48 protein-coding genes and 2 pseudogenes (2 of these 50 cut by a window edge) are annotated in these 57,320 nt (G+C 69.9%); 26 read left to right on the forward strand and 24 right to left on the reverse strand.

Annotated elements, in window-relative coordinates; translation table 11 throughout:
- The 4 genes from efeO to CP983_RS30935 all read right to left on the reverse strand — a co-directional run.
- Positions 1-114, reverse strand: the 5' end (the start) of a protein-coding gene (gene efeO, locus CP983_RS30920) for an iron uptake system protein EfeO (protein WP_150503231.1). It extends 1,044 nt beyond the left edge of the window; 114 of the gene's 1,158 nt are visible here — the first part of the coding sequence; its start codon is at positions 112-114; its stop codon lies off the left edge, out of view.
- A gap of 126 nt (positions 115-240) precedes the next feature.
- Complete coding sequence (locus CP983_RS30925) at positions 241-1,059, reverse strand: heme ABC transporter ATP-binding protein (RefSeq protein ID WP_150503233.1); 819 nt, start codon at positions 1,057-1,059, stop codon at positions 241-243.
- A 319-nt stretch (positions 1,060-1,378) separates the two neighbouring features.
- Positions 1,379-2,467: a FecCD family ABC transporter permease gene (locus tag CP983_RS30930; protein WP_150503234.1), complete on the reverse strand. Its 1,089-nt coding sequence runs from the start codon at positions 2,465-2,467 to the stop codon at positions 1,379-1,381.
- Positions 2,464-3,471, reverse strand: coding sequence for a heme/hemin ABC transporter substrate-binding protein (locus tag CP983_RS30935; RefSeq protein ID WP_150503236.1), 1,008 nt, complete (start codon positions 3,469-3,471; stop codon positions 2,464-2,466). The genes CP983_RS30930 and CP983_RS30935 overlap by 4 nt, the downstream gene beginning before the upstream one ends.
- 110 nt (positions 3,472-3,581) lie before the next feature.
- Here CP983_RS30935 and CP983_RS30940 point away from each other — a divergent pair, with 110 nt between their 5' ends.
- From CP983_RS30940 to CP983_RS30955, 4 genes are all read left to right on the forward strand, one after another.
- Positions 3,582-5,000 carry an HtaA domain-containing protein gene (locus CP983_RS30940; protein WP_150503238.1) on the forward strand — a complete coding sequence of 473 codons (1,419 nt, stop codon included), beginning with the start codon at positions 3,582-3,584 and terminating at the stop codon, positions 4,998-5,000.
- 74 nt (positions 5,001-5,074) lie between these two features.
- Positions 5,075-6,592, forward strand: a complete 1,518-nt coding sequence (locus CP983_RS30945; protein WP_150503240.1) for an HtaA domain-containing protein — start codon at positions 5,075-5,077, stop codon at positions 6,590-6,592.
- 64 nt (positions 6,593-6,656) lie between these two features.
- A complete protein-coding gene (locus tag CP983_RS30950) occupies positions 6,657-7,301 on the forward strand; it encodes a PhzF family phenazine biosynthesis protein (RefSeq protein ID WP_150503241.1) in 645 nt (214 codons plus the stop codon).
- Positions 7,302-7,341: 40 nt separating this feature from the next.
- Positions 7,342-8,157, forward strand: coding sequence for a hypothetical protein (locus tag CP983_RS30955; protein WP_150503243.1), 816 nt, complete (start codon positions 7,342-7,344; stop codon positions 8,155-8,157).
- Positions 8,158-8,209: 52 nt separating this feature from the next.
- On the opposite strand, the gene CP983_RS30960 is transcribed toward CP983_RS30955, so the two are convergent.
- Both CP983_RS30960 and map read right to left on the reverse strand, forming a co-directional pair.
- Positions 8,210-8,857 (reverse strand): biliverdin-producing heme oxygenase, encoded by a 648-nt coding sequence (locus CP983_RS30960; RefSeq protein ID WP_107906916.1) that lies wholly within the window; start codon positions 8,855-8,857, stop codon positions 8,210-8,212.
- Between the two features lie 124 nt (positions 8,858-8,981).
- The gene (gene map, locus CP983_RS30965) at positions 8,982-9,839 is read right to left on the reverse strand and encodes a type I methionyl aminopeptidase (RefSeq protein WP_030960583.1); all 858 of its coding nucleotides are present in this window, start codon (positions 9,837-9,839) and stop codon (positions 8,982-8,984) included.
- 69 nt (positions 9,840-9,908) lie between these two features.
- Here map and CP983_RS30970 point away from each other — a divergent pair, with 69 nt between their 5' ends.
- Positions 9,909-10,139, forward strand: coding sequence for a hypothetical protein (locus CP983_RS30970; protein ID WP_093745770.1), 231 nt, complete (start codon positions 9,909-9,911; stop codon positions 10,137-10,139).
- A gap of 10 nt (positions 10,140-10,149) precedes the next feature.
- Here the strand turns inward: CP983_RS30970 and CP983_RS30975 are convergent, their stop codons facing one another.
- Positions 10,150-11,490 (reverse strand): MFS transporter, encoded by a 1,341-nt coding sequence (locus tag CP983_RS30975; RefSeq protein ID WP_167537790.1) that lies wholly within the window; start codon positions 11,488-11,490, stop codon positions 10,150-10,152.
- 164 nt (positions 11,491-11,654) lie between these two features.
- Complete coding sequence (locus CP983_RS30980; RefSeq protein WP_150503245.1) at positions 11,655-12,257, reverse strand: hypothetical protein; 603 nt, start codon at positions 12,255-12,257, stop codon at positions 11,655-11,657.
- A 131-nt stretch (positions 12,258-12,388) separates the two neighbouring features.
- On the opposite strand from CP983_RS30980, the gene CP983_RS30985 reads away from it, so the two are divergent.
- The 3 genes from CP983_RS30985 to CP983_RS30995 are packed head-to-tail and all read left to right on the forward strand — an operon-like array spanning position 12,389 to position 14,464.
- Positions 12,389-13,462, forward strand: coding sequence for a sialidase family protein (locus tag CP983_RS30985; RefSeq protein ID WP_150503247.1), 1,074 nt, complete (start codon positions 12,389-12,391; stop codon positions 13,460-13,462).
- Between the two features lie 37 nt (positions 13,463-13,499).
- Positions 13,500-14,225, forward strand: a complete 726-nt coding sequence (gene npdG / locus CP983_RS30990; RefSeq protein ID WP_150503249.1) for an NADPH-dependent F420 reductase — start codon at positions 13,500-13,502, stop codon at positions 14,223-14,225.
- 53 nt (positions 14,226-14,278) lie between these two features.
- Positions 14,279-14,464, forward strand: a complete 186-nt coding sequence (locus tag CP983_RS30995) for a hypothetical protein (RefSeq protein WP_107906921.1) — start codon at positions 14,279-14,281, stop codon at positions 14,462-14,464.
- Between the two features lies 1 nt (position 14,465).
- Here CP983_RS30995 and CP983_RS31000 read toward each other — a convergent pair whose 3' ends face one another.
- The gene (locus tag CP983_RS31000; protein WP_150503251.1) at positions 14,466-15,266 is read right to left on the reverse strand and encodes a site-2 protease family protein; all 801 of its coding nucleotides are present in this window, start codon (positions 15,264-15,266) and stop codon (positions 14,466-14,468) included.
- 219 nt (positions 15,267-15,485) lie between these two features.
- Between CP983_RS31000 and CP983_RS31005 the strand changes: the two genes are divergently transcribed.
- Complete coding sequence (locus CP983_RS31005) at positions 15,486-18,926, forward strand: AfsR/SARP family transcriptional regulator (protein WP_150503252.1); 3,441 nt, start codon at positions 15,486-15,488, stop codon at positions 18,924-18,926.
- A 19-nt stretch (positions 18,927-18,945) separates the two neighbouring features.
- Here the strand turns inward: CP983_RS31005 and CP983_RS31010 are convergent, their stop codons facing one another.
- The 6 genes from CP983_RS31010 to CP983_RS31035 all read right to left on the reverse strand — a co-directional run bounded on the left by CP983_RS31010 (position 18,946) and on the right by CP983_RS31035 (position 25,883).
- Positions 18,946-19,767, reverse strand: a complete 822-nt coding sequence (locus CP983_RS31010) for an ABC transporter permease (RefSeq protein WP_150503254.1) — start codon at positions 19,765-19,767, stop codon at positions 18,946-18,948.
- The gene (locus CP983_RS31015) at positions 19,764-20,789 is read right to left on the reverse strand and encodes an ATP-binding cassette domain-containing protein (RefSeq protein WP_107906923.1); all 1,026 of its coding nucleotides are present in this window, start codon (positions 20,787-20,789) and stop codon (positions 19,764-19,766) included. Before CP983_RS31015 ends, CP983_RS31010 begins: the two co-directional genes overlap by 4 nt.
- 180 nt (positions 20,790-20,969) lie before the next feature.
- Positions 20,970-22,193, reverse strand: coding sequence for an MFS transporter (locus tag CP983_RS31020; RefSeq protein ID WP_150503256.1), 1,224 nt, complete (start codon positions 22,191-22,193; stop codon positions 20,970-20,972).
- Positions 22,194-22,339: 146 nt separating this feature from the next.
- On the reverse strand, positions 22,340-23,392 hold the full coding sequence (locus CP983_RS31025; protein ID WP_150503257.1) for an endonuclease/exonuclease/phosphatase family protein: 1,053 nt from the start codon (positions 23,390-23,392) through the stop codon (positions 22,340-22,342).
- Positions 23,393-23,580: 188 nt separating this feature from the next.
- Positions 23,581-24,210, reverse strand: a complete 630-nt coding sequence (locus tag CP983_RS31030; protein ID WP_107906925.1) for a TetR/AcrR family transcriptional regulator — start codon at positions 24,208-24,210, stop codon at positions 23,581-23,583.
- 83 nt (positions 24,211-24,293) lie between these two features.
- The gene (locus CP983_RS31035; RefSeq protein ID WP_163017008.1) at positions 24,294-25,883 is read right to left on the reverse strand and encodes an MFS transporter; all 1,590 of its coding nucleotides are present in this window, start codon (positions 25,881-25,883) and stop codon (positions 24,294-24,296) included.
- Between the two features lie 180 nt (positions 25,884-26,063).
- On the opposite strand from CP983_RS31035, the gene panB reads away from it, so the two are divergent.
- The 5 genes from panB to CP983_RS31060 all read left to right on the forward strand — a co-directional run bounded on the left by panB (position 26,064) and on the right by CP983_RS31060 (position 30,539).
- Positions 26,064-26,939: a 3-methyl-2-oxobutanoate hydroxymethyltransferase gene (gene panB, locus CP983_RS31040; protein WP_107906927.1), complete on the forward strand. Its 876-nt coding sequence runs from the start codon at positions 26,064-26,066 to the stop codon at positions 26,937-26,939.
- Between the two features lie 253 nt (positions 26,940-27,192).
- Positions 27,193-28,422: a helix-turn-helix domain-containing protein gene (locus tag CP983_RS31045; protein WP_150503259.1), complete on the forward strand. Its 1,230-nt coding sequence runs from the start codon at positions 27,193-27,195 to the stop codon at positions 28,420-28,422.
- Positions 28,423-28,478: 56 nt separating this feature from the next.
- On the forward strand, positions 28,479-28,919 hold the full coding sequence (locus tag CP983_RS44845; RefSeq protein WP_229914731.1) for a hypothetical protein: 441 nt from the start codon (positions 28,479-28,481) through the stop codon (positions 28,917-28,919).
- Between the two features lie 243 nt (positions 28,920-29,162).
- The gene (locus CP983_RS31055; protein WP_150503261.1) at positions 29,163-29,624 is read left to right on the forward strand and encodes a glycine-rich domain-containing protein; all 462 of its coding nucleotides are present in this window, start codon (positions 29,163-29,165) and stop codon (positions 29,622-29,624) included.
- Between the two features lie 87 nt (positions 29,625-29,711).
- On the forward strand, positions 29,712-30,539 hold the full coding sequence (locus CP983_RS31060; protein ID WP_150503263.1) for a phosphotransferase: 828 nt from the start codon (positions 29,712-29,714) through the stop codon (positions 30,537-30,539).
- A gap of 50 nt (positions 30,540-30,589) precedes the next feature.
- On the opposite strand, the pseudogene CP983_RS45260 reads toward CP983_RS31060, so the two are convergent.
- Positions 30,590-30,667, reverse strand: a pseudogene (locus tag CP983_RS45260) (glutamine synthetase); the annotation flags it as partial.
- Between the two features lie 72 nt (positions 30,668-30,739).
- On the opposite strand from CP983_RS45260, the gene CP983_RS31070 reads away from it, so the two are divergent.
- Both CP983_RS31070 and CP983_RS31075 read left to right on the forward strand, forming a co-directional pair.
- Positions 30,740-31,156 carry a transposase gene (locus CP983_RS31070; RefSeq protein WP_268256210.1) on the forward strand — a complete coding sequence of 139 codons (417 nt, stop codon included), beginning with the start codon at positions 30,740-30,742 and terminating at the stop codon, positions 31,154-31,156.
- A 194-nt stretch (positions 31,157-31,350) separates the two neighbouring features.
- Positions 31,351-33,222 (forward strand): thiol-activated cytolysin family protein, encoded by a 1,872-nt coding sequence (locus CP983_RS31075; protein ID WP_167537791.1) that lies wholly within the window; start codon positions 31,351-31,353, stop codon positions 33,220-33,222.
- Between the two features lie 55 nt (positions 33,223-33,277).
- On the opposite strand, the gene CP983_RS31080 is transcribed toward CP983_RS31075, so the two are convergent.
- On the reverse strand, positions 33,278-34,639 hold the full coding sequence (locus CP983_RS31080; protein ID WP_125526392.1) for a glutamine synthetase family protein: 1,362 nt from the start codon (positions 34,637-34,639) through the stop codon (positions 33,278-33,280).
- Positions 34,640-34,963: 324 nt separating this feature from the next.
- On the opposite strand from CP983_RS31080, the gene CP983_RS31085 reads away from it, so the two are divergent.
- Entirely contained in the window at positions 34,964-36,154 is a 1,191-nt protein-coding gene (locus CP983_RS31085; RefSeq protein ID WP_150503267.1) for a globin domain-containing protein, read from the forward strand.
- A 242-nt stretch (positions 36,155-36,396) separates the two neighbouring features.
- On the opposite strand, the gene CP983_RS31095 is transcribed toward CP983_RS31085, so the two are convergent.
- Positions 36,397-36,831 carry an Rrf2 family transcriptional regulator gene (locus CP983_RS31095; RefSeq protein WP_150503269.1) on the reverse strand — a complete coding sequence of 145 codons (435 nt, stop codon included), beginning with the start codon at positions 36,829-36,831 and terminating at the stop codon, positions 36,397-36,399.
- Between the two features lie 175 nt (positions 36,832-37,006).
- On the opposite strand from CP983_RS31095, the gene CP983_RS31100 reads away from it, so the two are divergent.
- From CP983_RS31100 to CP983_RS31110, 3 genes are all read left to right on the forward strand, one after another.
- Entirely contained in the window at positions 37,007-37,687 is a 681-nt protein-coding gene (locus CP983_RS31100; protein ID WP_150503271.1) for a DUF3105 domain-containing protein, read from the forward strand.
- Positions 37,684-38,310, forward strand: a complete 627-nt coding sequence (locus tag CP983_RS31105; protein ID WP_150503273.1) for a DUF305 domain-containing protein — start codon at positions 37,684-37,686, stop codon at positions 38,308-38,310. The genes CP983_RS31100 and CP983_RS31105 overlap by 4 nt, the downstream gene beginning before the upstream one ends.
- A gap of 155 nt (positions 38,311-38,465) precedes the next feature.
- A complete protein-coding gene (locus tag CP983_RS31110; protein WP_150503275.1) occupies positions 38,466-40,406 on the forward strand; it encodes a S53 family peptidase in 1,941 nt (646 codons plus the stop codon).
- Between the two features lie 1,007 nt (positions 40,407-41,413).
- Here the strand turns inward: CP983_RS31110 and CP983_RS31115 are convergent.
- From CP983_RS31115 to CP983_RS31130, 4 genes and pseudogenes are all read right to left on the reverse strand, one after another.
- A complete protein-coding gene (locus CP983_RS31115; protein ID WP_229914754.1) occupies positions 41,414-43,168 on the reverse strand; it encodes a GmrSD restriction endonuclease domain-containing protein in 1,755 nt (584 codons plus the stop codon).
- 240 nt (positions 43,169-43,408) lie between these two features.
- Positions 43,409-43,946 (reverse strand): annotated as a pseudogene (locus CP983_RS45325) (phage integrase central domain-containing protein); the annotation flags it as partial.
- Positions 43,947-44,003: 57 nt separating this feature from the next.
- On the reverse strand, positions 44,004-44,447 hold the full coding sequence (locus CP983_RS31125) for a VOC family protein (protein ID WP_150503277.1): 444 nt from the start codon (positions 44,445-44,447) through the stop codon (positions 44,004-44,006).
- Positions 44,447-44,971 carry a pyridoxamine 5'-phosphate oxidase family protein gene (locus CP983_RS31130; RefSeq protein ID WP_107906938.1) on the reverse strand — a complete coding sequence of 175 codons (525 nt, stop codon included), beginning with the start codon at positions 44,969-44,971 and terminating at the stop codon, positions 44,447-44,449. The genes CP983_RS31125 and CP983_RS31130 overlap by 1 nt, the downstream gene beginning before the upstream one ends.
- Before the next feature lie 159 nt (positions 44,972-45,130).
- On the opposite strand from CP983_RS31130, the gene CP983_RS31135 reads away from it, so the two are divergent.
- Positions 45,131-48,130 carry a bifunctional [glutamine synthetase] adenylyltransferase/[glutamine synthetase]-adenylyl-L-tyrosine phosphorylase gene (locus tag CP983_RS31135; RefSeq protein WP_150503279.1) on the forward strand — a complete coding sequence of 1,000 codons (3,000 nt, stop codon included), beginning with the start codon at positions 45,131-45,133 and terminating at the stop codon, positions 48,128-48,130.
- A 59-nt stretch (positions 48,131-48,189) separates the two neighbouring features.
- Here the strand turns inward: CP983_RS31135 and CP983_RS31140 are convergent, their stop codons facing one another.
- Both CP983_RS31140 and CP983_RS31145 read right to left on the reverse strand, forming a co-directional pair.
- Positions 48,190-49,155, reverse strand: a complete 966-nt coding sequence (locus CP983_RS31140) for a phosphatase PAP2 family protein (protein ID WP_150503281.1) — start codon at positions 49,153-49,155, stop codon at positions 48,190-48,192.
- Positions 49,156-49,297: 142 nt separating this feature from the next.
- Positions 49,298-50,332 (reverse strand): LacI family DNA-binding transcriptional regulator, encoded by a 1,035-nt coding sequence (locus CP983_RS31145; protein ID WP_268256209.1) that lies wholly within the window; start codon positions 50,330-50,332, stop codon positions 49,298-49,300.
- A gap of 380 nt (positions 50,333-50,712) precedes the next feature.
- Between CP983_RS31145 and CP983_RS31150 the strand changes: the two genes are divergently transcribed.
- The 5 genes from CP983_RS31150 to CP983_RS31170 all read left to right on the forward strand — a co-directional run.
- A complete protein-coding gene (locus CP983_RS31150) occupies positions 50,713-51,984 on the forward strand; it encodes an extracellular solute-binding protein (protein ID WP_107906941.1) in 1,272 nt (423 codons plus the stop codon).
- Between the two features lie 107 nt (positions 51,985-52,091).
- Positions 52,092-53,096, forward strand: coding sequence for a carbohydrate ABC transporter permease (locus tag CP983_RS31155; RefSeq protein WP_125526398.1), 1,005 nt, complete (start codon positions 52,092-52,094; stop codon positions 53,094-53,096).
- Positions 53,097-53,109: 13 nt separating this feature from the next.
- Positions 53,110-54,015 (forward strand): sugar ABC transporter permease, encoded by a 906-nt coding sequence (locus CP983_RS31160; protein WP_107906943.1) that lies wholly within the window; start codon positions 53,110-53,112, stop codon positions 54,013-54,015.
- Positions 54,016-54,214: 199 nt separating this feature from the next.
- Positions 54,215-55,891 carry a glycoside hydrolase family 13 protein gene (locus tag CP983_RS31165; RefSeq protein ID WP_150506994.1) on the forward strand — a complete coding sequence of 559 codons (1,677 nt, stop codon included), beginning with the start codon at positions 54,215-54,217 and terminating at the stop codon, positions 55,889-55,891.
- A gap of 260 nt (positions 55,892-56,151) precedes the next feature.
- Positions 56,152-57,320, forward strand: partial view of an RNA-guided endonuclease InsQ/TnpB family protein gene (locus CP983_RS31170; protein ID WP_150503284.1) — the 5' portion only. Its footprint extends 55 nt past the window's final position; only the first 1,169 of its 1,224 coding nucleotides appear in the window; its start codon is at positions 56,152-56,154; the stop codon falls past the right edge of the window.

Genomic DNA, 57,320 nt, shown 5'->3' on the forward strand with positions numbered 1-57,320 from the left:
GTTGACGACCCGGTCGCCGCCCTCGGTGCTCCCCTTCTCGGTGCACCCCGTGACTGCGGTCAGAGCCGCCACGGCGGCGATGGCGGTGGTGACGGGGAGTCTGACGGTGCGCATGAAGGCTCCATGAGGTGGCCGGAAAGAGTGCGTGACGGGCCTCACATACCAAGGTGAGGCTCGCCTAACGGAGATAAGGATTACCTAAGTGGCCAAAATCGACCCCATAGAGAAGTCAAAGGATGGTCAAAGGTTCCGTCGCGGGGTCACCAGCAGCTCTCCTGTCCGAGGATGCGAAAGGACTTCGACCGGCTGGTCATAGACCTCCGAAAGGAGCCGCTCGGAGAACACCTCGGCGGGCGGTCCGTCGGCCGCGACCCGTCCGGCGCGCAGGATCGCGACACGGTGCGCGTACGCGGCCGCGAGCCCCAGGTCGTGGAGTACGACCACCACCGCGTCCCCGGCCCGCGCCCGCTCCCGGCACACCCGCAGCACCAACTCCTGGTGCTTCAGGTCCAGTGCCGCGGTCGGCTCGTCGAGCAGCAGCAGCGGGGTCCGCTGCGCGAGCACCCGGGCGAGCGCCACGCGGGCCCGCTCGCCGCCGCTGAGCGCGGAGAACGGCCGTACCGCGAAGTCGCTCACCTCGGTGGCCGCCATCGCGGCGGCGACGGCGAGGTCGTCCTCGGCGGGCGAGGCGGCGTGGGGAGCGCGGCCCATCCGCACGACGTCCTCCACCGTGAAGGGGAACGAGAGGGTCGCCGACTGCGGCAGCACCGCCCGGCGCAGGGCGAGTTCCGGCGCGGTCCACTCGGTCGCCTGCCGCCCGTGAATCCGTACGACCCCCTCGGCGGCCGGCAGATCCGCGGCGAGCGCGCCCAGCAGCGTCGACTTCCCGGCCCCGTTGGGTCCGACGAGCGCGAGCACTTCACCGGCCCGGACGGCGACGGACACCCCGCACAACACCTCACGGGTTCCGAGCCGAACACGAAGACCCACCGCCTCGGCAAGGGTGTCACCGGGTTCGGCGGGAGTGGGGTACGCGGGCCGGGGCCGGAGAAGTCTCATGCACAAGCTCCCTGCAGGGTTGGTCGGGGGCGGTTCGGCACCGCCGGAGAGGCCGTGGGGGTTGCGCGCCGTTGCGGCGGAAGGGGGTGGTGCGGGTGATCGGTGGCAGGGCCGGTTCGGTGGCGGGAGAGGCGAGCCGGAGTCTCTGGCGGACGGTTGGTGTCGGCGCCGGGCCGGGGCAACGTCCTTGAGGGGCGCGGGGAACTGCGCGACCGGCCCCCACCGGCCCGCAGCCGGCCCGCGACCCACGTGCCCCCACCGGCCCGCAGCCGGCCCGCGACCCACATGCCCACACTCACCCACACCCGGCCCACAACCCCTACGCCCACCCCCCTTGCCGCCGCCGAGTCCGCCGCAGCAGCCAGAAGAAGAACGGGCTGCCCAGCAGGGCCGTGAGCACACCGAGCGGCAGTTCCGCCGGCGCCGCCACCGTCCGCGCGGCGAGATCCGCCCCGAGCAGCACCACCGCCCCGCCCAGCGCACTGCCCGGAACGAGGAACCGATGCCCCGGCCCCGCGGCCATCCGCAGCAGGTGCGGCACGACGAGCCCGATGAACCCGATGACGCCGGAGACACTGACCGCCGCGGCCGTCAGCAGCGCGACCACCAGGATCAGCGCGACCCGCATCCGCTCCACGTCCACCCCCAGATGCCGGGCGGGCCGGTCGCCCAGCGCGAGCAGGTCCAGCCGGCGCGCGTACAGCGGCGCCACCAACAGCCCCACGACCGCGCACGGCAGGACCGCCGTCACCTTCGGCCACGTGGACTGCGCGAGAGAGCCGAGCTGCCAGAACGTGATCTGGTTCACCGCCGCGGTGTCCGCGAGGAAGATGAACAGACCGATCAGCGCCCCCGCGAACGCGTTGACCGCGATCCCCATCAGGATCAGGGTCACGACCTCCGTACGCCCGCCCGAACGGGACATCGCGTACACGAGCAGCACGGTGCCGAGCCCGGAGACGAACGCCATCGCGGGCAGCGTCCAGTTGCCGAGGAAGGTCAGCCCGAGCGAGATCGCGGCGACCGCCCCGACCGCCGCCCCCAGGGAGACCCCGATCGTCGCCGGCTCGGCCAGCGGGTTCCCGAACACGCCCTGCATCAGCGTCCCGGCACACCCCAGCGACGCCCCGATGAGCAGCGCGAGCACGATCCGCGGGAAGCGCACGTTCCACAGCACCGACTCGGCGACCCGGTCCAACTCGCCCCCGCCGAGGCCCGCTTTGTGCTGGATGGAGGCGAGGACGTCCCCGACCGGGATCGGATACGCGCCGATCCCGGCGGCGACCGGGACGAGGACGAGCAGCCCGAGGCCCATCCCGACGGTCAGCAGCCAGGCCGCGGTGTGCCGTCGGCGCGGCGGCGTCCCCGCCACGGCCTCGGACGGCGCGGCCTTCTCCAGTACGGTCATGCCGCGTCCCCCTCGTACAGCTGCGCCACGACCGACTTCAGCACCTGGTCGGTGCGCGGCCCGTAGCTCAGCAGCGCACCGTCCTCGATCGAGACGATCCGGCGGTCCGCGCCGGCCGGCGTCTGAGCGATGCCCGGGATCTTCACCAGCCCGTCGACGCCGCCGACCGACTCGAGTCCCTTGCTCATCACGAGGATCGCGTCCGGTGCCGCCTTGACCAGGGCCTCGCTGGTGATGGTGGTGAAGTCCTTCGCGAGGCCCGACTCGGCCCCGGCGTCGACCCCTCCGGCCGCCTCGATGAGGGAGGTGGCACCGGAGCCCTTGCCGCCGATGAGATAGACGGAGGCGGAGCCGCGCAGATAGAGGAAGGCGACCCGCGGCTTTTCCTTTTCGCGCGGAACGTCCTTTCGCACAGCGGCGATCCGTCGCTCCGTCCGATCGGTCAGCGCCTTGCCTGCAGCGGGCACCCCGAGCGCGGCGGCGACGGCCTCGATGCGTGGGTCCACGTCGTCGAGTCCCCGGGCCGGGGCGACCACCAGGACGGGGATGCCCGCGGCGCGGATCTGGTCCATGGCCTCGGCGGGGCCTGTCGTGGTCTCGGCGAGCACCAGGTCCGGCCTGAGCGACAGCACGCTCTCCGCCGAGACGTCATGGCCCCGGGTCACGACGGGCAGTTTCGCCGCCTGCGCGAAGGTGGCGGTGATGTCCCGCGCGACCACGCGGTCGCCGAGCCCGAGCGTGAAGACGAGTTCGCCGAGGCTGCCGGAGAGCGGGACCACGCGGTCCGCCTTCCCGACGGTCACCTTCCCGCCGTCGGCGGAGCGGACGGTGACCGGGAGGTCGGGGTCCGGTTTGCCGGCGAGCGGCTCGACCCGGTTGGCGTCGGCCTTCGCGCCGGTGCTCTGCGCGCCGGTCCCCGCGGGGCTCGCGCCCCCGCAGCCGGCCGTCGTGAGGGCGAGCACCGCCAGCAGCGCGCCCGTAAGTCGTGTGCGCAAACGTCGCACGGTCCCGTCCGTTCCTCTCGGTCCACTGCCGTTCCAGCCAGGCAAAGCTTAGGTTAGCCTTACCTTCGTTCGCTACCGGTCGTCGTGTCCGTCGTCTCGGAGGACCTCTCATGTCTGCCCACCCACGTGCCCTGGTCGCTGTGCTCTGCGCGGCCGTGCTCGGCGCCCTGCTCCCGGCGACCGCCGCCCACGCGGCGAGCAGGGCCGTGCAGGGCGGCCGGCTCGACTGGGGCGTCAAATCCTCCTTCCAGAGCTATGTCACCGGGCCCATCGCGAAGGGGAGTTACTCCCTGACCGGCGGCGCGGCGACCGTGGGCAGCGGCGGCTTCCGCTTCCACTCGGCGGCGGGGACGTACGACGGCGACACGGGCGCCTTCCGGGCCTCCTTCTCCGGCGGCGTCCATTTCGTCGGCCACCGCACGGACGCCGGCGCCTATCAGCTCGACCTCACGCTCAGCCGCCCCACCGTCCGCATCTCCGGCTCCACCGGAACCCTGTACGTGGACGTCACCAGCAAGGCGAAGGGCACCGGGACGGTCACGACGTCCAGTCAGGTGCCCTTCGCCGCCCTCTCCCTCGGCGGGATCGACATGCGCGGCGGCGGCGACGCGGTCGTGCTCAACAACCTCCCCGCCACGCTCACCTCCCAGGGCGCCCGCTCCTTCGCCGGGTACTACACCGCCGGGACCGCCCTCGACCCGGTGAGCCTGTCGGCGGACGTCGTCGCGGCGAGGACCACCGAGCCGACCCCCTCGCCCACACCGAGCGCCACCAAATCCCCGGCGAAGAAGAAGACTTCGGGCGGCAAGCTGGTGGACGGCGCCGTCGACTGGGGGGTGCGCCGCACCTTCCGCGAGTACGTCACCGGCGACATCGCCAAGGGCGAGTGGGCACTGTCCTCAGGCGCCGAGGACGGCGGCGCGCTGTTCCGGTTCCCCGACGGGCGGGGGACGTTCAAGGACGGCGGCCTTCAGGCGTCGTTCAAGGGCGAGGTCCGCTTCACCGGGGCGCACGGCCTCGACCTGCGGCTGAGCGGCGTCCGCGTCACCGTCGAGCACGGCAAGGGCACGCTCTACGCCGACGTGAGGGCGCCCGGCTTCACCGGCGACAAGGTGCCCCTGGTCACCTTCACCGCCGATGAACTGAAGGCGAAGGACGGCCTGGCGAAGGTCACCGAGGCGCCCGCGAAACTCACCGCCGAGGGCACGAAAGCCTTCGGCGGGATGTACCGGGCGGGCACCGGGATGGACCCCGTCTCCCTGGCCGTCGCCACCACCGCCGACGCCGGACTGCCCGCCCTGCCCGACCTCGGCAGCACCCCCACGCCCAGCGCGTCGCCGACATCGGCCGAACCGTCCGCCGAACCCGTCGCGAGCACCTCCGACGACGACGGCGTCCCCGCTCTGCCGATCGGCCTCGCGGCCGGGTCCCTGCTGCTGGTCGTGGCCGCCTTCGCGTTCGTCGCCGTACGCAGGCGCCGTACCCGGCCGGCCGCCGCGGCCCCCGCCCCCACGTCCGACACGGACTGACCCCCCATGCCCCGTCCGCCGGGCCGTGATCGGCCGCGGCGGACCACCCACCCAGTGCAAGGAGAACCCCCGCCATGCCCACCAACGACCGCAGACGCCGTCCCGTCGTCCTGGCCGCCGCCGTCGCCACCGCGGCCACCCTCGGCGCCACCGCGCTCGCCACCCTCGGCGCCGGCACCGCCTCGGCGGCCGAAGTCCCGCTCAGCGGCTACGAGTTGACCTGGGGCATCAAGCAGTCCTACCGGACCTATGTGACCGGCATGGCGGCCGGCACCTTCACCGCGACGGACGGCGCCTCGCAGGCCGCCGGCAACGGCGCGTTCACCTTCACCGACGGCTCCGGCACCTACGACTCCACCGCCCACACCGTCGACCTCGGCTTCAAGGGCAGCGTGCGGATCGTCTCTCAGGCGCACGGCTTCGACATCACGCTGTCCGACGTGCGGTTCGACAGCGCGGCGGCCGAGATCACCGCCGATGTCACCAAGTCCGGTACGACCACGCAGGACGTGCCGCTCGCCGACGTCACCGTGACCCGGACGATGACCGACATGACGACCAAGCTGACCAAGGAGGCCGCGGACACCCTCGGCAGCCCGGGGTACGAGGGGGCGGCGGGGGACCCGTTGACGGTGGTGCAGAAGACCACCTCGCCGTCTCCGACGCCGACACCGACGGCCACCCCCACCCAGTCCCCGTCGCCGACCTCGACGCCGACCGCGACCGCCACGGCCACGGAGTCGGCGACCCCGACGGCCCCCGCGACCGAGTCCGCGTCGCCCTCCACCAGCGCCTCCCCCTCCGAGGCCCCGGCCCGGGGCGACATAGCCGACGGCACGCTCGGCTGGGGCGTGAAGCAGTCCTTCCGTTCGTATGTCGTGGGCGGTGTCGCGAACGGCGGGATCACCACGTCCGGCGGTGCCTCGCAGGCCGCGGACAACGGGGTCTTCACGTTCACCGACGCGACGGGGGAGTACGACACCGACGCCGACACCCTCTCCGCGGACTTCAAGGGCGCCGTGACCTTCAAGGGCCACAAGGGCCAGGGCGAGGACGGCGGTTACGGCCTCGACCTCACCCTGACGGGCCTGCGCGTGACCCTCGACGAGGGCGTGGGCGAACTCACCGCCGACGTCACCAGCCTCGGGGAGAAGACCGAGGACGTGGTCCTGGCCGACCTGAAGGCGGACGAGCCGGACCTGGCCGCGCAGGAGGACGTCATCACGGCCGACGACGTGACGGCCACCCTCACCGAGGCCGGCGCGAAGGCGTTCGGCGGCTTCTACACCGCCGGCACCGAACTCGACCCGGTCGACCTGGCGGTGGCCCTCACGGCCGACGCCGAACTGCCGGACGACGGCGGCACGGGCGGCTCGACGGGCGGCGGCTCGGGGTCCGGCGGTTCGACCAGCGGCGGTTCGACCGGCGGCTCCTCCGGTACGGCGGGCTCGACGACCGGCGGTGTCACGGGCGGTCTGGCCAGCACCGGGTCCGATGTGCCGGTGGCCGCACTCGGCACGGCGGCCGCGGTGACGGTGGCGGCCGGCGCGGGCGTCGTGATCGCGATGCGCAGACGCCGTACCCAGGCGTAGGACACCCACCCCCATGAACCCGGGGCCGGCGCTGCCGGTCCCGGGCAGGTGCTTGAATTCCCTCGTGACTGACTACGACGTCCTCCGCGTCTTCTGCGGGCCGAGCGGCGGGTACGGCAACGAGCTCGGTGTCGTCCGCGAGGGATCCGTGCTGCCGGACCCCGAGGAACGACAGGCGTTCGCGGCGAAGCTCGGGTTCAGCGAGACCGTGTTCGTGGACGACCCCGAGCGCGGGGTCATCGACATCTACACGCCCTCCGTGCGGCTGCCCTTCGCCGGGTATCCGTGCGTCGGCACGGCCTGGCTGCTCGACGTGCCCGAACTCGTCACGCCCGCCGGGGTGGTCGGCGCGCGGATCGACGGGGAGTTCTGCTGGATCGAGGCCCGGCCGGAGTGGGCACCGCCGCGCACCCTGCGGCAGTACGGCAGCGCGCGCGAGGTCGACGGCCTCGCGGTGCCGCCCGTGGGGGAGTGGATCTATGCCTGGGCCTGGGAGGACGAGGCCGCCGGGCGGGTGCGCGCGCGAGGGTTCCCCGGGCGGGGTGACGGCGTCGCGGAGGACGAGGCGACCGGTGCCGCGGCCATCCAGCTCACCCACCGGCTCGGGCGCGCGCTCAACATCACCCAGGGCACCGGTTCCCAGCTCCTGACGGCACCTCAGCCCGGCGACTGGGTCGAGCTCGGCGGCCGGGTGGTCCTGGAGCGCTGACACCTGGTGCGGGTCGCAGGATGCGGTCACACTGGGCCCGTTGGCGGGCACAGGGGGGCATCCGGTGCGGACCGTGATCGTGGTGCTGGTCGTCGTGGGGTGCGGGCTGCTGTTCTGGCTGCTGCGCTATCCGTGCGTGCCGGGCAGAGCACGCTTCACCTTCTCGTTCGGCACCGAGGAGCGCGCGGCGCGGCGGGCGCTGTCCGACGCCCGCGGTGAACGGCGGTCCGCCTACGAGATGGCTCATCGGAGCGAGGCGGACGCGGAACGGCGCTGGTCGGAAAGGATCGCGCCGTACCGGAATCGGGTGCAGGAGTTACAGGCGGCCCGGGCGGCGCTGCCGAAACCCGGGCAGGGGCAGGCGGTGCGTCCGAAGCGGTGGCTGCCACCGCTGGAACTCCACCAGCACGTCCTGCTGTTCATGACGGAGGAGGCATCCGACGGTGCCGGGCGGCCGTCCGTCGACGAGCGGCTACCGCTGGCCGGCATCGCCGTCGAGTTCGGCCACACCCGCGACAACGTCCACATCCGGGTGACCCGCCCCGACGGCACCTCCCGCACCGAGCACTACCCGCGGGAGGCCGAGGTCGCCGCGTACGACCTGGTCGAGGACATCCGCAACCAGGTGCTGCGGCACGAGGAGTTCCTGCGCCGGCTGGAGGCCCGGGAGGCCGAGCTGGTCGCGGAGACCAAGCGCGCCGAGGCCGATCTGGCGCAGGCCGGGGAGGCGGGCCGGCCCGAGCTCGACACGATCAGGGAAGCCGCCCGCACCCGCCGGGCCCGCGCCGACGCCCTGCTGCGTGCCGCCCGCGACGGCTGGAAGAAGGACGCGGGCGGTCTGCGGCCCTGGCGCTGAAGAAGCCGAACCTGGCGGTGAGAAAGCCGGTCGGCGGTGAGGGAGCCGGTGCTCACGCCGACAGCGGGAACTCCTCGCCCAGTGCCCGGAACACCGCCGTGTTCAGCGCGAACGCCCGCTTGCACTCCGCCACGATCCGCTGCTTCTCCAGGTCGTCCGCGCGCACCTCGTCCAGCAGCTCCCGGTAACTCCGCTTGAACGCGGCCGGGTTGGAGATCTCTTCGAAGACGTAGAACCGGACCCCGTCGCCCTTGCGCGTGAAACCCCAGGTCTTCTCGGCCTTGTCGCGGATGATCTGGCCCCCGGAGAGGTCGCCGAGGTAGCGGGTGTAGTGGTGGGCGATGTAGCCGGCCGGCCAGTCCTCGGCGCACTCGCGGACCCGGTCCGCGTAGGCCCGGGTGGCCGGCAGGGCGGACACCAGCGAGCGCCACCCGGGGCCCCGCAGATGCGCCAGGTCCCGCTCCAGCGACGCCAGCCGGAACAGCTCCGGCCGGATGAACGGACCGGCCACCGGATCCGACGCCAGCCGCTCGGCACCGGCCTCCAGGGCCTCGTACACGAACCACAGCTGCTCGGTGTACCGCGCGTACGCGTCCACGCCCAGCCGGCCGCCGAGCATGTCGCTCATGAACGTCGAGGTCTCCGCCTGCACGTGCTCTTCGTGCGAGGCGGTGCGGATGACTGTCGAGAAGGAGTCCATGCCGCCATTTTCTGAGGTTAGGCTTACCTAAGTCAATAGGTTTGCCGACGTCATGTCGGTAAAAGCGTACCGAGAAAACCCGCCCTCCGCAGAGGACGGGTTCCGGCGGTCCGTACGGTCTCGGCTACGGCAGCGTGAGGATCTCCGTGCCGGTCTCCGTCACCACCAGCGTGTGCTCGAACTGCGCGGTGCGCATCCGGTCCTTCGTGACGACCGTCCAGCCGTCGTCCCACATGTCGTACTCGTGCGTGCCCAGCGTCAGCATCGGCTCGATCGTGAACGTCATCCCGGGCTGGATGACCGTCGTCGCGTGCGGGCTGTCGTAGTGCGGGATGATCAGGCCCGAGTGGAACGACGAGTTGATGCCGTGGCCGGTGAAGTCACGGACCACGCCGTAGCCGAAGCGCTTGGCGTACGACTCGATCACCCGGCCGATGACGTTGATCTGACGGCCCGGCTTGACGGCCTTGATCGCGCGGCTGAGGGACTCGCGGGTCCGCTCCACCAGCAGACGGCTCTCCTCGTCCACGTCACCCACCAGGTACGTGGCGTTGTTGTCGCCGTGCACCCCGCCGATGTACGCCGTGACGTCGAGGTTGATGATGTCGCCGTCGCGCAGGACCGTGGAGTCCGGGATGCCGTGGCAGATGACCTCGTTGAGGCTGGTGCACAGCGACTTCGGGAAGCCGCGGTAGCCGAGCGTGGAGGGGTAGGCCCCGTGGTCGCACATGTACTCGTGCGCCACCTTGTCCAGCTCGTCCGTCGTCACGCCGGGCGCGATGAGCTTGGCCGCCTCGGCCATCGCCCGCGCGGCGATACGGCCGGCGACCCGCATCGCCTCGACGGTCTCCGGGGTCTGCACCTCCGGACCCTTGTACGGCGTCGGCGCGGGCTTGCCGACGTACTCGGGCCGGCGGATGTTTCCGGGTACGGAACGGGTGGGAGACAGCTCCCCTGGTACGAGCAGCGACTGGCCAGACATGCCAGCGAGTCTAAGACAGCGGCCATGGGGGACCATGACCATGGCGAGCTCAGTCGAAAGGAGCGGGTCATGGCCCTGTTCAAGAAGCGCACGGTCGGCAAGCCGGGCGAGTGGTACTACTGCCTCGTCCACAAGAAGGTCGAGGAGGGCCCGGAGTGCCCGGCCAAGGACCGCTTCGGGCCGTACACCACCCGGGCCGAGGCCCAGCAGGCGATGGACCTGGCGCGCGAACGCAACCTGGAGTGGGAGAACGACCCCAGGTGGCACGACGCCCCGACGGGCCCCCCGGACGAGAACTGATCCCGGCCGGTCAGCCCTCCGCCGGCGCCACCGCGGGCGCCGGCGCGGCTGCCGCCCCGCGCTGCTCCCGCAGCCGGACGGCGTGCTCGTTCGTGCGCGCGTCGTACGTCATCAGCTTCGGCAGGCACAGCGCCAGCAGCCCCACCGCGCCCACGCACAGCAGCCCGCCCGACCACACGGACGTCCGCACGCCCTTCCAGGCCGCGACGCCGCCCGTGTAGGTCTGGCCCAGCTGCGGGCCCACCGAGTACGACAGCAGCTCGATCCCGGCGAGCCGGCCGCGCAGCTCGTCAGGGATCGTCTGGTTCCACATCACCCCGCGGAAGACGCCGCTGACCATGTCGGCGGCGCCGCCGAGCGCCAGGAACAGCAGCACCAGCCATACGTTCCGCGAGACACCGGCGGCCGCGACGGCCACGCCCCACAGCGCGGCCGCCAGCACCACGGCCCGCCCGTGCCGGTGCACCCGCGAGGTCCAGCCGCTGGTCAGGCTCACCACCATGGCGCCGGCCGGCATCGCGGCGTACATCAGGCCCAGCGACCAGGGGGCGTTCAGCTCGTCCGCGAGGAACGGCAGCACGGCGAGCGGCAGCGCGAACAGCATCGCCGCGATGTCGACGACGTAGGTGCCGAGCAGCTCCTTGCGGCTCCAGGCGTACCGGGCGCCCTCGGCGATGGCCTTCAGGGACGGCTTCGCGGCCTCGTGGGAGGCGGGGGAGGGGGAGAGGCCGACGGCGAGGGCGACGGAGACGACGAACGTCACCAGGTCCGCGCCGTACGCCCAGCCGAGCCCCGCGTACGCGACGACCACGCCGGCCAGGGCGGGACCCGCGACACCGCCGACCTGCCAGCGCAGCGCGTTGAGGGAGGCGGCCGCCGGGAGGTGGTCGTGGGCCACGATCCGGGGCAACAGGGCGTCCAGGGCGGGGCGTTGGACCGACACCAGCGCGGAGGACAGGGCGGCGACGACGTACAGCGGCCAGATCGCCGGGGTCGGCAGCAGCGCGTTGACCAGCAGCGCCGCGCTCAGCACCGCCTGGCCGGCCTCCGTCCACAGGATCAGCTTCCGCTTGTCGAGCGCGTCGGCGAGCGCGCCGCCGTACAGCCCGAACACGATCAGCGGCACCAGCTCCACGGCCCCGATAGCGCCCACCGCCGCGGCCGACCCGGTGAGTTCCTTGATCTGCACGGGCAGCGCGACGAACGTCAGAAAGCTGCCGAAGGTCGTCACCAGCCCCGCCAGCCACAGCCGCCGGAAGTCGGCGGAGGCCCGCCAGGGCGCGAGATCGGGGAGCACGGAGCGCAGCCGGGAGGGACGGGCAGGATCGGGCGTGGGGGATTCGGCGGTCACGAAGGGTCATGGTCGGATCGGGTAGGTGGCTGGGGCAACCGGTTTTCCGGATGGGGCCGACCGACGTGACGTCAACGCCGCTCAGGGGCGCGGGGAACTGCGCGACCAGCCCCCACAACCGAAGCCCGCCCGACAACAGAAACCACCCCAACCATCCTGCGCATTCACCACCGCGGCGGTGGCGGTGCCGTCAGCGACTCCGCCAGCCTCGACAACCGGTCCCGGAACCTCCGACGCCCCCGCCCGGAGGGCACCGTGTTCTCGCCCGCCGCCGCGCTGACCAGGTGCTGCACGGTGTCCAGGTCCAGCTCCGCGCCCTCGGGCACGACCAGCCTCTCGTGGGCCATGGTCGTCAGCTCCCCCTCTCCGGTGCCGAGCGCCAGCACCGTCGCCCCGGCCCGTCGGGCGTCGTGCACCCTCTCCAGCAGCGCCGCCCCCGGCCGGTCCGGCGACACCACCAGCAGCGTCTCGTCGCGCCCGGCCGCCGCCAGCCGCCCGAGCCCGACCGCCAGATGCGCCGGATCGGAGGCGCGCGCGTCATGCCGTACGAGAGTGGGCGCGAGCTCCGGCGTCCCCGACCACGCGGCCTCGTCCACCAGATGCGCCGCCAGATGCCACGGCTCGTACTCCCGCGTGCCGACCAGCAGCAGCCCGCCCCCGTGCGCCACCGCCGACGCCCGCAGCGACCCCGCGAACCGTCGGGTCGCCCCCAACCACTCCGTCCCGGCGAGTACTTCGCGCAGCAACGCGACACGTACGGCATCCATGCGACCGCATCCTGCCGCAACCGACCACTCGTGACCCGGAGTTCACCACGAATTCGCCCAACCTGGGCAGACGCATTCGTTATCCCGCTCAACCACCTGCCGCGGTGATACAGGCGATCCGAGGAGCCCCCATGACAGAGACCAGCGTCCCCTTCCGCGCCGGCCAAGAGGGCTACGCGAGCTTCCGCATCCCGGCCGTCGTCACCACCTCCACCGGCACCGTTCTCGCGTTCTGCGAGGGCCGGGTCAACTCCGCGAGCGACCACGGGCACATCGACATCGTGCTCAAGCGCTCCACGGACGGCGGCCGCACCTGGGGTCCCCTCGCGGTGGTCGCCGACAACAACTGGCACCTCGCCGGCAACCCCGCCCCCGTCGTCCTGGACACCGGCCGCATCCTGCTCGTCTACATCCGCAACCACGCCACCGCCACCGAGGCCGGCATCCTGCGCGGCGAGGTGAGCGACGCCGACGGCCGCCGGATCTGGGTGCGGCACAGCGACGACGACGGCGTCACCTGGTCGAGCTCGAAGGAGATCACCGCGCAGGTGAAGAGGCCGGGCTGGCGCTGGTACGCCACCACGCCCGGCCACGCGATCCAGCTGAGCACCGGCCGGGTCGTCGTCGCCGCCAACCACACGATCCCGCCCGCCGGCGACGACATCGGCACCGAACCCAGGTACAACAGCGGCCACTGCCTGCTCAGCGACGACCGCGGCGCCACCTGGAGCATCGGCTACATCGACGAGAACACCGACGGCTACATCAACGTCAACGAGACCACCGCCGCCGAACTCCCCGACGGCCGCGTCTACTTCAACACCCGCAACGACTCCGTCTCGCCCGGCAACCGCGCCGACGCCTACTCCGAGGACGGCGGCACGACCCTGACCAGACCCTTCCGCCCGCAGGCCGGCCTCGTCGCCCCCATCTGCGAGGGCAGCGTGCTCCAGCTCCGCGACCCCGACGTGCTCCTGTTCTCCGGCCCCGCCGACCCCGGCGCCCGCGCCCTGATGACGATCCGCGCCTCCACCGACCACGGCGTCACCTGGCGGTCCGCCCACCCGGTGGACGGACTGCCCGCCGCCTACTCGGACCTGACCCGGATCGACGAGGAGACGGTCGGACTCCTCTACGAGACCGGCGACTTCGGCCCCTACGAGAGCATCACCTTCCGCCGGGTACCCGTGAACCGGCTCACCTGAGCCGTCGGCGTGGCCGGGGCGGACGTAAAGTCGGCCCATGACCTCTACCGACAGTGCACAGCAGCCCGCCGACGCGCCCGCGAAGGCCCCGGCCAAGGACCCCTGGGACCTCCCGGACGTCTCCGGGCTCGTCGTCGGCGTGCTCGGCGGGACCGGGCCGCAGGGCAAGGGCCTGGCCTACCGGCTCGCCCGGGCCGGCCAGAAGGTGATCATCGGCTCGCGGGCCGCCGAGCGCGCGCAGGCGGCCGCCGAGGAGCTCGGGCACGGCATCGAGGGCGCCGAGAACGCCGAGTGCGCTCGCCGCAGCGACATCGTGATCGTCGCCGTGCCGTGGGAAGGCCACGGCAAGACCCTGGAAGCGCTCCGCGAGGACCTCGTCGGCAAGCTGGTCGTCGACTGCGTCAACCCGCTCGGATTCGACAAGAAGGGCGCCTACGCCCTCAAGCCGGAGGAGGGCAGCGCCGCCGAGCAGGCCGCCGCCCTGCTGCCGGACTCCCGGGTGACGGCTGCCTTCCACCATCTGTCGGCGGTCCTGCTGGAGGACCCGGAGATCGACGAGATCGACACCGACGTCATGGTGCTCGGCGAGGTCCGCGCCGACGTGGAGATCGTCCAGGCGCTGGCCGGCCGGATCCCCGGCATGCGCGGCATCTTCGCGGGGCGGTTGCGCAACGCTCACCAGGTGGAGGCGCTGGTCGCGAACCTGATCTCGGTGAACCGCCGCTACAAGGCGCACGCCGGACTCCGCGTCACGGACGTATGAGCCGATGGGGGACACTGTCCGGGTAGCAGTGTCCCCCGAAGGAGCCGAGTGAAATGCCCCGCCTTGGTGTCTATGCCCTGATCGTCTGTGTGCTGGCCGTGGTCGCGGCCGTGGTCTCCTTCGCGCAGGGCAGCTGGCTGGGGATCGTGTGGGTGCTGCTCGCGGGCCTTTCGTCGAACATGACCTGGTACTACTTCAAGCGCGCCAAGGACGAGCGGCGCGGCTCCGCCGCCGGCTGAGTCACTGCGCGATCGAGCAGATCTCGTTCGAGTCCCGCCAGAAGCGGAACAGGTCGTAGCCGCAGTAGGTGTCGAAGTCGCTGATGCCGAGGCCGCGCAGGATCGTGTCGATCGCGTCGAAGAAGGCGCTGTTGACCGACGGCACCCACAGCAGCGCGAACACGAACAGCAGGCCGAACGGAGCGAACGGCTCCACCTGGCGCTTGACGTTGTGCGACAGCCAGGGCTCGATCACGCCGTAGCCGTCCAGGCCCGGGACCGGCAGGAAGTTCAGGATCGCGGCCGTCACCTGGAGCAGCGCGAGGAAGGCGAGCGCGAAGCGGAAGTCCCGCGGCACACCGTCGAGGGCGCCCAGCCAGAACGGGGCCGTGCACACGACCGCGAACAGCACGTTCGTCAGCGGGCCCGCCGCCGAGATCAGACTGTGCCGCCAGCGCCCCCGGATCCGGCCGCGCTCGATGAATACAGCACCGCCCGGCAGACCGATGCCGCCCATGATCACGAAGATGACCGGGAGCACGATGCTGAGCAGCGCGTGCGTGTACTTCAGCGGGTTGAGCGTGAGGTAGCCCTTCGCGCCGACCGAGATGTCGCCGCTGTGCAGGGCGGTACGCGCGTGTGCGTACTCGTGCAGACACAGCGACACGATCCAGGCCGCCGTCACGAACAGGAACACGGCCAGCCCGGGCTGCTCGGCGAACCCGGTCCAGGTGGCCCAGCCCGTCACCGCCGTGACGGCGACGATCCCGACGAAGACGGGGCTGATCCGCCGCTCGCTGCGGCGGCTGAGGGCGGTGGTCATGGGGCTCCCTGAGCTCTTGTGCACGCGGGACCGCGTGGGGACCTGCCCGACCGTACCGGGCCTACGCGGAAAACGTCTCGCGGTGGGGCACCGGTTCCGGAGAGGGTGGAGCCAAACTGCCCGCCCGCGCCGACCGCCCGGCCGGGCCGCACCCGCTCCGCCGGGGCCGCCGCGCCTCGGACCCCAACCCTGTGACCGTCCCCGAGCCCACCAGAGACAATGGATCCCGTGCGCTATCGCATTCTCGGCACCACCCAGGTACTCCGCCCCGACGGCCGCCCCGTTCCGGTCGGCGGGGCGCGGCTTCGTGCCCTGCTGACCGTGCTGGCACTGCGGGCCGGCCGGACCGTGCCCGTGGGGCTGCTGGTCGACGAGGTGTGGGGCGACGAGCCGCCCGCCGACGCGACGGGCGCGCTCCAGGCGCTGGTGGGGCGGTTGCGCCGGGCCCTCGGGGCGGACGCGATCCTCTCCGCCGAGGGCGGCTACCGGCTCGCCGCCGCGCCCGACGACATCGACCTGAACCGCTTCGAGCGGCTCGTCGGCGAGGGCACGCGCGCGCTCGCCGACGGCGACCCCGCCAAGGCGGCCGGCGTCCTCGACGACGCCCTCGCCCTGTGGCACGGCCCGGCCCTCGCCGACCTCCCCGACCACACCGCGGAGGCGGCCCGCCAGGAGACCCGTCGCCTGGACGCCCTCCGCACCCGGCACACCGCCGCCCTCGCCCTCGGCCACGCCGAGCAGTCCCTGCCCGAGCTGACCGCCCTGTGCGACACCCACCCGCTGGACGAGCCCCTCCAGGCCCTGCGCCTGCGCGCCCTGCGCGACGCGGGCCGCACGGCGGAGGCCCTGGTCGCCTACGAGGACGTACGACGCCTCCTGGCGGACCGGCTCGGCTCGGACCCGGGCCCGGAACTGCGCGCCCTGCACGGCGAGTTGCTCCGGCCGACGGAGGAGGGGCGGGGGACCGCGCCGCGCGCAGGCGGGGGCCACGCGTCGAAGTCCCCGCCGCAGAAACCCGCTGACCAGGGCACAGCAGGGTCCGGCACACCGCACCCCGCGCCCGTCCCCGGCTCCGCGAGCGCGCTCCTGCCCGGTCGCATCGACCCGTCCGGCCCTGGCGTCCCGCGCGCCGCCCCCGCCGACCCGCCCGCGGGCAACCTCCGCGCCCGCCTCACCTCCTTCGTCGGCCGCGAGAGCGACATCGACGCCATTCGCGGCGACCTCACCGCTGCCCGGCTGGTCACCCTGCTCGGTCCCGGCGGTGCCGGGAAGACACGGCTGTCGCAGGAGGCCGCCGAGCGGGTGCGGGACGGGGCGCCGGACGGGGTGTGGCTGGCCGAGCTCGCGCCGGTCGACGACCCCGCGGCCGTACCGGAGGCCGTGCTCACCGCCGTGGGCGCCCGCGAGACCGTGCTGTACGGCGCCGGAGCCGAGGCCATGCGGGCCGGCACCGACCGCCACGACGACCCGGTCGACCGCCTCGCCGAGCACTGCGCCAAACGCCGGATGCTGCTGATCCTCGACAACTGCGAGCATGTCGTCGAGGCCGCCGCCCGCCTCGTGGAGGCGCTGCTGGAGCGCTGCCCCGAGCTGACCGTGCTCGCCACCAGCCGTGAACCCCTCGGCGTACCGGGCGAGTTGCTGCGCCCCGTCGAACCGCTGCCCGAGCCGTTCGCGCTGAGGTTGCTCGCCGACCGGGGAGCCGCGGCGCGGCCGGGCTTCCGGGTCGAGGTCGACGAGGAGACCGCCGCGGCGTGCGCCGAGATCTGCCGGCGCCTCGACGGCCTGCCCCTCGCCATCGAACTCGCCGCCGCCCGCCTGCGCATGCTCACGCCCCGCCAGATCGCCGACCGGCTCGACGACCGCTTCCGGCTGCTCACCTCCGGCAGCCGTACCGTCCTGCCCCGCCAGCAGACGCTGCGGGCCGTCGTCGACTGGTCCTGGGAACTGCTCGACGAGGACGAACGCGAGGTGCTGCGGCGGCTGTCGGTCTTCGCGGGCGGCTGCGACCTCGCCGCCGCCGAGGCCGTGTGCGGGCCGTCCGCCCTGGAGGCGCTCGGCTCCCTCGTCGACAAGTCCCTGGTCGTGGCCGCTCCCTCGGGCGACGGCGAGATGCGCTACCGGCTCCTGGAGACCGTCGCCGAATACGCCGGCGAACGGCTCGACGAGGCCGGACAGCGCGCGGAGGCCGGGCGCGCGCACCAGACGTACTACCGCGAACTCGCCCGCACCACCGACCCGTTGCTGCGCGGCCCCGGCCAGCTCGCCGCCGTCCAGCGGCTGGAGCGCGAGTACGAGAACCTGCGCACCGCCCTGCGCCACGCCGTTGCCGGCCGCGAGGAGCAGGAGGCGTTGTGCATGATCCTGTCCCTGGCCTGGTACTGGCAGATGCGCGACCTGAAGATCGAGGCCCGCAACTGGTCCCGGGAGATCATGGACCTCGGCCCCGACCCGTTCCCCGAGACGCCCCGCCCCGCCGCCCCCGTGTGGGAGCGCTGCACGGACAGCCCGCCGCCGTGGACCGGGGAGGTCCTCGCCGAGGCCCGGCGCGGCCTGCATCTGGTCCATCTGGCCTGTATGGACACCGAACTGGACGTCTGGCAGTCCCCCGAGGCGCAGACGAAGCTGCGGTCCATCGCCGCCACCTACGAACCCGGCCAGCCGCAGACCTGCCGCGTCCCCGGCATGCTCTGGTTCTTCGCCGTCATGCTCTCCGGGGACGTGTCGCGGCTGCGCACGGTCGTCGACGCCACCGTCCGCACCTCCCGCGAGACGCCCGGCTACGAGTGGGAGCTCGCCTCCAGCCTGCAGTGGCGGGCCAACCTGTACGCCAACCGCAGCGACTGGGCGGGCGACGCGACCCGGGACGCCGAGGAGTCGCTGGAGATCTTCCGCCGGCTCGGCGATCTGTGGGGCACCGCCGAGGCGTTCTCCGCGCGGGCCGAGGCCTATGAACGCAAGGGCCGGCACGACCTGGCGGCCGAGGACTACCGGGCGGCGATCGAGGTCGCCGAGCGCCTCGGCGCCCGCGCCCAGCAGTCGGTCCTCAGGGCCCGGCTCGGCAGCGCCCTGATGGAGACCGGCGATCCCGAGCAGGGCGAGGTGTTGCTGCGCGAGGTGATCGCGGGACAGGAGGGCGCCGCCAACGAGGCGATGCCCGCCGCGCGGCTCTTCCTCGCCGGGTGGCTCGCCATGACCGGCCGGACCACCGAGTCGCGCGAGCAGATCCGGCTGCTGCGCGAGCAGTTCAAGATCGCGCACTTCGTCATCTTCGACGGCTTCATCCTCGGCATGGAGGCGTTCGTGGAGATCGCCGACGACCGCTACGAGGCCGGCCTGACCAAGGTCCGCCTCGCCCTGGAGCGGGCCGAGGAGCCGCTGTCGCAGACCATCGCCCCGCACATGCCCGCGATGTACCTGCACGTCGCCGCGGTCGCCATGGCCGGCGCCGACGGCGGGAGCCGCGCCCGCGACGGGGCCCGCTGCCTCGCCGCCGGCGACGCGCTGCTTCCCGACAACCACGCCCCGACGACCGTGGAGCGCGAGACCCGCGCCAGGGCCGCGAAGGCGCTGCGCGCCGCACTCGGCGACGAGGCGTTCGAGGCGGCGTACGAGGAAGGCGGCGGACTCTCCCCCCGGGAGGCCGCCGCCCTCGTCTGACCCGTCCGCGCGGTGGACGTCAGCTCTTCGTACGGAACTTGTGGATCGCGACCGGCGCCATGACCGCTGTGATCGCCACCGACCAGCCGAGCGTCACCCACAGGTCGTGCGCGACCGGCCCGCCCACCATCAGGCCGCGCGAGGCGTCCGCGAGGGTGGACAGCGGGTTGTAGTCGGTGAAGCCCTGGAGCCAGCCCGGCATCGAGTCCGTCGGCGCGAAGATCGACGAGCCGAACTGGAGCGGGAACAGCACCAGGAAGCCCATCGCCTGCACGGACTGCGCGCTCTTCATGATCACGCCGAGGGTGAGGAACACCCACATGATCGACGAGGCGAACGCCGTGGACAGGGCCACGGTCGCCAGCAGCCCCGGCCAGCTGGTGATGTCGAAGCCGACCAGGACGGCGACGATCATCAGTACGGCGGTGGCGAACAGCATCCGCAGCAGTTCCACGGAGATCTTCGCGAAGAGCACCGAGCCGCGCCCGATGGGCAGGGACCGGAAGCGGTCCATGACACCGGAGTTGAAGTCCTGGCTGAAGCCGGTACCGACACCCTGGGAGAGCGTCATGCTCATCATCGCGATCATGCCGGGGATCACGTACTGCACGTACTGGTCCTGGCCGCCGCCGAGCGCCTGCCCGATCGAGCCGCCGAAGACGAACACGAACAGCAGGGTGAAGATGACCGGCATCAGCAGCGCGTCGGCCATCGACTCCGGGTCCTGCCGGATCCACAGCAGGTTGCGGCGCACGAGCGCGCCGGTGTGCCTCAGGTGCCCGCGCAGCGGGATGCGCGCGTCGTCCTTGATGCCGGCATTGGTCATGGTGGTGGCGCTCATACGGCGACCTCCTCGCGGTCGTCGGTGGGCACGGTGTCCTGCGGGGCACTGGCGCGGTGGCCGGTGAGGGACAGGAACACCTCGTCGAGGCTGGGCAGTTCGGTGGTGATGGAGGCGAGCGTGATGCCTCGGGAGGTGATGGCGCCGACCACGGCCGTCAGCTGCTCGTCGCTGAGGATCGGGATCAGCAGGGTGCCGCCCGCGGTGTCCACGGTGGTGGCGGCCAGCCCGGTGATGCCGAGGTCGTCGAGGTACCCGGCGAGCGGGCGCAGCTGGAGCGGGTCGACCGGGCGGACCCTGAGCGTCCGCCCGCCCACCTTGGCCTTGAGCTCCTCGATGCCGCCGCCGGCGACGACCTTGCCCCGGTCGACGACGGTCAGCTCGGTGGCGAGCTGCTCGGCCTCCTCCATGTACTGAGTGGTCAGCAGCACGGTCACGCCGTCCCCGACCATGGCCTTGACCTCGTCCCACACCTCGTTGCGGGTGCGGGGGTCGAGCCCGGTGGTGGGCTCGTCGAGGAACAGCACGGCCGGCCGGCCGATCATGGAGGCGGCCAGGTCGAGCCGGCGGCGCATACCGCCGGAATAGGTGGAGGCGGGCCGCTTGGCCGCCTCCGTCAGCGAGAACCGCTCCAGCAGCTCGTCGGCACGCGTGCGTGCCTCCTTGCGCGGCAGGTCGAGCAGCCGCCCGATCAGATACAGGTTCTCCCACCCCGGGAGCTTCTCGTCCACGGAGGCGTACTGCCCGGTCAGCCCGATCACGCGGCGCAGCTGCCGCGGCTGGCGCACCACGTCGTACCCGACGACGGTCGCCTGCCCGGCGTCCGGCGCCAGCAGTGTCGACAGGATCCGCACCAGGGTGGTCTTGCCCGCCCCGTTCGGTCCCAGCACCCCCATGACGGTGCCCTCACGTACATCCAGGTCCACACCGTCCAGAGCCTTGGTCTCGCCGTAGTGCTTGACCAACCCCCGCACGGAGACGGCGCTGGCCGCGCCGCCCGGCTTCATGTCGATTCGCGTCATGGCAACGACAGTGCCAGTCCCCACCGACAAACCACCGACAGCCCACCGACACGCCCGACAAGGGACCTACGGATAGCGCCGTGAAGGGGCGCGGGGAACTGCGCGACCAGCCACGACGGCGCGGCACCCGACCGACGGCACACCGCGCCACATCCGTAGTCGCGCCCTACCCGGACGACCTCAGCGCTGAACCGTTTCGGCCGGCCGAGGAACCCGCCCCGCAACCACCCGCGCCCGCCCGGAGGACGCAGCACCCCGCCGCCGGTCCACGGCATACGCCGCCCCGGCCACGCCGAGCCCCAGCACCGCCAGTACCGCGCCCGCCAGCGCCGGGGACGTCACCCCGAAGCCCGCCGCGAGGGCCAGCCCGCCGATCCAGGCGCCGCCCGCATTCGCGAGGTTGAACGCCGCCTGGTTGGCAGAGGACGCCAGCGACGGAGCCGACGCCGCCTTCTCCATCACCATCAGGTTCAGCGGCGAGCCCGTCACGAACGCCGCCATGCCGAGCAGGGTCACCGCCAGTGCCGCACTCCACGCCGTGGACATCAGCAGCGGGAACAGCGCCAGGACCACCGCCAGCGAGATCAGGCCCCCGAACAGCGTCCCCCGCATCGCGTGGTCCGCCAGCCGCCCGCCCAGCAGGTTGCCGACGGTCGCACCCACACCGAACAGCGCCAGCAGCAGCGTCACACTGCTGTCGGCGTACCCGGCGGCGTCCGTCAGCATCGGCGTGACATAGCTGTACGCGGCGAAGAGCGCCCCGAAGCCCGCGACCGTCGTGCCGAGCGCCAGCCACACCGGCACCGAGCGCAGCGCGGCCAGCTCGCCGCGCAGCCCGGCGGCCGGGGCGGCGTTCTCCTGTGCTCGCGGGATGAGCAGCGCCAGCGACGCCATCGCCGCCAGCCCGATCGCGCTCACGCCGAGGAACGTGGCCCGCCAGCCCAGGTGCTGCCCCAGGAGCGTGCCCGCCGGCACGCCCGCGATGTTGGCCACGGTCAGGCCGAGGAACATCAGCGACACGGAGCGGGCCTTGCGCTCCGGCGCGACCATGCTCGTCGCCACGACCGCGCCGACGCCGAAGAAGGCGCCGTGCGGCAGGCCGCTCAGGAAGCGGGCGGCGATCAGCCAGTCGTAGTCCGGGGCGAACGCGGACAGGGCGTTGCCCGCGACGAACAGGGCCATGAGGCCGATCAGTACGGTGCGGCGCGGCATCCGCGCCGTGACCGCGGCGAGCAGCGGGGCGCCGATGACGACGCCGAGGGCGTAGGCCGAGACCAGATGCCCGGCGGTGGGGATCGAGATGTCCAGGTCGCCCGCGACTTCGGGCAGCAGGCCCATCATCACGAACTCGGTCGTACCGATACCGAACGCGCCCACGGCGAGGGCGAGCAGGGCCAGGGGCATGGAGGGCCGTTGCCTTTCGGGGTGTAGAGAGCGGTGTTCCGCGACTTCGTATGTTCAAGTACGGAACAAAGTCTCTCAGGCGCAGTATTCCGGCAGCTGACAGCCCGGTTGCAAACACCCGTCCAGACGGCGCTGACCTGGGATTTTCAGGACGCGGATGTGTCGACCTTCACACGCGCCGCGATCGGCAGATGGTCGCTGCCCGTCTCCGGCAGCGTCCACGAGCTCATCGGCTCGATGCCCTTCACCATGATCTGGTCGATCCGCGCCATCGGGAACGACGCCGGCCAGCTGAATCCCATCCCGCTGCCCGAGGCGCCCTGCGTGGACCGCATCTGGGCGGTGATGGCCCGCAGCGCGCGGTCGTTCATCGTGCCGTTCAGGTCGCCGAGCAGGACGGCCTTCTGCAGCGGCTCGTCGGCGATGGCCTCGCCCAGAGCGTCGGCGCTCTTGTCGCGCTGCCGGGCGGTGAACCCGGCCTCCATCTTCACGCGCACCGACGGCAGATGGGCCACGTACACCGCGACCTGCCCGGCCGGCGTGGTCACCGCGGCCCGCATGGCGCGGGTCCAGCCCAGCTGGATGTCGACGGACCGGACGCCGCTCAGCGGGTACTTGCTCCACAGCCCGACCGTGCCCTGCACCGAGTGGTACTTGTACGTCGACGCCAGCGCCTTCTCGTACGTCGGGACCGCGTCGGCCGTCAGCTCCTCCAGCGCCACGACGTCCGCGCCGGACGCGGCGACGTCCTGGGCGGTGTCGGCGGGATCGGGGTTGTCGGCGTTGACGTTGTGCGTGGCCACCGTCAGATCGCCGCCGGAGCCGGTCTTGTCGCTGAGCTGGCCGCCGAAGAGGTTCAGCCAGACGATCGCCGGCAGCAGCACCGCGATCAGCGCGGTCGCGGACTTGCGGACCAGGCCCAGCACTACGAGCACCGGGATGAGCAGGCCCAGCCAGGGCAGGAACGTCTCGATCAGGGAGCCGAGGTTGCCGATGGCGTTCGGGATCCGTGCGTGCAGCCCCATCACCAGGGCGAGAACCACCGCGACGGCGGCCAGCACGATCCCGCGCCGCCAGATGTGCGGGTCGCCCCGCCAGCCCGAGATCAGGCGTCCTGGCAGGCGCCGGAACCCGGATTCCCGGCGGTCGGGCTCCGAGCCGCCGCTGTCCGTCTCCGTCACGTACGCCTGCTGCGCCATACCGTCGCCTCACTACCTGCCGTGCACACCGTCGTCCCCCCGCGCCCATAGAAACCCTAGGGGATGATCGGCTCCGTTCATGCCGTACTCATGACGGCCGTACGGGGTCGAGGACGTACAAGTCGGCGTCCGGAGTTCCGGTCACGGGCGGGGAAAGCGCGCTCTGTGACGAAACGCGCACATGCGTACTACGGAGTGCGCGAACTGACGGGCCGTAGACCTTCGAGGACGGCGTCGACCATCTGCTCCGACAGCCCTTCGGGAAGATCGGCGTCCGGGCGCATGACGGCACGCACCAGCATCGGGCCGAAGATCATGTCGTTCAGCACGTCGACGTCGATGTCCGTGCGCAGTTCGCCGCCCTCCTGCCCGCGGCGCAGGATCGCGTGCTGTGTCCTGCGCCGCGGCTCGACGACGATCGAGTGGTAGGCGTCCCAGATCTTCGGGCTGCTCTTCATCTGGGCGATGACGTTGTGCATGAGCACCGACGACCGGGTCATCAGGCCGCGTTGGCGCAACTGCTCCAGCAGCGTCACGAGATCGTCGCGCACCGAGGTGCCGGGCAGTTCGGGGTCCGGGGGCTCGGCGGCGCGCACGACGTCGACGAAGAGCTCCTCCTTGCCGTTCCAGCGGCGGTAGATGGTGGCCTTGCCGACGCCGGCGGTGCGGGCGATGCGCTCGATGGAAAGCTCCGCGAGCGGCACGCCCTCCTCCAGCAGTCTGATGACGCCCTCGATGATGGACCGCTCCACGGCCTCGCTGCGGGGGCGGCCCCGGCCGGGTCCTTCCGGCCGGGGATGACTGTCGGCGAGGCTCACTTGGTCGGTCCTTTCCGTGGGCTGTGCTGATTGTCCCCCGGGTACGGCACCGTGGCGCGCGCCGGCCGCATGAGCGCGTTCCGCTACTCCGAGGCCACCAACTCCTGCTCCTCCTCGCTCTTCTGCGCGGCCGCGGGCCGTCCCGGCAGGAACAGCGCCACGACCACCGCGCCGAGCACCGCGATCCCGGCGCCCCACAGCGCCGTGATGTGCATGGCGTGCAGGAACGCGTCGTGCGCCGGGCCGATGAGGGCCTCGCCGCGCGGGCCGAGCCGGTCGGCGACGCCGAGCGTGGCCTCGATGGACTCGCCCGCCGTGTGCCGTACGCCCGCGGGCAGCGCGCCGAGCCGGTCCTCGATGCCGTTGCGGTACGCCGTCGACAGGACCGAGCCGAGGACGGCGATGCCGAGGGCGCCTCCGACCTGGCGGAAGGTGTTGCTCAGCGCGGAGGCGGAACCGGCCTTCTCGCGGGGCAGGGCCTGCATGATGACGACGCTGACGGGCGTCATGATGTGGGCCATCGCAGCGCCCATGAAGAAGAACACGACCTCAAGCAGCCAGATCGGCGTGTCCGCCTCGAAGGTCGCGAACGCGGCCAGCGTGAGCGCGATCAGCAGCATGGCGCCGGTCGTCGTGGCCCGGTTGCCGAACCGGTCGACCAGCAGCCGGGCGCGCGGCGCGAAGATCATCTGCGCGGCGGCCAGCGGCAGCATCAGCAGACCGGTCTCCAGCGGCGAGTAGCCGCGCACGCTCTGGGTGTAGAAGACCGAGAAGAACGTCACGCCCATCAGCGCGAAGAAGACCAGCGCGATGACGCCGATCGCGGCGGAGAAGACCTTGTTGCGGAAGTACGTGATGTCGACGGACGGATGGTCGCTGCGCTTCTCGAACACCACGAAGGCGGCGAGCACGGCGAGGCCGGCGGCGATCGTCGCGAGGACCGTCACGTCCGTGAAGTCGGCGAGCTGGCCGCCCTTGATGATGCCGTAGACGAGCAGGACCAGGCCGACGACGGAGAGCACCACGCCGATCGGGTCGATCCGGCCGGGGTTCGGGTCGCGCGAGTCCGGGACCAGCCACAGCATCAGCCCGAGCGCGAGGAGCACGATCGGCACGTTGATGAGGAAGACCGAACCCCACCAGAAGTGGTCGAGCAGCAGACCGCCCGTGATGGGGCCGATGGCGATGGCGAGTCCGACGCCGCCGGCCCAGATGCCGATGGCCTTGGGCTGCTCGTCCCGCTCGAAGACGTTCATCAGCACGGCGAGGGTGGCCGGCATGACGAAGGCCGCGCCGAGGCCCATCACCGCGCGGAAGGTGATCAGCTCACCGGGGGAGCCGGAGAACGCGGCGAGCGCGGAGCCGATGCCGAACACGGCGAGCCCGCCGAGCAGCACCTTCTTGCGGCCGAGTCGGTCACCCAGGATGCCCGCGCTGAACAGCAGGCCCGCGAAGACGAGGGTGTAGGCGTTGATCGCCCATTCCAGCTCGCTCTGCGTGGCGCCGAGGCCGGTCGGCGCGGGGGTCGAGATGGTCTTGATGGCGACGTTCAGGATGGAGTTGTCCAGCACGACGATCAGCAGGCTGAGCATCAGCACGCCGAGGATCGCCCAGCGGCGCCGGTGCACGGCCTCCGGTATCCGGGAGCCGGTGTCAGGGACGGGAGAAGTCATGCTGTCGAGCCTAGGAGATTTTCGATACGGAACCGTCTCGTATCTTAATTTCTTACCGAGAACTTACGCGGGGTGGATCTCACACGAGGGGGCCTGGCCCCGACTGGCACGAAGTGCCACCATGGAGAGGATCCGGGGACGCCGTCAGGGCGCCTCGAGATGACAGAAGGAGCCGTTGCAATGACGCAGCTTTCGGCTGCCCAGACGCCTCAGGCGAAGCCCTCCGACGGCAGCAAGGCGCTGTACGGGGGCAAGGGCACTCGGCGCATCACTGTTCGGGACATCGCCCTCGCCAAGGAGCGGGGCGAGAAGTGGCCCATGCTCACCGCCTACGACGCGATGACCGCGTCCGTCTTCGACGAGGCCGGCATCCCGGTCATGCTCGTCGGCGACTCGGCGGGCAACTGCCACCTCGGCTACGAGACCACCGTGCCCGTGACGCTCGACGAGATGACCATGCTCTCGGCGGCCGTCGTACGCGGCACCTCCCGCGCTCTCATCGTCGGCGACCTGCCCTTCGGCTCGTACCAGGAGGGCCCGGTGCAGGCGCTGCGCTCGGCGACCCGGCTGGTCAAGGAGGCCGGGGTCGGCGCCGTGAAGCTGGAGGGCGGCGAGCGCTCGCACGACCAGATCCGGCTCCTCGTCGAGTCCGGCATCCCGGTCATGGCGCACATCGGCCTGACCCCGCAGTCCGTCAACGCCATGGGCTACCGCGTCCAGGGCCGCGGCGAGGAGGCGGCCCAGCAACTGCTGCGCGACGCCAAGGCGGTCCAGGACGCGGGCGCGTTCGCGGTCGTCCTGGAGCTGGTCCCGGCGGAGCTGGCGGCCGAGGTGACGCGCGTCCTGCACATCCCGACCGTCGGCATCGGCGCCGGCCCGGAGACCGACGCACAGGTCCTGGTCTGGACGGACATGATGGGCCTGACCGGCGGCCGCGTCCCCAAGTTCGTCAAGCAGTACGCCGACCTGCGCCGGGCCATGGGCGACGCGGCGAAGGCGTTCGCGGACGACGTCGTCGGCGGCACGTTCCCGCTGGACGAGCACTCCGTCCACTGAGCCGGGCCTTCCGGCACCTCTGAGCTCGGCCCGCCGCCACCCCTGAACCACTGCGGCACCAAGCGCCCCGCCGATCTTCCCCCGTCGGCGGGGCGCCTCTCTGTGCTGACGGCTTCGGTGCCTGAATGAGGGGGAGTTGCCGCCTCTCGTTGGCAGTACCGGGGCACTTCTTCCGTTCCGCGATCGCGCACGACGCCCAATGCAAGTCATGGGTACCGTTCTGAGCAGAGTCGGAACGGATGGAGTCCCGCGCATGCTGGAAGAAGCCGAGGAGATCGGACGCCGTATTCGCCGGGCGCGGCTGCGCCTTGGCATGCCACAGGCAGACCTCGCCGTCGCTTTGGGAAAGTCTCAGGGGTGGGTGTCGAAGATGGAGCGCGGACAGATCGAGATAGACCGCGTTGGTCTGCTCAATGCCATTGCGGCCGAGTTGCACGTACACCCCAACGACCTGATCGGGCGCCCGTACACGAGCAGTCCCGCCGAGAACCAGTGGCAGGTCGCCGCCGGGTCCATCCTGCGGGAACTGCGCCGCTACGACCTCGCACCAGCATTCGACGGCACTCCCCGGACGTCCAGCGAGCTGTGGCGCGATATGACCAGGCTGCACCGTCTGAGGGACGCTGCCGCGAACACCGCCATCCTTCGGGTGCTGCCCGATCTGCTGCGCGAGGCGCGCGCCCTGGCCGAAGCCGCCGCGGGCCGTGAGCGCGAAGAGGCCTACGCTGTGTACGCCGTCGCCTGCAAGTTCGCCCACACTGCCGCGCACGCCCTCGGACACGCCGAACTGATCACCATGACCGCTGAGCGTGCGGCATGGTCCGCTCGGTTGTCCGGCGACCCCATCATGCCCGCGCTTGCTGATTGGATGCGCGTTTGGGACATGTGGACAACCGCGGATTGGGACGATTCCTTGTACCTGTCCGACAAGGCTCTGCGTGCCATTCAGGACGTGTACGACCATGGCGACCCGCTTGCCATCCGCATGTGGGGGTCACTCCAACTGCGTGCTGCCGTATCGGCGGCCCGAGCGGGCCGACCGTCTGAATCCGAGGATCGAATCGCGCACGCTCGCGCAGCCGCTGAGCGTATGCACGGGCGCCAAGGGCCGCCCGTCTACGACCGGCACTCCGTGACGTTCTCACCCGGCAACGTCCAGATTCACGCGATCAGCGTCGCGCTGGAGACCGGCGACCAAACACGGGCCCTTTCCCTCAACCGCCGCACCAGCCCCGACTTGGTTGCTGCGTTGCCGAACTCCCGCCAAGGGCACCATCACATGGACCTCGCTCGCGCATGGCTGTGGGACGGCAACCGCGACAAGGCACTGTTCGAACTGGAGACGGCCGAACGCATCGCCCCGCAACTGGTTCGCAACCATCCCATCGCGCGTTCGACGCTGCGCAGCATCGTCCACAACGAGCGCGCGACCACCCGAGAGAAGCTGCGCCGCATGTCGAACCGCTTCCATCTCGACGGATGAGGGTCGTATTCCTCTGATTCATGTTGGTCCCCTGACGCCCTTTTAACTTCAGGGGCATGAGTCGACGAGGAACCCCCTACCAGCCCTCACAAGGCGGCCAGTTAGGCACCGCCGCGCCCTTTCACCCCCGCCTTGGCGACCTTGCCCGAGACACATCGAAGGGCGGGCAAATCGGCGTCGTCATCACGCAGCCGGCCGAGGGAAGGAACACCTATCACCTGTGTCCGCCTGGCGGCGGCGACAAGTGGTCGGCGCCCAACGACGGCAACACGCTGCGCCCCGTGCAGCCCCAAGTCGCTTACGCCACGCCGCTAGAACGCGACGTTACGTACGACGCCCGCGCCCAACACGGTGGCCTGCCGATCACTGTCCACTACGACGACGGCGGCACCTCCGAGTCCCTGCTCGTTCTCGATCCATCCCAACTGGAGCTGTACCACTACCAGACTGGGCGCATCCTCACGCTGCGCGACGAGGACCTTGGGGGCCTGCTGTGAGCGATCGCCACAGCGCAGGCCACGAGCCCCGGCCGCTACGCGCTGACCCGTTCAGGCCAACCACGCCCCGTCTCTTCGCACCGACCTCGCAGTTCCCGACCTCCGCCAGGTGTCATCCCGGCCCGGCCGGGCGCCGTCCTGCGGCCAGATACGCCGCGCACCGCAGCCGAGGCTGCCAGCAGCGGGTCCGGCACGGCGCATGAACACATCCGATGCACCACCCAACACAAGGAGGTACGGAACGTGACCACAGCAGAGAGGCGCGCCGGGATCGACGCGCGGACGCTGATCAGTACGGAACTGCGGGAAACTCTGGTCGACAACATGCGCGCCAAGTTCCCGCAACTGACCGCGGGGCATGCCGACCGCGGCGTCGGACAGATGCTTGCCTTCCTCGCCGCGTGTGACTACAGCGAGAAGCCGCTCAGTCCATCCCCCCTCGTAGACGACTTCTGGCACGCCTTCCTGCTCCACACCAAGGCGTACCGGAGGTTCTGTGAGGAGAAGTTCGGCCGGTTCCTGGACCACCAGCCCGGATACCTCGACCCGGAGGAGCATGGGGGTGGCAAGGCCCTCCGCTCTCGGACGGTCGACGCGATCACACTCGCCGGGTACGAGATCGACATGGAGTTCTGGCCGGAGCTGGACCTCGCTGAGTGCTCGCAGTGCCACGCGAATTGCTCGAACAGCCCGTTCCGTCCCTGACGGTGCCCTGTCGGCCCCTGGGCCTGTGCCACGCTGTGGCCTGACCGGGGGCCGGCCCCCTTGCTCGACCAACGCAGGAGACCGCGGGTGGATCGAATCGAATGGCACGACCTACCAGCAGAAACCCGTACCGCCGTCGAGCGATACACGGGCCCGGTCGACGACGCTCGGACCGCGCCGCACGGCGTCATGTCCCGACTCGCCTGCACCGTCGACGCCCGAACCGGCCGCGCCTTCGTCAAGGGCACCCGCCACGATGACCCACAGGCGTGGGTCTACCGCCACGAGGCCAAGGTCACGCAGTTGGCGCCCCGCGCCCCGCGCGTACTGTGGGAGGTCGACGCCTGTGGATGGCAGCTCTACGGATACGAATACATCGAGGGCCGATACCCCGACCTGAGTCCGGGATCCAACGATCTCGCCGCCCTCGTGCACACGCTCACCGCTGTATCCCGAACGCCGTGGCCCGAGACTCTGAACAAGAAACCTCTTCACACGCGGTGGGCAGAATCCCTGCCCGAGGACGTAGCGAGCGGGTTGCGAGGCAGGGCACTCGCCCACACGGACATGTCTCCCCACAACATGCTCATGAGAGACGCTGACGAACTGCTTCTCCTGGACTGGGCGCTTGCCTGCCCTGCCCCTGCATGGGCAGACACGGCGCTGACGATCCCCCGGCTCATCTCGGCCGGGCACACACCGATGCAGGCCGAGGCGATCGCCTGGCAGATTCCCGCATACCGAGCGGCCGCGCCCGACACCCTCACCTTGTTCGCGCGCACGGTCCACACCGCATGGGAGGACTGGGAGCGCACACGTCCTATGCCTCACAGAGCCGCACTCACTGCCGCTGCCCGAACGTGGGCTACGCACCGCGAGGAAAGGGGGCTGGATGCCGCGGTCGATGGTCCGTGACCGGCGGCCCCAGCCGATGAATCAGCGGGAATCCACTCTGAGCTGTGCCAAGGCAGATTCTTCCCCAGCTCGAACGCCGTGACCCCGCCGCGGTACTTCTCCCACTCGGACTTCTTGTTGCGCAGGAAGTGACAATGGTCCGGAGCGGCCTGTCTGGATCGCGGTAGTCACAGCGCTGACGTGAGATCTCGCGGTCCTCATTGGTCATCACTGTCCGTCGCGGGCCGCAGCTGACGGGACCGAATCCGACTGACCGCGGCAAAAGGGGATTGAAAATCCGCCTCATCGTGGACGGACAGGGGTTGCTTCTGTCGGTCGGCATATCCGCCGCCAACCTCCACGACAGCCAGGCACTCATCCCGCTGGTCCGCGGCATTCCGCCCCTCCGTTCTCGACGCGGCCCGCGACGCCGGCGGCCCGGCAGGCTGCACGGCGATAAGGGATTCAGGGCGTCGAGTCATCCCGACGCCTGGGCCGACACTGCTGGGTCGTGGAGCGGACCGTGGCTGTCCGGCTGCCGACGCCTCCACCGCCGCTACGAGCGCAAGCCGGAACACTTCCTCACGTTTACCTCCATCGCCGCCACCATCACATGTCACCGCAGACTCACCAAGTGAAATGACGTCTTAGGTGGCATCAGCCTTTCGTGCTGGTGAGTCCGTGGGGAGCGGTATGCCCTGAGCCCATCAGAGGGGCCGTTGAATTGTATTGGGCTGGAATGGGTATGCTGCCCCACCTTCCGATCAATCCAGGCCGGTGCCAAACTGAGCCTCCTCAAGAGTGCGGGGAACACTCGAAAGAGGGGGAAATCATGCCGATCGAAAAAGGCGACCTCATTATCGGCGACGGACCCGATGTGTATTACATCGAGAATGACAGGCGCCGTCTGGTCCCCGATTACACGACCTTACTGGCGCTGGACTCCAAGGGCTGGGACGCCGTAAAACACGTGCTGGCAGACGAACTGCTCGCCGTCGAAATCGGTCCGCCCATTCCCTCGCTCGCGAACGGCAGTCTGCTCATCGGCACCGACGGAAAGTCCTTCCTGGCCCGGCGCGGGCAGCTCCACCCCGTCCCCGACGCGGCCACGCTCGCGCTGTTTCCCCGCCACCGCGCCGCCCAGCTGCGGCCCGGGGACCTCCAGCTCTTCCCCTCGCGTCTCGGCGAAAAGCTGCCCAGCGTGCACGACGTGAGCGCGGAGGTGCTGGCCATCGACACCTACATTCGCTCCCTCGCGCCACTGCCCTACCGGGACGACACCGACGAGGCCGGTCCGGTGGTGAAGCGCCCGGGTGTCACCGAGGTGGACGGTGTGGCGGTCGAGGTGTCGGAGCAGCGGATCCGCATGTCACGGCGGGTCTCCGACTTCGTAGAGATCAACCCCATTCCGGACGTCATGTGGGCGGGTGCACTCGTCACCGGGGCTTCGGTGGCCCCCGGCGCGCTGGCCCCCATTCCGCTGCAGCGCCATCCGGGCTGGATCACGGTCGCGACAAGCCTCACCAGCCCCGCCCCGAAATCCCAGTCCCGTCGGTTGAGCGAGCCGTCGTTGCGCGCCTACCAGGATGCGCTGACCGAGCTGATCCACGAGCTGAAGCCGCAGGACAGCGCGGCGGCCATTTCCTTCCAGCTGGAGAAGATAGACACCCTGGAAGAGGGGATGCTCCGGTTCGGCCTCAATCTCAAGGGTTCGGGGTGGGGAGTAGACGCCAAAGCCCAGCTGAATACCCGCGCGAGCCGGAGCACGACCTTCGGCTATTTCTCCCAGTCGTACTACCAGGTCACTTTTGACCCCGACGGATCACCGCCCCGATTCTTCGCGGACGATGTCACTCTGGACCAGGTAAAGGCCTATTGCGGCCCCGACAACCCACCGTGTCATATCGCCACGGTGACCTACGGCAGGCTGCTGACGTTCCTGGTGGACAGCGAGGCCACGAGCTTCGAGGTCAAGGCCGCGCTCAACGCGAGCTGGGAGTCGGCCGTTTCCGGCACGGCCGCCCTGACCGGGGAGCACAAAAACACCCTGTCGCGCAGTTCGGTGACGGCGGCCGTGCTGGGCGGATCGAGCGGTGTGGTCGGGGAGGTCATCACCAACCCGGTCGCGGGCCTCGTGCCCTGGATCCAGGGGCAGCTGGCCGTGAACAGGGATTTGCCCGTGGCGCCGATCCAGTACACGGTCCGCTATCTGGCGCCGCCGCACAACCTGGTGCAGGTCTCCCGCACGACCGATGTCGTCCGCATCGTCGACGCGAATGTGTACGGCGGGCGCGAGGCTGGGGGCACCTACAAGGTAGGTGAGGGCGACGGCAAGGGACCGGTTCCCACCGGGATCCGGGTGAACCGCGGGGACGAGGTCACGTTCACCGCGACCGGACGGGTCTGGGCGGGGTGGATGTTCATCGGCGCAACGGGACCAGAGGGCATCAGCGGCCCGCCCAAGTCGTGGTACCCGCTCCCCGATGGTGAGGGCGTACGGGGCTCCATGCTGATCGGCGGGTACGACAACGGCAAGTGGTTCCCCATCGGTTCGGGCGCCCGGGTGCACGTGCCCGCCGAGTCGGATGACTGTGAACTGTGGCTGCGGCTCAACGACGACGACATGACGAACGGCGACGGTGATTTCGACGTCACCGTGTCCGTCCGCCGACGTTTGCCGACCATTCCGGCGATGACTCAATAGCTGGCGCGCGCTGGGGGCCGGCCGCTGCTGAATGTCAGCCCCCAGCACTCGGTGCCTACAGAACCGGCAGGTTCTTCCGCAGCTCGAACGCGGTGACCTCCGAGCGGTACTCCTCCCACTCGCTCTTCTTGTTGCGCAGGAAGAAGTCGAAGACGTGTTCGCCCAGGGTTTCGGCGACCAGGTCGCTGTTCTCCATGAGGGTGAGGGCCTCGCCGAGGTTCTGCGGGAGAGGCTCGATGCCCATGGCGCGGCGTTCGGCGTTGGAGAGGGCCCAGACGTCGTCCTCGGCGCCCGGCGGGAGCTCGTAGCCCTCCTCGATGCCCTTCAGGCCCGCCGCGAGCAGGACGGCGTACGCCAGGTACGGGTTGGCGCCGGAGTCGATGGAGCGGACCTCCACGCGCGCGGAGCCGGTCTTGCCGGGCTTGTACATCGGGACGCGGACCAGGGCGCTGCGGTTGTTGTGGCCCCAGCAGATGTACGACGGGGCCTCGCCGCCGGCGCCGGCCGTGCGCTCCGAGCCGCCCCAGATGCGCTTGTAGGAGTTCACCCACTGGTTGGTGACGGCCGAGATCTCCGCCGCGTGCCGTAGCAGGCCCGCGATGAAGGAGCGGCCGACCTTGGAGAGCTGGTACTCGGAGCCCGACTCGTAGAAGGCGTTGCGGTCGCCCTCGAAGAGGGACAGGTGCGTGTGCATGCCGGAGCCCGGGTGCTCGGAGAACGGCTTCGGCATGAACGTCGCCTGCACGCCCTGCTCCAGCGCCACCTGCTTCATGACCAGGCGGAACGTCATGATGTTGTCGGCCGTGGAGAGCGCGTCGGCGTAGCGCAGGTCGATCTCCTGCTGGCCCGGCGCGCCCTCGTGGTGGGAGAACTCGACCGAGATGCCCATGGACTCCAGCATGGTGATCGCCTGGCGGCGGAAGTCCATGCCGATGTTCTGCGGGGTGTGGTCGAAGTAGCCGGAGTTGTCGGCCGGGGTGGGGCGCGTGCCGTCGAGCGGGCGGTCCTTCAGCAGGAAGAACTCGATCTCCGGGTGGGTGTAGAAGGTGAAGCCCAGGTCGGAGGTGCGGGCGAGGGCCCGCTTCAGGACGTAGCGCGGGTCCGCGAAGGACGGGGAGCCGTCCGGCATGAGGATGTCGCAGAACATGCGGGCCGTGCCGGGGGCCTCGGCGCGCCAGGGCAGGATCTGGAACGTCGACGGATCCGGCTTGGCGATCATGTCCGACTCGTATACGCGGGCGAAGCCCTCGATCGCCGAGCCGTCGAAGCCGATGCCCTCGTCGAAGGCCTGCTCCAGTTCGGCAGGGGCCACGGCCACGGACTTGAGGAAGCCCAGCACGTCCGTGAACCACAGGCGTACGAAACGGATGTCGCGCTCCTCCAACGTCCGGAGCACGAACTCCTGCTGCTTGTCCATCTTCCGCTTCCCCATCCTTGCTGGTCAGGCCGCCTGTCTCCGTGTCCCGCAGGAGGCGGTCGGGCACCTGAGCATCACACCACAACACCGTTTCAGGCGCGTTGCGGACCTTGATCGCCAGGGCGACCGCGGGTCGAACGTCCGGCCTACGACAGGTGTCCCGTCACGGCCCCGGTATGCCGGTGTACTACTCCGTCGCCCATCTTGCCTGCTCGGACCCCCATTCGTAATGCCCGGCCCCTCAGGACCCACCCCGCTTTAATTTGCATCTTGGATGCAAGTTTTAATGGAGGCACGGCACTCGACCGAGCCTGAGGAGACCTGATGCTGTCCGAGCAGTCCGCCGCCACCGTCCGCGCAACCCTTCCCGTCGTCGGGGCGGCCATCGGCGAGATCACCGAGCGCTTCTACGCCGGGATGTTCGCCGCCCGCCCCGAGCTGCTGCGCGACCTGTTCAACCGCGGCAACCAGGCGGCCGGCACCCAGCGCCAGGCGCTCGCGGGGTCGATCGCCGCCTTCGCGACGCACCTGGTGGCCCGCCCCGACGAGCGGCCCGACGCGATGCTGAGCCGGATCGCCCACAAGCACGCCTCCCTGGGCGTCACGGCGGACCAGTACGAGATCGTTCACGAGCACCTCTTCGCCGCCATCGTCGACGTGCTCGGCGAGGCCGTCACGCCCGAGGTCGCGGCCGCCTGGGACGAGGTCTACTGGCTGATGGCGAACGCGCTGATCGCGATCGAGAAGCGGCTGTACGAGGAGCAGGGCGGGAACGAGTGGCGGGAGTGGGAGGTCGTCGAGCGCGTCGAGGAGACCGCCGACGTCGCCACCTTCCGGCTGCGCCCCGCCGACGGCCGCCCGGCACCGGGCTTCCGGGCCGGGCAGTACGTCTCGGTGCAGGTGGAGCTGGCTGACGGGGCCCGGCAGATACGCCAGTACAGCCTCTCCGCCGCGCCCGGCTCACCGGTCCGCCAGTTCAGCGTGAAGCGGGTGCACGGCGAGGCGGGGCCCGACGGCGAGGTCTCCAACCACCTCCACGCGCACGTGGCGGCCGGCGACCGGCTGCGCCTGTCGGCGCCGTACGGCGATCTCGTGCTCACGGACCTCGCGGCCGACGCGCCGCTGCTCCTCGCCTCCGCCGGCATCGGCGTGACGCCGATGGTCGCCATGCTGGGCCAGCTCGCGGACCAGGGGCACCAGGGCCGGGTGCTGGTCGTGCACGGTGACCGCTCCCCCGCCGAGCACGCGCTGCGCGCGGACCACGAGGCGTACGCCGGGAAGCTGGCGGACGCGTCGGTCCACTTCTGGTACGAGGACGGCGCCGAGGCGGCCCACCGCACCGGCCTGGTCGACCTCACCGGCGTCGACGTGCCGCGGGGCACGCGCGCGTACCTGTGCGGTCCGCTGCCCTTCATGCGGGCGGTGCGCACCCAGCTGATCGAGCGGGGCGTGGCTCCGGCCGACATCCACTACGAGGTGTTCGGACCCGACCTCTGGCTGGCCCAGGCGGCCTGAAGCCGCACGGGGCTCCGGCCGGGCCGAGGCCGCAGGGGGCTCAGGGCCCGCGGCCGGGCCGCCGCACCGAGGCCAGGGCACGCGGCCGGGAGGCCCCACCTCCCGACCTCTGGCTGGCCCAGGCGGCCTGAAGCCGCACCGGGCACCGGGCGGGCCGCCGCACCGACGCCAGGGCGGCGCAGCAGCTGGGAGGGCCGTACCGACGCCAGGGCGGCGCAGCGGCTGGGAGGACCCCACCGGGGCTAGGGCGCGCGGCCGATCTGGAGCAGCAGCGGCCCCGTCGGGTCCGCGCTCACGTCGGCCACCGTCAGCGGGTCCAGCGAGGCGAAGAACGCTTCCTGGGCCCGTCGCAGGGCGCCCCGCAGCCGGCACGCGGAGTTGAGCGGGCAGGGGTGGTCACCCTCGCACTCGACGACGTCGCCCTCCCCCTCGAAGGCGCGCACGATCGCGCCGACCGAGGCCGTACGGCCCTTGTCGCTGACCGAGAGCCCGCCGCCGCGGCCCCGGCGGGCGTCGACGAGGCCCATGTGCTGGAGCTCGGCGACGACCTTCGCGGCATGCGTGTACGGCACCTCCATGTCCGCCGCGACCTCACGGGTCGTCGGCGTGGCGTCCCCGAGGACGGCGAGCCGCATCAGGAGGCGCAGTGCCAGATCGGTCGAGCGCAACAGCCGCATGCAGGGAAGCGTAGATAATGCGCATCCACGGTTCAAAATATGGCCGCCGGGCCGCCGCCGCAGGACCGGCTCGAACCGTTCCGGCCTTTCCCGTCACCTCTCTACGAGAGGTCACTCCTTCCCCATTACGATCAGCGGACCCGACCGTCCCTTTCCCCCCGAAGGACATGACCTCATGGGCTCCGCCAAGAACCAGAGCAACGCGGCGCGCAAGGCGCGTATAGAGGATATGCGGCGCGCCGAGCGTGCCCGTGAGCGGCGCAACCGGATCCTGACGATAGTGGCCAGCAGCGTGGTGGTCGCGGGCCTCGTCGTCGGCGGTGTCTTCGTCGTGCAGTCCCAGGCCGACAAGGCCGAGGCCAACGACGCCAAGGACAAGGACGACAAGGTCAAGACCGCAGGCAAGCTCGTCGCGGACAAGGACGGCCTGAAGACCTGGAAGGGGACGCTGGGCCGCACCCACGTCACCGAGCCCGTGAAGTACCCGGTGGAGCCCCCGGTCGGCGGCGACCACGACCGGGTCTGGATGAACTGCAACGGCGACGTCTACACCAAGGCCGTCAACAACATGAACGCGGTGCACTCTCTGGAGCACGGCGCCGTATGGGTGACGTACAACTCCAAGGCGCCCAAGGCCGACGTCGAGGCGCTGGCGGCGAAGGTGAAGCAGACGCCCTACACGCTGATGAGCCCGGACGACGGCCAGCAGGACCCGATCGTGCTGAGCGCGTGGGGCGTGCAGCGCACGGTGACCGGCGCGAAGGACCCGAACGTCGGCAAGTTCTTCGAGACCTACGTCCAGGGCAAGCAGACGCCCGAGCCGGGCGCGGCGTGCACGGGCGGTATGTCGGAGTGAAGCGGCACGTCGGCTGGATCGCGGGGGCCGCGGCGGCAGTGCTCGTCGCGGTCGGCGCGCTCACCTACGCCGTCGCCGAGGACGGCGGCGGCAGCGGCGGTACGCCGGCCGCGGACTCGGCGGACGCCGGGTTCGCCCGGGACATGGCGGTGCACCACCAGCAGGCCGTGGAGATGTCGTACATCGTGCGCGACCGCACGGACGACAAGGACGTGCGGCTGCTGGCGTACGACATCGCGCAGACGCAGGCCAACCAGCGCGGGATGCTGCTGGGCTGGCTGGATCTGTGGGAGCTGCCGAAGGTGTCGTCGAAGCCGCCGATGACCTGGATGGGCATGGGCGGCATGCCCTCCGCCGGGGACGGCTCCCTGATGCCGGGCATGGCGACGAACGCGGAGATGAAGAAGCTCCAGGGCCTGAGCGGCAGGCAGGCGGAGGTCTTCTACCTCCAGCTGATGACGGAGCATCACAAGGGCGGCATCCACATGGCCGAGGGCTGTGTCGACAAGTGCACGGTCGGCGTGGAGAAGCGGCTCGCGCAGGGCATGGTGGACGGTCAGCAGTCGGAGATCGAGCTGATGGCGGACATGCTGAAGGAGCGGGACGCCAAGCCTCGCTCCTAGCTTCCGTGAAGCCTCGCTCCCAGCTGCCGAAATGGCCTTGTCATTGCGTTAGTTGGGACCTTCTTGAGCCGCGCATTCCCCCTGCGTGAACGGTTCGTCGCTTAAGTGGCCACCGTCGGGTGATCCACTCGCACACGAATCGCACAGGGGGTTCCATGAGATCTCGACGTGCCGCGCTGCGCACCTCGGTGAGTCTGGCGGCGACACTGCCTCTCCTCACCGGCGCGCTGGCCATCGGCATACCGGCGGCGCACGCCGCCGACGCCCCGGGCCGCGACCGGCTCGCCGGCACCAAGCCCGCCTGGGCCACGGCCCGGGCGGACAAGGGCGCGACCTCGGACAGCGCGCGGGTCTCCGCGCGCGTCTACCTCGCGGGCCGCGACGCGGCCGGCCTCACCGCGTACGCGAAGGCCGTGTCGGACCCGCACTCGGCGTCCTACGGCAAGTATCTGAGCGCCGACCGGGCGCAGGCCCGCTTCGGCGCGACGAAGGCCCAAGTGGCCGCCGTCAAGGGCTGGTTGAGGGCCGCGGGGCTGAAGGTCACCGGCGTCACGCAGCACTATGTCGCCGTCAGCGGCGATGTGGCAGCTGCGGAGAAGGCGTTCGGCACACAGCTGCACGACTACGCCAAGGGCGCCCGGACCTACCGCGCCCCGGCGACGACGGCCTCGGTGCCGGATGCGGTGAAGGACGCGGTCCTGACCGTCACCGGCCTGGACAACGCGCCGCACCTGGCGAGCCACCGGGACCAGCTCCCGCCGCCGGAGACGGTGTTCCGCAACGCCGGGCCGTTCTCGACGTACCACGGCTCGAACGTGGCGAAGACGCTGCCGGACGCGTACGGCACGAAAATCCCGTACGCCGTGAAGGGTTACACCGGCAAGCAGCTGCGTGCCGCGTACGGCGCGGGCAAGCGCACCGGCAAGGGCGTGCGGATCGCCATCACCGACGCGTACGCCTCCCCGACCATCGCCTTCGACGCGGCCACCTACGCCAAGCGCAACGGTGACGCGGCCTGGAGCACCGGTCAGCTGCGGCAGGTCCTGCCCGCCAAGTACACGCGGACCAAGGAGTGCTCGGCGGCCGGCTGGTACGGCGAGGAGACCCTGGACGTCGAGTCCGCGCACGCGGTCGCGCCGGGCGCACAGATCACGTACGTGGGCGCGGCCTCCTGCTACGACGAGGACCTGCTCGACTCACTGAGCAAGATCGTCGACAACCATCTCGCCGACATCGTCTCCAACTCCTGGGGCGAGACCGAGGACGCGCAGACCCCGGACCTGGCGGCCGCGTACGACCAGGTCTTCCAGTTCGGCGCGGTGGAGGGCATCGGCTTCTACTACTCCTCCGGCGACGACGGCGACGAGGTCGCGGCCAGCGGCACCAAGCAGACGGACATCCCGGCGAGTTCGGCCTGGGTGACGGCGGTCGGCGGTACCTCGCTCGCGGTCGGCAAGGGCGAGAAGTACCTGTGGGAAACCGGCTGGGGCACGCAGAAGGCGACCCTCTCGGCCGACGGCAAGAGCTGGACCGGCTTCCCGGGCGCGTTCACCTCGGGCGCGGGCGGCGGCACCAGCAGGACGGTCGCCGAGCCCTACTACCAGCAGGGCGTCGTCCCGCCCGCGCTGGCGAAGGCCAACAGCGCCGACGGCAACCGGGTGGTGCCGGACATCGCGGCGATCGCCGACCCGAACACCGGGTTCCTGGTGGGCCAGACGCAGACCCTGCCGGACGGGCGGACGCAGGCCTACGACGAGTACCGCCTCGGCGGCACCTCACTGGCCGCGCCGGTCGTCGCGGCCGTGCAGGCCCTCGCACAGGAGGCGGCCGGCAAGCCGCTCGGCTTCGCCAACCCCGCGATCTACGCGCGGTACGGCTCGAAGGCGTACCACGACGTCACGGACAACCCGACGGGCTCCGGACTCGCGGTGGCCCGCGTCGACTTCGTCAACGGCTATGACGCGACGGGCGGTCTGAGCACGTCCGTCCGCAGCCTCGGCAAGGACAGTTCGCTGAGCGCCGTGAAGGGCTACGACGACGTGACGGGCGTGGGCACGCCCGCGGGCGGCTATGTGGAGTCGTACAAGCGCCGCTGATCACCGGCACGCTGGCAGGTCCCCCAGGGGTGGCGCGGCGCGCGGGCCGTGCCACCCCTGGGCGTTAATCGAGCGATCGAAGGTGGCGCCGGTCGCCGTGACGGACAGATTCCACAGCCGTGCGGTGCCGTCGGGGCGATGCCCCAGGCGCGGATGCCGTCGTCGTCCATGGACTCTTCGGGAGCCGAGATCCGCGTGAAGTCCTCCGGGGAGGGGTCCGCCGCGGCCATCGAGGAAGGGCGAGGTGGCCGCCGAGAGGCAGGCGGCGGCGCCTCGGGAGGTCGCCTTGAAGCCGGCGCCGATCACGGTGTCGTGCTCGGCTATCCAGTCGCGTTCGATCGGCTCTTGTAGTCGTTCAAACGGCTGGCCCTAGGCCAGCATGTACGCCACTGCCATTCGTCGATCGTGGCCGTCTCTGGGCCGCCGAAGGGTGCCTACAGCGACCAACAGCGACTAATGACGGCTGCCCGACTGTGCGCCAGCGCTGCGCCGATGTCTATCGCGTGGTCCCAGACCGACGTCACTTCCTGCGCAACAAGCGACAGGAATGGGGGAGTACCGCAGCGAGGTCACAGCCTCGAACTGCGGAAGAACCTGCCGGTTCTGTAGGCGCAGGTCAGAGTTGGCTTTCTCTCGACATGACGAGTGGGGTTGACGATGGCTGACGTCAACCCCACTACGTTTTGAGGTCTCGGGGCGTCCATGGGCCGTCGGAGCGGTCGTTGACGCGCTGAGCCGCCCGTCAGGCATGCCCCGCAGTGGTGAACTTTCGCTGCATCGATCAAGGCGGCTCGCTTCGCTCACCGCGCGGCACGGCCCCTGTCCGGGCCTGCTCCTGTCTCCGCCTCGCTCCAGCCCGGACCTACGCCTGTGCCGCGCACTCAGGTCCACAGACTGCCCGACGCCGGAAGCTTACGGGGCCATGATCACTCGCGCCAAAGCAACGCCACCCCAAAGCCGCTACACCGACTTTGGTATTTCGGTTACACGCGGACGTGTACTCATTTTTATGCGAACTGCCGACCAAGGGCTACTACTTGCTTAACGTCGTCAATTCGCTCCGTCGAAGATCCGCGGCGAACAAAGACGGCGTCATTACAGTAAGACAGGTCGCTCTGGCCGGGAATGAGTATCCGAATCACAGAGAGCCCCTTGTACTCGATAGTGTCAACATTAGATAGTAGTTGGGGACTGAGAGGTTCACTCAGGCCCGCCTGTGAAATCCGTGCCACAAAGCGTTGAACGTAATTGTCCAGCGAGATCTTTTTATTCCGCGCTTCCCTGTCGACGCCAACTACATGATGCGGACCAACCGCGATCGGCTCGATTCTATCGACCGATTTAATTCGTGCGGCATCGCTCTCCTTGTCGGCGACACCCAAATAAAGGTAGCCGTCTACGCGTGGCTTAACATTGGCGATACCGCAGATCGTTTCAGCTAGACGGCCAATAATGGCGTCATCCCATTGACGTCGATCATCGAGACGCAAAAGGCCTTGCTTGAACTCGTAGCGGCTCGTTTCAATACGAGACCGGCGCAACGAATTCTCGAAATCAAGTGCCAGTCCGGGGCCATGCCCAAATACGGGTGGAACCTTCGCCACAAAATACCGCTGAATCAAACCTGTAACGGCATCAATGTTTGATACTCGATCTTCCGTCGAGATGTAGTGGCGACCCGTCTTTAGTCGTTGCCCAACATTACGCAAGGCGGCGATAATCGCAGCGTAGTCATCAGGGGACTTCTGCTGTTTAACGATCAGTTCAAAAAATGCCATGAATATGGCGTAAAATGGGGTTCGAATCGGGTTTGACCCTCCTGGCCTTACGAGATTCCGCAGGCCGTTGGGGGGTGTCAGTTCGCTATCGATAACCTCCGACAAGACGGAGAAGGTCGTTTGGATCTCTGACTCAAGCCGCTTAATCCCGTAGGCTGCGAGAGTGCGATCTAGGCGACGGTACTTTTCATTGCTGGTGTCGTACAATTCATCGAATGCCTCTTTGCTCGCGGCGAATGGTTCACCAAATAGGATGGAAGCGGCAATGTCCGCGACCATCTGTTCGTCGTCTCCCTCTCGGAGCTGCTTAACGTTCAGGATGCCGTGGCGGATCCACAAAGTGTCTTCAGCTTTAACTCCGTACTGCTGGCGCTCTCTGGCCGAGTCAATCGAGATGCTCGGCATATCATGGAGGAGGAGGACATCTTCAGAAACATCTCCGCGGAGGGAGCTGGCAAGAGACCGCACGGTCTCTGAAAAAGGGTTAAGCATGCCGGCTTGACGCTTCTCTTGAACGCTGAGCTGACGACCGTTGGAGTTAATTCGGCTAAAAACTTCAGTAATCTGCTGCTCGGTGTGCGTGGGGAAGATCGTCACGGCGAGCTGGTAGTCCAAGATGTTCGCACACTTCTCAGCTGGCAGTATTGTCAGTGCATCCACCGGGGAGAAGGCTCCCGCGTTTGCCGCCTGGCGGGCGCGCGCACTCTGATTTAGGTCGAAATACATCCCCTCATAGTCGAAGCTCTGCTCAATAAAGGAGAAGATTGCATCGAGACGTTGCATTCCATCGATGATTTCGTACTTACCGGCGCCGTGAATCTCAGGGCGTTCGGCAAGCAAAATAAGGGGAATCGGATAGCCGTCGAGTATGCTACGAATGAGGAGTTGCTTCTCGGCCACTGCCCATACCAGCTTTCGCTGATAGCGGCGGTTCACGAGGAGAGAGTCATCCCGAAACAGCCTGTAGGCTTCCTGAACGCTCATTCCGCGCGGAGTAATAGAAACGTGCACTTCCGTCGACAAGTTATCCTCCGCCTCAGTTCGTGTCCCGATCGGTCGCAGTGTGACACATCGTCCTGATCCGCGCCCGAACTTTGCGGCTGCCGCGCTGAGGAGCTGACCGGCAGGTCTATCAGACTTGCCGGTATGGGAGGCAGCGTCATCACACAGCTCTACCGGAACCGAGATCACCCCGGCATGAGGCGGCTTCGGCCAGGCTGACGGCCATGGCACAACGCGGCCGTTGCCTGCAGCAGGAGGCCGCAGGGATCGCGCGTGGCAAGCGTTCTTGGGCAGATGGCCATCGGCCACGGCTGCGTTGAGAATCGTCGGAACGTTGTTGTAGATCACGCGCCGATAGGTCGACACTTGTACGGCCCGCTCCAATTTGCTGAGCCAATCTCGGATGTGCTCCGGCTTGAAGGAGCCCAGCGGGCGCGAGCCTAGGTAAGGGATCGCATGGCCACGGACCGTGGAATCGACTGACTCCCGTGTGGTCACGTCGGTGACCCGCGTACTCAACCACTTCTCGGCGTACTGCCGGAACGTCACCCGGCTGGCAGCGGGATCGATGTACTGACCGGGGGACATGTCGGCCTCAATGTGAGCAAGCCACTGGGCGGCCAGTCGCTTCTGTCCGTCAGGGAATGACTTGTCTCTTCTCGGTGCCGTCTGGCCCGACGTACTGGGCGCGGTACCGCATGCCCGTGCCGTAGCGATCAGTGCGTATCCGGTGAGGCTTCCCGTTGGTGTCGGTTTCCATCTTAGGGTGCGGGGCTGGGGTCCGGGTGACGCCGGCCCCGCGTCCTTCCCGTGGGTGTTATCCGTTCGCCTGCTTCGACAAAACCTCGTGCAGCGGCTCAGTGGCGCGGCGGCGGTACTCCTGGATGGACCAGCCGTTGCCGTCCGGGTCGGTGAAGTACATGAAGGTGGCGCCGTCGTCAGGGGTGTACTGGACCGGCTCGGAGATTTCGAGGCCGCGTTCCGTCAGTTCGGCGTGGGCCGCCTTGATGTCGGCCACGCAGAGCTGGAGGCCCTGGTAGGAGCCCGGCTCCGGTACGGTCTCGCCCTTGGTCATGTCCCAGATGCTGTCGCCGAGAGCGATCGAACAGCCGGAACCCGGTGGGGTCAGCTGGACGATCCGCATGCCCGGCATGACCTCCTGGTCGATGTCGACGTGGAAGCCGACCTTGTCCCGGTAGAAGTCGCGGGCCCGGTCGATGTCGCTCACGGGCAGCGGGATCACTTCGAGGGTGAAGTCCATCAGTGGTCCTCCCTGGTGAATCGCCAGCGGGTCTGGCTGAACGGCTCACCCTTACCGAAGCCGAAAACCGTACGTGGCGCCACCGAAAAGACGTAAGCGTGCCCCGATCCGTGGCGGAATGCTCCGTTCCCCACCTCGAAGTGCCAGAAGGGTCCGTATTTCGTCTCCCACGCCACCGCCAGCTCGTGCAGCCGGGCGTCGTCGGTGACCCTTTCGGCCACGCCCTCCACCACCAGGTCGTAGCCCTCGTTCCAGAGGTTCGTGCCGGTCGTCAGCACCAGATTCGGGTTCTCGTCGAGGTTGCGCGCCTTGCGTTCCTCAGGGCCCGTGCAGAAGTGCAGCGCGCCCCGCGACCACACCGCCGGCAGCGGGGTCACATGCGGACGCCCGTCCGGCCGTACCGTCGAGATCCAGAACAGCTCGGCCTCGGACAGCCGCTTCTCCGCCTCGGACCAGGGGGTCGCGGTGGCCTTCTCGTCGCTGTAGCGCGCGTCCAGTCGGGTCTGTGGTTGGTTGTCGCTCATCGGCCGCCCTCCAGTTGGTTCGCCGGACCTCTCCCTCACCAGAGAAGACCACCCTGAGCGCCGGAACTCATCGGCGCCACTTCCAGGGTCTGCGGCTAGGCTCGATCGCGTACGACCTTGATCGGGTGCGTACGACCCCGATCGGACGGGAGGGCGAGCATGACGGCGCCGGGGCGCAGGAGCAGTACCTTCACGCGGCTGCTGCGGCACGGATTCACCCACCCCTCGGCAGCCGAGCGGCTCCTGGAGAGCCCCGAGCTCGCGCCGATCCGCAACGATCCGGTGCTGCTGGAGGCCCTCGGCGCCACCGCCGACCCCGACCTCACCCTGGACGGCCTCGTCAAGCTCGTCGAGGCGCAGCCCGACCCCACCGCACAGCGGGAGCTGCTCGACACGGTGATAGCGGCCAAGCCGCTGCGCGACCGGCTGCTCGGGGTGCTCGGCGCCTCCGCCGCGCTCGCCGACCATCTAGCCCGCCACCCCGGCGACTGGCAGGCGCTGGCCATGTACGAGCCGCGGGACCTGCACCCCGAGGTCGAGGAGTTCGAGCAGGGCCTCGCCGGCGCCACCGACCCGGTGTCGCTGCGCGTCGCCTACCGGCGCTGCCTGCTGTCCATCGCCGCACGCGACGTGTGCGGCACCACCGACCTCGCCCAGACCGCCGCCGAGCTCGCCGACCTCGCCACCGCCACCCTGCGCGCCGCCCTCGCCATCGCCTGCGCCGCCGCTCCCGAGGACGCCTCGCAGTGCCGGCTCGCGGTCATCGCGATGGGCAAGTGCGGCGGCCACGAGCTCAATTACGTCTCCGACGTCGACGTCATCTTCGTGGGCGAGGTCGCCGACGGTGCCGACGAGGCCAAGGCCCTGCGCTCGGCCACCAAGCTCGCCTCGCACATGATGCGGATCTGCTCCGAGACCACCGTCGAGGGCTCCATCTGGCCCGTGGACGCCAATCTGCGCCCCGAGGGCAGGAACGGCCCGCTGGTGCGCACGCTCAGCAGCCACCTCGCCTACTACCGGCGCTGGGCCAAGACCTGGGAGTTCCAGGCGCTGCTCAAGGCCCGCCCGGTGGCCGGCGACATCGACCTCGGCGAGGAGTACATCGCCGCCCTGGAGCCGATGGTCTGGAAGGCCGCCGAACGGGACAACTTCGTCGCCGACGTGCAGAAGATGCGACGCCGCGTCGTCGAGACCATCCCCGTCTCCGAGGTCGACCGGCAGCTCAAGCTCGGCCCCGGCGGGCTGCGGGACGTCGAATTCGCCGTGCAGCTCCTGCAGTTGGTGCACGGCCGCGACGACGCCTCGCTGCGCAGCGGCACCACCCTGGACGCCTTGCAGGCCCTCGCCGCGGGCGGCTACGTCGGGCGTGCGGACGCCGCGCAGCTCGACACCGCCTACCGCTTCCTGCGCTCCATGGAACACCGCATCCAGCTCTACCGGCTGCGGCGCACCCACCTGGTGCCCGAGGACGAGGCCGACCTGCGGCGCATCGGGCGCTCGCTGGGGCTGCGCGTCGACCCGGTCGCCGAGCTGAACCGCGAGTGGCGACGGCACTCGAGTGTCGTACGGCGGCTGCACGAGAAGCTCTTCTACCGGCCGCTGCTCGACGCCGTGGCCCAACTCGCCCCCGGTGAAGCCAGGTTGAGTGCCGGGGCGGCACGCGAGCGGCTGATCGCGCTCGGGTACGCCGACCCGGCCGCTGCCCTGCGGCACCTGGAGGCGCTGGCCTCCGGCGTCACCCGCAAGGCGGCGATCCAACGCACCCTGCTGCCCGTCCTGTTGGGCTGGTTCGCCGACTCGGCCGACCCCGACGCGGGGCTGCTGAACTTCCGCAAGGTGTCGGACGCGCTCGGCAAGACCCCTTGGTATCTGCGGCTGTTGCGGGACGAGGGCGCCGCCGCCGAGAACCTCGCCCGGGTGCTGTCGGCCGGCCGCCTCGCCCCCGACCTGCTGATGCGGGCACCGGAGGCGGTCGCGCTGCTCGGCGACGGCGACGGCGGCACCGGTCTCGAACCCCGCTCGCGCGCCCACCTGGAGCAGGAGATCCTCGCCGCGGTCGGCCGCGCCGACGGCGGCGTCCAGGCCGTCACCGCGGCGCGCGGCGTACGGCGCCGTGAGCTGTTCCGCACGGCCGCCGCCGACATCGTCGACTCCTACGGCACCGAGACGAAGCCCGCCGAGGCCGATCAGGGCGCGCTCGTGGACCGGGTCGGGGGCGCCGTGTCCGACCTGACCGCGGCGACGCTGTCGGGCACCCTGCGGGCGGTCGTCCGGGAAGGGTGGGGGGACACCCTGCCGACCCGGTTCGCGATCATCGGTATGGGACGGTTCGGCGGGCACGAGCTGGGCTACGGCAGTGACGCCGACGTCCTGTTCGTGCACGAGCCGCGGGACGGGGTCGACGAGCACGAGGCCGCCGCGGCCGCCAACCGCGTCGTCAGCGAGATGCGGCGACTGCTCCAGGTCCCCAGCGCGGATCCGCCGCTGCTGATCGACGCCGATCTGCGGCCGGAGGGCAAGTCGGGGCCGCTGGTGCGCACGCTGAACTCGTACGCGGCCTACTACCGGCGATGGTCGCTGGTGTGGGAGTCGCAGGCGCTGCTGCGGGCCGAGCCGGTCGCGGGCGACGCGGAGCTCGCGGGGCGGTTCATCGAGCTGATCGATCCGCTGCGCTATCCCGCGGAGGGGCTCGGCGACGACGCCGTACGTGAGATCCGGCGGCTGAAGGCCCGTATGGAGTCCGAGCGGCTGCCGCGCGGCTCCGACCCCAAGCTGCACTCCAAGCTCGGGCCGGGCGGGCTGTCCGACGTGGAGTGGACCGTGCAGCTGCTCCAGCTCCAGCACGGGTGGGCCGAGCCGGGGCTGCGGACGACACGGACCCGGGAGGCGCTCGCCGCCGCCTGTGCGGCCGGGCTCATTCCGGCCGAGGAGGCGGCGATCCTGGACGAGGCGTGGGTGCTGGCCACGCGGGTGCGCAACGCCGTGATGCTGGTGCGGGGGCGGGCCGGGGACACGTTTCCTTCGGATGCCCGGGAGCTGGCGGCCGTGGGGCGGTATCTGGGGTACGAGCCGGGGCATGTGGGGGACATGCTCGATGCGTATCGGCGTACGGCTCGGCGGGCCCGGGGTGTGGTGGAGGAGCTGTTCTACGGGGGGTGACGCGCCGCTCGTGGTTGCGTTTCGATGCCTGCGGCGGCCTGTGGGGGTGCGTCGGGCGCCTACGGTTTTGTCGTGGTGCGGGGCCGTGCCGGGGGGTGTCCGTCCTCGGTCGGGCGGTTGCTGTCGGGCATGGGGTGCTGTTCCTTGACGCCCGCCGCTGCGGGCGGACACCCCCCGGCACGGCCCCTCTTCGCCGTTCGCGGGTCTGCGACCGTCCTGGGCAGGGAGTACGGCAGCGCTCCGTACCAGAGGCGTGCCACCGTGTAGCCGAAGGCCAGGCAGATGAGGCCGCCCACCGCGTCCAGCCAGAAGTGGTTGGCCGTCGCCACGATCACGACGAGGGTGGCCGTGGGGTAGAGCAGGCCCAGGATCCGGACCCAGGGGGTCCTCGCCAGGGCGAAGATCGTCAGGCCGCTCCAGACCGACCAGCCGATGTGCATCGACGGCATCGCGGCGTACTGGTTCGACATGTTCTTCAGGTCGCCGGAGGCCATGGAGCCCCAGGTGTCGTGGACCAGGACCGTGTCGATGAAGGTGGTGTTGGTCATCAGCCGTGGGGGAGCGAGCGGGTACAGGTAGTAACCGATCAGGGCCACGCCCGTGGTCGCGAAGAGGACCAGGCGGGTCGCCGCGTAGCGGCCGGGATGGCTGCGGTAGAGCCAGACCAGGACGGCGAGGGTGATGATGAAGTGCAGCGTCGCGTAGTAGTAGTTCATGCCGACGATGAGCCAAGTCACGCCGTTGACGGTGTGGTTGATCGACTCCTCGACGGCGAGGCCCAGGTGGTGTTCCAGCTTCCAGAGCCAGTCCGCGTTGCGGAGGGCCTCCGCTTTCTGCTCCGGGACCGCGTTGCGGATCAGTGAGTACGTCCAGTAACTCACCGCGATCAGCAGGATCTCGAACCAGAGCCGAGGGCGGCGGGGAGTGCGCAGCCGGCGCAGGAGTCCCCGCCCCGTCTCGTCCGCGACGGGGGGCAGAACGGCCGCTTCACGGCCCTCCAATGTCGTCACGGTCGTGTCACCCATAGGCACAGAGTCTGCCAGAAAAGACTTCCCCGACCGATCATCCCGCGGTTGGGTTCAGGACGCACGTTCTACGGCCCGCGGACCGGTCCGCTCTCCTACCAACGCAGGGGTGGGCGCGGTGATTCTCCGTCCTGCGGACGACTTACGGACGAACCCTGTCACCAGGTGCCGAAGCGGTCGAACCGCGCACCACCAGCTCCGGCATGAACACGAACTCGCTGTGCGGCGCGGGAGTCCCGCCGATCTCCTCCAGCAACGTGCGTACCGCGGCCTGGCCCATCGCCGGGACCGGCTTGCGGACCGTCGTCAGCGGCGGGTCGGTGAAGGCGATCAGGGGGGAGTCGTCGAAGCCCACGACCGAGATGTCCGTGGGGACCTCCAGGCCGTGCCTGCGGGCGGCTCGTATGGCACCCAGCGCCATCATGTCGCTGGCGCAGACCACCGCGGTGCAGCCGCGCTCGATGAGCGCCGTGGCCGCCGCCTGGCCGCCCTCCAGGGTGTAGAGGGAGTGCTGGATCAGCTCGGTCTCGATGACGTCCGCGGGAAGGTTCAGCTGGTCGTGCACCGCGCGGACGAAGCCCTCGATCTTGCGCTGGACCGGGACGAAGCGCTTGGGGCCCAGTGCCAGGCCGATGCGGGTGTGGCCCAGGGAGGCGAGGTGCGTCACCGCCAGGGTCATCGCCGCGCGGTCGTCGGGGGAGATGAACGGCGCCTGGACCTTGGGGGAGAAGCCGTCCACCAGTACGAAGGGAACGCCCTGGGCGCGCAGCCGCTCGTAGCGCTGCATGTCGGCGGTGGTGTCGGCGTGCAGTCCTGAGACGTAGATGATGCCTGCGACCCCGCGGTCCACGAGCATCTCGGTGAGCTCGTCCTCCGTGGAGCCGCCGGGGGTCTGGGTGGCCAGCACCGGCGTGTAGCCCTGCCTGGTCAGCGCCTGGCCGATGACCTGGGCGAGGGCGGGGAATATCGGGTTCTCGAGCTCCGGGGTGATCAGGCCCACCAGGCCCTCGCTGCGCTGGCGCAGCCTCACCGGGCGCTCATAGCCGAGTACGTCGAGTGCGGCCAGCACGGACTGGCGGGTGGTGGCGGCGACGCCCGGCTTCCCATTGAGGACGCGGCTGACGGTCGCTTCGCTCACCCCCGCCTGCGCAGCGATGTCCGCAAGCCGTGTGGTCACGGCACTGGACTGTACCGGCCGTATGTCGCCTTGCACACCAATCGGACGCCGTGGGCGACCTGTTGACCGGCCGCGCCCGGGCTGCTGCGTCATCGCGCTCCCTCGTGAAAGTGATGGCAAGAGCTTGCAGAGTCTTGCACAAGCGGTCCGTGTGCCGCTCCACCGCTGTAAAGAAGCGTCTCACGGCGGTCGCACAGCGGTCACGCCCCGGTAACTTCCGTGTTCTCTTGCACTTTTTTTCTGCAAGGTCTTTCGCAAGTCTTTCAGCGCTGTTACGTTCACGTCGCCCGGCGGCTCCATCGGCGCAGTCGGCAAGACAGCAGGGCTCGGCAGACGGGGCCGCCCTGCATCACACGGGCTTTCACCCTCAAGGAGAACTCATGCGGCGTGGCATAGCGGCCACCGCGCTGGTGGCGTCCCTCGCCCTGGCGGCGACGGCCTGCGGCGGCGGGGACGACAGTGGCAGCGACTCGAGCGGGCCGGTGACCATCACGTGGTGGGACACCTCCAACGCCACCAATGAGGCGCCAACGTACCAGGCCTTGGTCAAGGAGTTCGAGGCCGCCAACAAGGACATCAAGGTCAAGTACGTCAACGTCCCCTTCGACCAGGCGCAGAACAAGTTCGACACCGCCGCCGGTTCCAAGGGCGCCCCGGACATCCTCCGCTCCGAGGTCGGCTGGACCCCCGCCTTCGCCAAGAAGAGCTACTTCCTGCCGCTGGACGGCACGGAGGCCCTCGCCGACCAGGCCAAGTTCCAGCCCAACCTGATCGAGCAGGCCAAGTACGAGGACAAGGTCTACGGCGTTCCGTTCACCACGGACACCCTCGCCTTCGTCTACAACAAGGACCTGTTCAAGAAGGCCGGCGTCGAGGCCCCCAAGACCTGGGACGACCTGAAGAAGGCCGCCGCCAAGATCAAGGACAAGACCGGCGTCGACGGCTACTGGGGCTCCACCCAGGCCTACTACGCCCAGACGTTCCTCTACGGCGAGGGCACCGACACCGTCGACGCCGACGCCAAGAAGATCACGGTCAACGGCGCCGAGGCCAAGAAGGGCTACGGCACCTGGCTGAGCCTCTTCGACGGCAAGGGCCTGCACAAGGCCGACACCACCGCCGACGCCTACGCCCACATCCAGGAGGCGTTCGTCAACGGCAAGGTCGCCTCGATCATGCAGGGCCCGTGGGAGATCACCAACTTCTACAAGGGCTCCGCGTTCAAGGACAAGGCCAACCTCGGCATCGCCACCGTCCCGGCCGGCTCCGCCGGCAAGGCGGGCGCCCCGACCGGCGGCCACAACCTCTCCGTCTACGCCGGCTCCGACGAGGCGCACCAGAAGGCCGCGCTGAAGTTCGTGAACTTCATGACCTCGGCGAAGGCGCAGGAGACCATCGCGCTGAAGAACAACACGCTGCCCACGCGTGACGACGCCTACACCACCGAGGTCAAGGCCGACCCGGGCATCGCCGGCTACCAGGGCGTCCTCGCCGCCGCCCAGCCGCGCCCGGCGCTGCCCGAGTACAGCTCCCTGTGGGGCCCGCTGGACACCGAGCTGCTGAAGATCGCTGGTGGCAAGGAGTCCCTGGACAAGGGCCTGGGCACCGCCGAGACCTCCATCGCCAAGCTGGTCCCGGACTTCACCAAGTGATACCGGGTGGCCGCCGGATCCTCCTGATCATGGGGGGAAGGATCCGGCGGCCACCGGCTGTGCGCCGTACACCCTGATCCGTCGATCCTCATGAAGGTTGTCGAACCATGACAGTCGCCATCGACCGCGCGACCGGGAAACCCCGAGGCGAGCGCGGGCCACGCCGCGGGCTCAGCCAGCGCCTGAAGCACGGCTACCAGAAGCACTGGTACGCCTACGCGATGATCGCTCCGGTGGTGATCGTCCTCGGCGTCCTCGTGCTCTACCCGCTGGTGTACGGCCTGTACCTCACGCTCACCGACGCCAACAGCCTCAACAGCGCCCGCACCATCGGCGTGAACCACATCGACGCCACGTACAAGTTCATCGGCCTCGACAACTACGCCGACATCCTGTGGGGCGACACGGCGTACGACCGCTTCTGGTCGCACTTCATCTGGACGGTCTTCTGGACGGCGGCCTGCGTCACCCTCCACTACACGATCGGCCTGGGCCTGGCCCTGCTGCTCAACCAGAAGCTGCGCGGGCGCACCCTGTACCGGCTGATCCTGATCCTGCCGTGGGCCGTGCCGACCTTCGTCACCGTCTTCGGGTGGCGGTTCATGCTCGCCGACGGCGGCATCATCAACTCGTTCCTGGAGACACTGCACCTGCCGACGCCGCTGTGGCTCGAGGACACGTTCTGGCAGCGGTTCGCCGCGATCATGGTCAACACCTGGTGCGGTGTGCCGTTCATGATGCTCTCGCTGCTCGGCGGGCTCCAGTCCATCGACTCCTCGCTGTACGAGGCCGCCGAGATGGACGGTGCCAGCAGGTGGCAGCAGTTCCGGTACGTCACCCTGCCGGGCCTCAGGTCCGTCAGCTCCACCGTCGTACTGCTCGGCATCATCTGGACCTTCAACCAGTTCGCCATCATCTTCCTGCTGTTCGGCGACACCGCCCCGGACGCGCAGATCCTGGTCACCTGGGCCTACTACCTCGGCTTCGGACAGCAGCCGCGCGACTTCGCGCAGTCCGCCGCCTACGGCATGCTGCTGCTGGCCATCCTGATCGTCTTCACCTCCTTCTACCGCCGCTGGCTGAACCGCAATGAGCAGCAGCTCGCGATCTGAGGCAGGAGTCCCCATGACTACGACCACTGTTGAGAACCCGGTGAACGAGAAGGACTCCGCCAAGCCGGCTGCCCCGCGCCAGGTGCGCCGCGGCGAGAACAGCCGCAGGACGTCCGTGGTCTCGCACGGCATCCTGATCGTGGCGAGCCTGATCGCGCTCTTCCCGGTGGCCTGGCTGGTCTTCCTGTCGCTCGGCCCGGACAAGGACGACTACCTGCACCCCGGCGGCATCTGGAAGAAGATGACGCTGGACAACTACACGTTCGTCCTTCAGGAGACGAAGTTCTTCGACTGGCTGACGAGCACGATGATCGTCACGCTGGGCACCACGCTGATCGGCGTAGTGATCTCCGCGACCACCGGCTACGCGGTCTCCCGGATGCGCTTCCCGGGCTACAAGAAGTTCATGTGGGTGCTGCTCGTGACCCAGATGTTCCCGGTGGCCGTGCTGATGGTGCCGATGTACCAGATCCTGTCCGAGGTCCAGCTCATCGACAACTACCTCGGTCTGATCCTGGTCTACTGCTCGACGACCGTGCCGTACTGCGCCTGGCTGATGAAGGGCTACTTCGACACGATCCCGTTCGAGATCGACGAGGCGGGACGCGTCGACGGACTGAGCCCCTTCGGCACGTTCGCGCGGCTGATCCTGCCGCTCGCCAAGCCGGGCCTCGCGGTCGCCGCGTTCTACAGCTTCCTCACGGCCTTCGGCGAGGTCGCGTTCGCGTCGACGTTCATGCTCTCCGACACGAAGTACACCTTCGCGGTGGGTCTGCAGACCTTCGTCAGCGAGCACGACGCGCAGCGCAACCTCATGGCCGCGACCGCGGTGCTGATCGCCATACCCGTGTCCGCGTTCTTCTACTTCGTGCAGAAGAACCTCGTCACCGGACTCACCGCGGGTGGGACGAAGGGCTGACGCGCCGCTGTGGCTGGTCGCGCCCACGCGGCGGTAGCCGCATCTCGATGCAGCCCCGCGCCCCTGAAGGGGCGCTTCGCCCCTGAAGCTCGAGGCGGCCGCCGTGTCCATCCGACCCCGCTGTCACTGCGGCCGCCTCGTCATCCCCGCCGTATGCACACCTGACCCCATGACCTTCCCCCACCGCACCAAGGACGCCATGAGCCAGCAGCACTCCGCCATCGCCCCGGCCCCGAACCCCGCCAAAGCCAAGCGCAGCGACTGGTGGCGGGACGCGGTGATCTACCAGGTCTATCCGCGCAGCTTCGCCGACAGCAACGGCGACGGCATGGGCGACCTGGAAGGCGTACGCTCCCGACTCCCGTACCTGCGCGACCTCGGTGTCGACGCCGTGTGGCTGAGCCCCTTCTACGCCTCGCCGCAGGCCGACGCCGGCTACGACGTCGCCGACTACCGGGCCGTCGACCCGATGTTCGGCAATCTGCTCGACGCGGACGCGCTGATCCGTGACGCCCGGGCGCTGAGCCTCAGGATCATCGTCGACCTGGTCCCCAACCACTCCTCCGACCAGCACGAGTGGTTCAAGCGTGCCGTCGCCGAGGGGCCGGGCTCCCCGCTGCGCGACCGCTACCACTTCCGTCCCGGCAAGGGCACGGACGGCGAACTGCCGCCCAACGACTGGGAGTCCATCTTCGGCGGCCCGGCCTGGACGCGGGTCACCGAGCCCGACGGCACCCCCGGCGAGTGGTACCTCCACCTCTTCGCCCCCGAGCAGCCCGACTTCAACTGGGAGCACCCGGCGGTCGGCGACGAGTTCCGCTCGATCCTGCGCTTCTGGCTCGACATGGGCGTCGACGGCTTCCGTATCGACGTCGCCCACGGCCTGGTGAAGGCGGAGGGGCTGCCCGACCTCGGATCCCACGATCAGCTCAAGCTGCTGGGCAACGATGTCATGCCGTTCTTCGACCAGGACGGTGTGCACGAGATCTACCGCCAGTGGCGCACGATCCTCGACGAGTACGCCGGTGAGCGCATCTTCGTCGCCGAGGCGTGGACCCCGACCGTCGAGCGCACCGCCAACTACGTCCGCCCGGACGAGCTGCACCAGGCCTTCAACTTCCAGTACCTGTCGACGGCCTGGGACGCGGAGGAGCTGCGCGAGGTCGTCGACCGCACCCTGGAGGTCATGCGCCCCGTCGGCGCCCCCGCCACCTGGGTGCTGTCCAACCACGACGTCACCCGGCACGCCACCCGCTTCGCCAACCCGCCCGGTCTCGGCACCCAGATCCGCACCGCCGGCGACCGCGCGCTGGGCCTGCGCCGTGCCCGCGCCGCCTCCCTGCTGATGCTGGCCCTGCCCGGTTCGGCGTACATCTACCAGGGCGAGGAGCTGGGCCTGCCGGACGTCGTCGACCTGCCGGACGAGGTCCGTCAGGACCCGGCGTACTTCCGCGGCGCCGGCCAGGACGGCTTCCGCGACGGCTGCCGGGTGCCGATCCCGTGGACGCGCACGGGATCGTCGTACGGCTTCGGCGACGGTGGCAGCTGGCTGCCGCAGCCGGCGGGCTGGGGCGAGCTGAGCGTCGAGGCGCAGACCGGTGACGCCGACTCCACCCTGGAGCTGTACCGCTCCGCGCTCGCCGTCCGCCGCGCGCAGCCGGACCTCGGCGCCGGCGAGTCGGTGGAGTGGCTGCGCGCGCCCGAGGGCGTCCTTGCGTTCCGCCGCGGCGAGTTCGTGTGCGTGGCGAACACCACCGGCGAGTCCGTGACCCTCCCGTCCCACGGCCGGGTGCTGCTGAGCAGCGGCGAGATCACCGAGGCCGACGGCGAGACGAAGGTCCCGTCGGACACCACCGTGTGGTGGACGACGGCCTGACGGTCCACTCCTGTGGCCCACCACCGCACGGTGGTGGGCCACAGGCCGTTGTACCGGTTCGGCTACCGGGATTCATTCGCAGTGCTCCGGACTTCAGGCCGGGGGTGAAGCGAATCCGATGACGGCGAGGCGGAGTGTCGCGGCGTTGTTCCGGCGGAGCCGGTCGCTGCGGTGGGGAGATGGGGCGGGAGAGTCAGGGTGATGATTCGTTCGTATGTTCTCTCTGGTGACGCGTGTGCGATCTCCTTAGTGTGATCGTCATGCAGCTCCGGTACGCCTTCAGGTTGTACCCGGACTCCGGCCAGCGGAGGGCGTTGGCGAAGGCGTTCGGGTGCGCCCGTGTCGTGTTCAACGACGCGGTGCGTGCCCGTGAGGACGCGAGGGCGGCGGGCGAGGCGTTCCCGACGGCCGGTCAGCTGTCCAGGGCGCTGATCACCGAGGCGAAGCGGACGGCGGAACGGTCCTGGCTGGGCGAGGTCTCCGCGGTTGTCCTGCAGCAGTCCCTGCGGGACGTCGAGAAGGCGTACCGCAACTTCTTCGCTTCCCTCAAGGGCACCCGCAAGGGACCGAAGGTGGGAGCACCACGGTTGAAGTCCCGCAAGGACAACCGGCAGTCGATTCGGTTCACCGCCAACGCCCGCTGGCACCTCACCGGCAGCGGTCGGCTGAACCTGCCGAAGATCGGTGAGGTGAAGGTGAAGTGGTCTCGCACCCTGCCCGCCACGCCCACTTCGGTCACCGTCGTCAAGGACGCGGCCGGCAGGTATTTCGCCTCCTTCGTCATCGACACCGACCCCGCCGCAGACGCGACCCGGATGCCCGACACAGACCGCAGCATCGGCATTGACCTGGGCCTGACGCATTTCGCCGTCCTGTCCACCGGAGAGAAGATCGACTCCCCGCGGTTTCTGCGCCGGGCGGAGAAGAAGCTGAAGAAGGCCCAGCGGGAGCTGTCCCGCAAACAGAAGGGATCCAGGAACCTGGCCAAGGCCCGCCTCAAAGTTGCCCGCGCCCATGCCAAGGTCACCGACGCACGCCGTGAGTTCCACCACCAGCTCTCCACCAGGCTGATCTCCGAGAACCAAGGGATCGCGGTGGAGGACCTTTCGGTGGCGGGACTGGCGCGCACGAAGCTGGCCAAGTCCGTGCATGATGCGGGCTGGTCCTCGTTCATCGGCATGCTGAAATACAAGGCGGCACGGTACGGACGCACCCTGGTCTCGATCGGCCGGTTCACCCCGACCTCGCAGACCTGCTCCACCTGCGGCGCCGTGGACGGGCCCAAGCCCCTGAACGTGCGGGAGTGGACGTGTGCCGCCTGCGGCGCGGTCCACGACCGGGACCACAATGCCGCGATCAACGTGAAGACGGCCGCCGGACTGGCGGTATCGGCCTGTGGAGCGCCGGTAAGACCGGGAGTAACCCCGGC

The sequence above is a fragment of the Streptomyces chartreusis genome (assembly GCF_008704715.1).
GTDB classification, from domain to species: Bacteria; Actinomycetota; Actinomycetes; order Streptomycetales; family Streptomycetaceae; genus Streptomyces; species Streptomyces chartreusis.

What these genes read in the sequence shown, in the direction of transcription:
- CP983_RS31025 (WP_150503257.1), bottom strand. Translation starts at nt 23,392, where the DNA reads ATGGCGCAGCAGGCGTACGTGACGGAGACGGACAGCGGCGGCTCGGAG.
- CP983_RS31155 (WP_125526398.1), top strand. Translation starts at nt 52,092, where the DNA reads ATGACAGTCGCCATCGACCGCGCGACCGGGAAACCCCGAGGCGAGCGC.
- npdG (WP_150503249.1), top strand. Translation starts at nt 13,500, where the DNA reads ATGACCTCTACCGACAGTGCACAGCAGCCCGCCGACGCGCCCGCGAAG.
- CP983_RS31075 (WP_167537791.1), top strand. Translation starts at nt 31,351, where the DNA reads ATGCCGATCGAAAAAGGCGACCTCATTATCGGCGACGGACCCGATGTG.
- CP983_RS31130 (WP_107906938.1), bottom strand. Translation starts at nt 44,971, where the DNA reads ATGAGCGACAACCAACCACAGACCCGACTGGACGCGCGCTACAGCGAC.
- CP983_RS31135 (WP_150503279.1), top strand. Translation starts at nt 45,131, where the DNA reads ATGACGGCGCCGGGGCGCAGGAGCAGTACCTTCACGCGGCTGCTGCGG.
- CP983_RS31160 (WP_107906943.1), top strand. Translation starts at nt 53,110, where the DNA reads ATGACTACGACCACTGTTGAGAACCCGGTGAACGAGAAGGACTCCGCC.
- CP983_RS31100 (WP_150503271.1), top strand. Translation starts at nt 37,007, where the DNA reads ATGGGCTCCGCCAAGAACCAGAGCAACGCGGCGCGCAAGGCGCGTATA.
- CP983_RS31095 (WP_150503269.1), bottom strand. Translation starts at nt 36,831, where the DNA reads ATGCGGCTGTTGCGCTCGACCGATCTGGCACTGCGCCTCCTGATGCGG.
- CP983_RS30995 (WP_107906921.1), top strand. Translation starts at nt 14,279, where the DNA reads ATGCCCCGCCTTGGTGTCTATGCCCTGATCGTCTGTGTGCTGGCCGTG.
- CP983_RS31115 (WP_229914754.1), bottom strand. Translation starts at nt 43,168, where the DNA reads ATGAGCGTTCAGGAAGCCTACAGGCTGTTTCGGGATGACTCTCTCCTC.
- map (WP_030960583.1), bottom strand. Translation starts at nt 9,839, where the DNA reads ATGTCTGGCCAGTCGCTGCTCGTACCAGGGGAGCTGTCTCCCACCCGT.
- CP983_RS30930 (WP_150503234.1), bottom strand. Translation starts at nt 2,467, where the DNA reads ATGACCGTACTGGAGAAGGCCGCGCCGTCCGAGGCCGTGGCGGGGACG.
- CP983_RS30960 (WP_107906916.1), bottom strand. Translation starts at nt 8,857, where the DNA reads ATGGACTCCTTCTCGACAGTCATCCGCACCGCCTCGCACGAAGAGCAC.
- CP983_RS31035 (WP_163017008.1), bottom strand. Translation starts at nt 25,883, where the DNA reads ATGACTTCTCCCGTCCCTGACACCGGCTCCCGGATACCGGAGGCCGTG.
- CP983_RS30980 (WP_150503245.1), bottom strand. Translation starts at nt 12,257, where the DNA reads ATGGATGCCGTACGTGTCGCGTTGCTGCGCGAAGTACTCGCCGGGACG.
- CP983_RS30945 (WP_150503240.1), top strand. Translation starts at nt 5,075, where the DNA reads ATGCCCACCAACGACCGCAGACGCCGTCCCGTCGTCCTGGCCGCCGCC.
- CP983_RS31000 (WP_150503251.1), bottom strand. Translation starts at nt 15,266, where the DNA reads ATGACCACCGCCCTCAGCCGCCGCAGCGAGCGGCGGATCAGCCCCGTC.
- CP983_RS31140 (WP_150503281.1), bottom strand. Translation starts at nt 49,155, where the DNA reads ATGGGTGACACGACCGTGACGACATTGGAGGGCCGTGAAGCGGCCGTT.
- CP983_RS30940 (WP_150503238.1), top strand. Translation starts at nt 3,582, where the DNA reads ATGTCTGCCCACCCACGTGCCCTGGTCGCTGTGCTCTGCGCGGCCGTG.
- panB (WP_107906927.1), top strand. Translation starts at nt 26,064, where the DNA reads ATGACGCAGCTTTCGGCTGCCCAGACGCCTCAGGCGAAGCCCTCCGAC.
- CP983_RS31015 (WP_107906923.1), bottom strand. Translation starts at nt 20,789, where the DNA reads ATGACGCGAATCGACATGAAGCCGGGCGGCGCGGCCAGCGCCGTCTCC.
- CP983_RS31150 (WP_107906941.1), top strand. Translation starts at nt 50,713, where the DNA reads ATGCGGCGTGGCATAGCGGCCACCGCGCTGGTGGCGTCCCTCGCCCTG.
- CP983_RS31005 (WP_150503252.1), top strand. Translation starts at nt 15,486, where the DNA reads ATGGATCCCGTGCGCTATCGCATTCTCGGCACCACCCAGGTACTCCGC.
- CP983_RS44845 (WP_229914731.1), top strand. Translation starts at nt 28,479, where the DNA reads ATGAGTCGACGAGGAACCCCCTACCAGCCCTCACAAGGCGGCCAGTTA.
- CP983_RS31110 (WP_150503275.1), top strand. Translation starts at nt 38,466, where the DNA reads ATGAGATCTCGACGTGCCGCGCTGCGCACCTCGGTGAGTCTGGCGGCG.
- CP983_RS31165 (WP_150506994.1), top strand. Translation starts at nt 54,215, where the DNA reads ATGAGCCAGCAGCACTCCGCCATCGCCCCGGCCCCGAACCCCGCCAAA.
- CP983_RS31085 (WP_150503267.1), top strand. Translation starts at nt 34,964, where the DNA reads ATGCTGTCCGAGCAGTCCGCCGCCACCGTCCGCGCAACCCTTCCCGTC.
- CP983_RS31045 (WP_150503259.1), top strand. Translation starts at nt 27,193, where the DNA reads ATGCTGGAAGAAGCCGAGGAGATCGGACGCCGTATTCGCCGGGCGCGG.
- CP983_RS31020 (WP_150503256.1), bottom strand. Translation starts at nt 22,193, where the DNA reads ATGCCCCTGGCCCTGCTCGCCCTCGCCGTGGGCGCGTTCGGTATCGGT.
- CP983_RS30985 (WP_150503247.1), top strand. Translation starts at nt 12,389, where the DNA reads ATGACAGAGACCAGCGTCCCCTTCCGCGCCGGCCAAGAGGGCTACGCG.
- CP983_RS30925 (WP_150503233.1), bottom strand. Translation starts at nt 1,059, where the DNA reads ATGAGACTTCTCCGGCCCCGGCCCGCGTACCCCACTCCCGCCGAACCC.
- CP983_RS31010 (WP_150503254.1), bottom strand. Translation starts at nt 19,767, where the DNA reads ATGAGCGCCACCACCATGACCAATGCCGGCATCAAGGACGACGCGCGC.
- CP983_RS30970 (WP_093745770.1), top strand. Translation starts at nt 9,909, where the DNA reads ATGGCCCTGTTCAAGAAGCGCACGGTCGGCAAGCCGGGCGAGTGGTAC.
- CP983_RS31125 (WP_150503277.1), bottom strand. Translation starts at nt 44,447, where the DNA reads ATGGACTTCACCCTCGAAGTGATCCCGCTGCCCGTGAGCGACATCGAC.
- CP983_RS31080 (WP_125526392.1), bottom strand. Translation starts at nt 34,639, where the DNA reads ATGGACAAGCAGCAGGAGTTCGTGCTCCGGACGTTGGAGGAGCGCGAC.